Annotated in this window: 31 protein-coding genes, 1 tRNA gene, 3 pseudogenes and 1 other annotated feature; of the genes and pseudogenes, 13 read left to right on the top strand and 22 right to left on the bottom strand. The window is 57.1% G+C overall.

Annotated elements, in window-relative coordinates:
• Together Q4577_RS20755 and Q4577_RS20750 are read right to left on the bottom strand one after the other, a co-directional pair.
• A pseudogene (locus Q4577_RS20755) lies at positions 1-919 on the bottom strand (IS3 family transposase); the annotation flags it as partial.
• Positions 517-632: a sequence feature (AL1L pseudoknot), on the bottom strand. Its footprint overlaps the pseudogene before it by 116 nt.
• Positions 856-3300, bottom strand: a complete 2445-nt coding sequence (locus tag Q4577_RS20750) for a DNA methyltransferase (protein WP_303472499.1) — start codon at positions 3298-3300, stop codon at positions 856-858. The pseudogene Q4577_RS20755 and the gene Q4577_RS20750, both read right to left, overlap by 64 nt.
• 512 nt (positions 3301-3812) lie before the next feature.
• Here Q4577_RS20750 and Q4577_RS20745 point away from each other — a divergent pair.
• Positions 3813-4589, top strand: a complete 777-nt coding sequence (locus Q4577_RS20745; RefSeq protein WP_303472497.1) for a hypothetical protein — start codon at positions 3813-3815, stop codon at positions 4587-4589.
• Between the two features lie 526 nt (positions 4590-5115).
• Positions 5116-6024 (top strand): hypothetical protein, encoded by a 909-nt coding sequence (locus Q4577_RS20740; RefSeq protein ID WP_303472495.1) that lies wholly within the window; start codon positions 5116-5118, stop codon positions 6022-6024.
• Here Q4577_RS20740 and Q4577_RS20735 read toward each other — a convergent pair.
• The 3 genes from Q4577_RS20735 to Q4577_RS20725 all read right to left on the bottom strand — a co-directional run bounded on the left by Q4577_RS20735 (position 5992) and on the right by Q4577_RS20725 (position 8731).
• Positions 5992-6426: a hypothetical protein gene (locus Q4577_RS20735; protein ID WP_303472494.1), complete on the bottom strand. Its 435-nt coding sequence runs from the start codon at positions 6424-6426 to the stop codon at positions 5992-5994. The two genes, Q4577_RS20740 and Q4577_RS20735, sit on opposite strands and share 33 nt — an antisense overlap.
• A 205-nt stretch (positions 6427-6631) precedes the next feature.
• On the bottom strand, positions 6632-7582 hold the full coding sequence (locus tag Q4577_RS20730) for an asparaginase (protein ID WP_303472491.1): 951 nt from the start codon (positions 7580-7582) through the stop codon (positions 6632-6634).
• Between the two features lie 90 nt (positions 7583-7672).
• Positions 7673-8731, bottom strand: a complete 1059-nt coding sequence (locus Q4577_RS20725) for an AraC family transcriptional regulator (protein WP_303472489.1) — start codon at positions 8729-8731, stop codon at positions 7673-7675.
• 169 nt (positions 8732-8900) lie between these two features.
• Here Q4577_RS20725 and Q4577_RS20720 point away from each other — a divergent pair, with 169 nt between their 5' ends.
• Genes Q4577_RS20720 through Q4577_RS20710 form a run of 3 tightly spaced genes read left to right on the top strand, consistent with a single transcriptional unit; the run spans position 8901 to position 12221 of the window.
• Complete coding sequence (locus tag Q4577_RS20720; protein WP_303472487.1) at positions 8901-9362, top strand: (2Fe-2S)-binding protein; 462 nt, start codon at positions 8901-8903, stop codon at positions 9360-9362.
• 1 nt (position 9363) lies between these two features.
• Positions 9364-11607 carry a molybdopterin cofactor-binding domain-containing protein gene (locus Q4577_RS20715; RefSeq protein ID WP_303472485.1) on the top strand — a complete coding sequence of 748 codons (2244 nt, stop codon included), beginning with the start codon at positions 9364-9366 and terminating at the stop codon, positions 11605-11607.
• Between the two features lie 8 nt (positions 11608-11615).
• A complete protein-coding gene (locus Q4577_RS20710; protein ID WP_303472483.1) occupies positions 11616-12221 on the top strand; it encodes a hypothetical protein in 606 nt (201 codons plus the stop codon).
• A 7-nt stretch (positions 12222-12228) separates the two neighbouring features.
• Here the strand turns inward: Q4577_RS20710 and nanR are convergent, their stop codons facing one another.
• From nanR to Q4577_RS20670, 8 genes and pseudogenes are all read right to left on the bottom strand, one after another.
• Positions 12229-12960, bottom strand: coding sequence for a transcriptional regulator NanR (gene nanR / locus Q4577_RS20705; protein WP_244691542.1), 732 nt, complete (start codon positions 12958-12960; stop codon positions 12229-12231).
• A 1045-nt stretch (positions 12961-14005) separates the two neighbouring features.
• Positions 14006-14911, bottom strand: coding sequence for a site-specific integrase (locus Q4577_RS20700; protein WP_303472480.1), 906 nt, complete (start codon positions 14909-14911; stop codon positions 14006-14008).
• A complete protein-coding gene (locus tag Q4577_RS20695; RefSeq protein ID WP_303472479.1) occupies positions 14904-15284 on the bottom strand; it encodes a hypothetical protein in 381 nt (126 codons plus the stop codon). The genes Q4577_RS20700 and Q4577_RS20695 overlap by 8 nt, the downstream gene beginning before the upstream one ends.
• A 2254-nt stretch (positions 15285-17538) precedes the next feature.
• Positions 17539-17664: pseudogene (locus tag Q4577_RS20690) on the bottom strand (transposase); the annotation flags it as partial.
• Positions 17665-17879: 215 nt separating this feature from the next.
• Complete coding sequence (locus tag Q4577_RS20685) at positions 17880-20966, bottom strand: type III restriction-modification system endonuclease (protein WP_303472477.1); 3087 nt, start codon at positions 20964-20966, stop codon at positions 17880-17882.
• A gap of 1 nt (position 20967) precedes the next feature.
• On the bottom strand, positions 20968-22875 hold the full coding sequence (locus Q4577_RS20680) for a site-specific DNA-methyltransferase (RefSeq protein WP_303472475.1): 1908 nt from the start codon (positions 22873-22875) through the stop codon (positions 20968-20970).
• 19 nt (positions 22876-22894) lie between these two features.
• Entirely contained in the window at positions 22895-23566 is a 672-nt protein-coding gene (locus Q4577_RS20675; RefSeq protein WP_303472473.1) for a DUF4391 domain-containing protein, read from the bottom strand.
• On the bottom strand, positions 23563-26823 hold the full coding sequence (locus tag Q4577_RS20670) for a helicase-related protein (RefSeq protein ID WP_303472471.1): 3261 nt from the start codon (positions 26821-26823) through the stop codon (positions 23563-23565). Before Q4577_RS20670 ends, Q4577_RS20675 begins: the two co-directional genes overlap by 4 nt.
• Positions 26824-26904: 81 nt before the next feature.
• On the opposite strand from Q4577_RS20670, the gene Q4577_RS20665 reads away from it, so the two are divergent.
• The 3 genes from Q4577_RS20665 to Q4577_RS20655 all read left to right on the top strand — a co-directional run bounded on the left by Q4577_RS20665 (position 26905) and on the right by Q4577_RS20655 (position 28970).
• Complete coding sequence (locus tag Q4577_RS20665; protein WP_303472469.1) at positions 26905-27075, top strand: hypothetical protein; 171 nt, start codon at positions 26905-26907, stop codon at positions 27073-27075.
• A gap of 636 nt (positions 27076-27711) precedes the next feature.
• Entirely contained in the window at positions 27712-28485 is a 774-nt protein-coding gene (locus tag Q4577_RS20660) for a tyrosine-type recombinase/integrase (protein WP_303472501.1), read from the top strand.
• Between the two features lie 59 nt (positions 28486-28544).
• Positions 28545-28970: a hypothetical protein gene (locus Q4577_RS20655; RefSeq protein ID WP_303567648.1), complete on the top strand. Its 426-nt coding sequence runs from the start codon at positions 28545-28547 to the stop codon at positions 28968-28970.
• Between the two features lie 250 nt (positions 28971-29220).
• Here the strand turns inward: Q4577_RS20655 and Q4577_RS20650 are convergent.
• The 4 genes and pseudogenes from Q4577_RS20650 to Q4577_RS20635 form a co-directional block, all read right to left on the bottom strand.
• Positions 29221-29714 (bottom strand): annotated as a pseudogene (locus Q4577_RS20650) (IS3 family transposase); the annotation flags it as partial.
• 307 nt (positions 29715-30021) lie between these two features.
• The gene (locus Q4577_RS20645) at positions 30022-30420 is read right to left on the bottom strand and encodes a hypothetical protein (protein WP_303472465.1); all 399 of its coding nucleotides are present in this window, start codon (positions 30418-30420) and stop codon (positions 30022-30024) included.
• A complete protein-coding gene (locus tag Q4577_RS20640; RefSeq protein ID WP_303472463.1) occupies positions 30410-30760 on the bottom strand; it encodes a hypothetical protein in 351 nt (116 codons plus the stop codon). The genes Q4577_RS20645 and Q4577_RS20640 overlap by 11 nt, the downstream gene beginning before the upstream one ends.
• Before the next feature lie 264 nt (positions 30761-31024).
• Positions 31025-31420, bottom strand: a complete 396-nt coding sequence (locus Q4577_RS20635) for a hypothetical protein (RefSeq protein ID WP_303472461.1) — start codon at positions 31418-31420, stop codon at positions 31025-31027.
• Positions 31421-32413: 993 nt separating this feature from the next.
• Here Q4577_RS20635 and Q4577_RS20630 point away from each other — a divergent pair.
• From Q4577_RS20630 to Q4577_RS20620, 3 genes are all read left to right on the top strand, one after another.
• Complete coding sequence (locus tag Q4577_RS20630) at positions 32414-32992, top strand: hypothetical protein (protein ID WP_303472458.1); 579 nt, start codon at positions 32414-32416, stop codon at positions 32990-32992.
• Positions 32993-33233: 241 nt separating this feature from the next.
• Complete coding sequence (locus tag Q4577_RS20625; protein ID WP_303472456.1) at positions 33234-35303, top strand: ATP-dependent endonuclease; 2070 nt, start codon at positions 33234-33236, stop codon at positions 35301-35303.
• A complete protein-coding gene (locus Q4577_RS20620) occupies positions 35296-37065 on the top strand; it encodes a UvrD-helicase domain-containing protein (protein ID WP_303472454.1) in 1770 nt (589 codons plus the stop codon). The genes Q4577_RS20625 and Q4577_RS20620 overlap by 8 nt, the downstream gene beginning before the upstream one ends.
• 126 nt (positions 37066-37191) lie before the next feature.
• Here Q4577_RS20620 and Q4577_RS20615 read toward each other — a convergent pair whose 3' ends face one another.
• Entirely contained in the window at positions 37192-37923 is a 732-nt protein-coding gene (locus Q4577_RS20615; RefSeq protein WP_303472451.1) for a hypothetical protein, read from the bottom strand.
• Between the two features lie 294 nt (positions 37924-38217).
• On the opposite strand from Q4577_RS20615, the gene Q4577_RS20610 reads away from it, so the two are divergent.
• Entirely contained in the window at positions 38218-39285 is a 1068-nt protein-coding gene (locus Q4577_RS20610; RefSeq protein ID WP_303472449.1) for an IS110 family transposase, read from the top strand.
• A 331-nt stretch (positions 39286-39616) separates the two neighbouring features.
• Here Q4577_RS20610 and Q4577_RS20605 read toward each other — a convergent pair whose 3' ends face one another.
• From Q4577_RS20605 to Q4577_RS20595, 3 genes are all read right to left on the bottom strand, one after another.
• Positions 39617-40078: a hypothetical protein gene (locus tag Q4577_RS20605; RefSeq protein ID WP_303472447.1), complete on the bottom strand. Its 462-nt coding sequence runs from the start codon at positions 40076-40078 to the stop codon at positions 39617-39619.
• 259 nt (positions 40079-40337) lie between these two features.
• A complete protein-coding gene (locus Q4577_RS20600; RefSeq protein ID WP_303472445.1) occupies positions 40338-42008 on the bottom strand; it encodes a hypothetical protein in 1671 nt (556 codons plus the stop codon).
• A complete protein-coding gene (locus tag Q4577_RS20595; RefSeq protein WP_303472443.1) occupies positions 41998-43830 on the bottom strand; it encodes a hypothetical protein in 1833 nt (610 codons plus the stop codon). The genes Q4577_RS20600 and Q4577_RS20595 overlap by 11 nt, the downstream gene beginning before the upstream one ends.
• Positions 43831-44771: 941 nt before the next feature.
• Here Q4577_RS20595 and Q4577_RS20590 point away from each other — a divergent pair.
• Positions 44772-44861 (top strand) — tRNA-Ser (locus tag Q4577_RS20590).
• Positions 44862-45017: 156 nt separating this feature from the next.
• Here the strand turns inward: Q4577_RS20590 and Q4577_RS20585 are convergent.
• On the bottom strand, positions 45018-45995 hold the full coding sequence (locus tag Q4577_RS20585) for a tyrosine-type recombinase/integrase (protein WP_303472441.1): 978 nt from the start codon (positions 45993-45995) through the stop codon (positions 45018-45020).
• Positions 45996-46692 lie beyond the last annotated feature (697 nt).

Genomic DNA, 46692 nt, shown 5'->3' with positions numbered 1-46692 from the left:
TGATGAATGAGACCACCTTTGTGAACGGGGCGGCGATCATGCAGCGCCTGCTCCAGCGCATCGAGTACAAAATCTGTTTTTGGTGAGCTGGAAACACGCCAGCCCACGATCTTATCGGCGAAGGTATCGATGATAAAAGCGACATAGACGAAGCCCTGCCACGTTGAGACGTAAGTGAAATCGCTTACCCAAAGCATGTTTGGTGCCGGGGCTCGGAACTTGCGGTTCACCTTGTCTTTTGGACATGGTTGGCTCTTATCCGGTACGGTTGTCTTTTGCACCTTTCCGCGAATAACACCCTGAATATCAAGCCGTTTCATCAGCCTGGCCACAGTACAGCGTGCGATAGTGAACTTCTCACGCTGTAGTTGATGCCAGACCTTCCGGATGCCGTAGACTTCATTGTTCTCTTCCCAAACACGTTTAATCTCAGGGCTAAGATCGGCGTCCCGCTTGGCACGATCCGAGGCCAAGTCTGGGTTTTTGATGATCGCTGCATGCGCATAAAATGTGGACTGGGCGATTGGCAAAACCTTGCAAATCGGCTCGACACCCAGGTCATTGCGGTGCTCCTCTATGAAGGTAATCATCGTTTGAACGGGCGGGCGAGCTCCGCCTGTGCAAAATACGCTGAGGCCTTTCTCAGGATCTCATTGGCTTGGCGCAGCTCTCGGATCTCGCGTTCCATCGCCTTGATCTGGGCGCGCTCATCAGAGGTCTGCCCGTCTTTGCGGCCGTTATCGATGTCGGATTGTTTGACCCAACGCCGCAACGTGTCCCTGCCACATCCGATCTTTGGTGCGATTGCCATGATCGCAGCAGATTGATTGGCGTATTCATGCTCGTGTTCCAAAATCATCCGAACCGCGCGGGCACGCACCTCAGTCGAAAATCTGTTGGCTCTGCTACTTTTTTCCATGGGCTCCATCCATACTTACTTTGGAGCCTCCGGCAAACTGGGGGCGGTTTACTCGTCACCGTGGCACGATTGCTGATAATTCCATTTGGCAGATAAGCGCGGTTCTCCGAAGAAGTGCGCGGCACTGTTATCGTCCAGTGTTTTCCTATCCGCATCTCTCGCATTTGATGAGATCGCGACGCCATTTCGTTTGCGCTTTTATCGCGGCTGCCGAGACGCATAACCCTCACCGCCTCAATTCTCTGTCGAATTTGCGGGATTTCTATTGCTTCCGCCGAGTGGCGGTCTTCAATCCAGAGCACATAACGTTCTTTGCCCTGAATGAATTCAGCCGAGCCGTAAATCCGACGGATGAAGCGTTCCCGTTGCGTCTCGGTCAGACCGAGCATCCTTACCTCATCAGCGTTCAACAGCAAGCTGCCGCCATCTACAGGCTTATTCCCAAATTTCATCGCGGGAACCTCGGTCAGGGGGCGACTTGCTTTTGTGACCACAACATTTGGTGCCGCTATGAGATAGGCATTAATATTGTCGGTGCCCTTGATGACCGTCTCGCCGGCATCGTTCAGCGCATACAGCTTACGAACTGGGGCCGCGTGGTTCGACATCCCGATGATCGCCACCGTCACGCCCGCATTGTGACTGGCAAGATTTGCCCACTTGAAACTGGTATGTGCAAAGGTGATCCGATGGCCTGTGTCAAAAATCGGCGGCCACAGTATAGGAACCTGCTGTCCTTGACAGATCGAGTTGGTGGATACGAATGCTGACACAGTTCGAACGTGAGGCCCGTAATTCGCAGCTTGCATGAACCAGCCCGCAACGTAGTCGAGTGACTTCCAGCTCTTCGTTATCCTCCCGAATATGCTTTGTAGATCGGCCTTCTGTTCAACGTTTTGCCACGTGCTGCCAAGGTAAGGTGGATTCCCGCAGATATACGTCTCGAATCCCTCGCCACTTCCCTCCAGGTTCAACCGCCCCGTCGGCCCGCCCAGATCCTGCTCCTCCGGTGAGACCGTCACCGGCGGGCAAACCTCCTCCCAATCGATCCGAAGCGCGTTGCCCGTCACGATGTTGCCCGTCGCATGGAGCGGCAAGACCAGCGCCCGGGCCTCCTGCTGGCCGATGAAACGCACGTCGCACTGGAACTCGGCAATCAGCAGCGACAGGCGGGCGATCTCGGCCGCGAAGCTCTTGATCTCGATCCCGTAGAACTGGGTGAGGGAGATGGCCGAGCGCTCCAGCGCCTCGCCCCGGCGGCGCATGATCTCATCCTCGATCTCGCGCATGCGGATGTAGGCGATGACGAGAAAGTTGCCCGATCCGCAGGCCGGGTCGAACACCCGGATGCGCGACAGGCGCTGGCGTAGATTGAAAAGTTTACGCTTGTTCGTGCCCGCCGCCTCGAGCTGCTCGCGCAGATCGTCGAGGAAGAGCGGGTCCAGCACCTTCTGGATGTTCGGCACCGAGGTGTAGTGCATCCCCAGCTCGCCACGCTCATCATCGTCGGCGACGGCCTGGATCATCGAGCCGAAGATGTCGGGATTGATCGTCTTCCAGTCAAGCTCCCCCGCCCGCAGCAGGTAGGCGCGCGAGGTGCGGGTGAAGGTCGGGCAGCCGATGTCGTCCTTGAAGAGCCCGCCGTTCACGTAGGGAAAGACGTCGGCCCAGGATTTCACCCCGGCGCGCGCGCCCTTGCGCGGGTCGTGGTTCATTGAGCGGAACAGCTCCAGCAGCACGTCGTGGGTGTTTGAACCGTCGGCCTCGGTCATCTGGCGCACAGTGGCCGTAAAGAGGTCGTCGCCGTTGAAGATGCCGGTGTCCTCGGCGAAGAAGCAGAAGATCATACGTGCCATGAAGCGGTTCAGATCGCTGCGCTTACCCGCTGACTGCCAATCGGGGTTGTCTTTGAGGATCTGGATGTAGAGACGGTTGAGCCGTCCGGTCGCCTTGATGTCGATCGGGTTGTTCTTGACCTCCTTGACGGTGGAGATGCCTGCGAGCGGGAGGAAGAACCCGAAGTGGTTGCCGAGGTCGGCCAAGGGGCCGGAGGCGACGTCGCCCGAGATAATTTCCTCGGCCTCGAAATGGGCACCATCGGCGGCCAGGATGAACTTGGCCTTCTGGCGTTGGGTCTGTGCGCTGGCGCGCAGATTTGCCAGGGTTTCGACCGTCTGGCCCTCGGGGGCGACAGCGATATGAATGTTGTTGCGCTGAAGGACGCCGCCGACGTCGGACTTGTTGGTGTTGCCGGTCCGGAGACGCTTGATCGTCGCCTCTTTGTTGCCGAAGGCTGCGAGGAAGCTGAACGGGAACTCAGCGGCATCGAAAGGGGCCTCAGCCAGCGCGGATACGGCTTCTTCGATCTCGACGGCATTCATAAGCGCGATTCCTCCCTGCTCTCGTTTTCGGCAAGGATTGCATGATTTTGCAGGAGGATACCACGTCTCATGCGCGTTCAATCTTGGGGCGTATGAGGTTGATGCGCACAGCCGCCCCTTTGGCTCCTCATTTTGCAAAGTTGACCTGAGCTTTCCCTCTGGGGTTCTACCCTTTTTCGTAGGTTCCCTCAGGTTCCCGATAGGAATTCGGATAAGTTCACAAAGGGTTAAGTGAGGTCGCTGGAGAATACGACGGAATTTAATCGGGAATGACGGGTAATTCGGGCGCGCACGGGGATTTCTTTCGCAATTTTCACGGATTTGCATGACGGGATTCACGGCCGTCCCTGCGCAGACTACGGCAGTCCAAGCGGATACCACGGATATACAGGCAGAAAGTTTGGGTGGTCCTGCATTTTGCGCGGGTCTCTCTGGGGCATAGATCCTCTTCGGATCAACCGAAGGAGATGCTGATGTCCAGTCCGCGCCACTACAGATGCGAAGAGAAGGTAGTGCAACTTCTCGAAAAAAGGAAACTGAGCCTGAACGCACTTCGCCTCGTTCATGCGACCTATCACCATCTCGACAACCACCCTGGATGGACGCCCTCTCATATGAAATTGACCGACAAGTTCGGCAATGAGCGGATTTGCACCGCGCTCTGCTCGATCCTCTGTGCGACGACAGGATCACCGGGCGCGAACGACATCAGCATGATCCGTCAAGGGATGCGGGACGTGGAGAACGCAGACCTGTTTCGCGTATTGGAGTTGAATGGTCGCCGGGTGAGGTTCAGGTATAGCTCTGCACTCGCCGACGCGACGACACCCTATACAAAGGCGAAATTTGCTATTCTGGATTGCGGGATCATCGCGCAACTCCGGTCCCCTTGGCAGATCGAATTCTACACCCGCGCAGAGATGGTCCAGCGCCAGCGACACCCAATGTTCTACCTGCCTCGGGTCTGTCCGGAAAAAGAGCCTTGGAGCGAGACAAAGCGCAGGTGGTTTTCTGCGGCCAGCCGCGTCGGCGACATTCTCGGGCATCACTACGTCTTCATCCCCGAACTCGACGAACTCTGCGAACATGTAGCGCGGGTAAAGGTGAAGATCGTCCATCAGCGGACGCAATGGTCGGAAGGCCGCCTGTTTCCTCGCCGAGCCGCCGAGCCTGTCAGCATCGTTGCCAACGGGAAGAGCCAGACACTTACACGACAAGATCTCACCAGGAGGAAAAACTGGACCCGGGTAGCGGGACCGGTTCCGGATGCAGCGGGTCCAGTGCAGTAGATGCGTGGCAGAAAGGCGCGGTTGGGATCGAGCGTCCAGACGCAGGTGTCGAACTCGAGCATGGCGCGGTCGTGGCAAGTCGACAGATCGACGGGCGGCCTGCACTGAAGCCTTGATCAAAGCTGTTTCATGATATGGCCGGTCCGCGCACCGTCGAACAACAATGCCTTGCCCCCATTACTCGGAGGGTCCGCATTCTGAGAAGCCGTGGGACACCCTGACGCTAAGTCGTTGGTCCGTAAAGCGACAGTTTCTGCCCCGCGTGGGACACCTCGCCCTTTATTCCTTGGGCTTTTGGGGCGGGTGGCATTCCCTTACGGGCTGCCACTTCCCCATGTAAGCCATTGATCTTACTGCGGAAACTTTAGGCGCCAAAAACCTACTACAGAACTACTACAGCAAACAGATCGCCCTTTTGACCCGTCGAAGCCTCTGCGAAGCGATCACGCATTCGTGAACGCCTTGCTTGCGTCAAGCGTCGGCAAGTCTGCATAGTGAGGCAAAGCATTGGTCGAAGGGCGTCGGAATGAGCGATGAAGGTCAACCCGAAGGTTTCTACCTTCCAACGGCATCTAGCACATGCACCCAAACCTATTGGCAATTTTTGTCCGCATATAAGGAAGCGATTGATTTCTTCTTCTTTACGCTCAACCTAGCACATAGGGCAGATGATGTTGCTCTTACGGCTGCGAAGGCGCTAATCGACCTTGAAACGGACGAAGAAAAGAAAGCGCGTCTTCAAACCCACATCGAAAACCCAGTTCGCGTAGCGAAAGAACTACATCGCTTTAGTGAAATTAGTTCGAAGAACATTTCAACAAGCATCGCTGACAGCTTCCTTTGGTATATCTCAAATATCATACAGCAAGCTATGAAGAGAAAGCCAGAGATCATAAAATCTGGAGAAACCGTTAAGATAGAGGAAATCTTCAACTATCCAAGCCGTCGAGAACTACTCAACTACCTGATAGACAGAAAAATAAATACATTGTCCTACGGCGGTCTTAAGCAAATCGAAAAGTTTATTTCTGAGGCGCTAAACATTGATCTATTCAGCACAGAGAAGGACAGAAACCTTCTCAGAATTTTCATCGAAGTTAGAAATATTCAAACCCACAATCGGGGATATGTTAACCGAATTTTTCTTGATCGCGTCGAAGATTTGCTTCCGAGTTCCCATTTCAAATTCAAAGAAGGGAAGAAGGCGCATCTAGACTTTGACGACCTTAGCATGATTTCGAAAGTTTGCGTCACTACTTCGCTGGACCTAGACGCGAAAACTGCACAAAAGTTTGGAATAAAACGAAAGAGAATTTCAACGTGGTTGAAAGATAAAACGAGCCCCCCGAAACCTTGCAGTAACGGGGGGCAGGCAGCTTCCAAGTTGGCCCAAGGAAGATCTTCAGAAACAGGCGGCTGGGATGCCCACAAGTAGCGCGTCGGGGTTGTCAAAATAGACGCCCGCAGAAACAGCCGCTTGGCGCAAGGTCTGCCCTTCGGCGACCCTGACAACCTGACAGGCCGGGAAACCCCGCATTGGGTCGGTTTTCGCGGCCCCTGCAAGCCATTCGATATGCGCCGCCCGGTCGGACAACAGGGGTTGCCCTTCTGGCGTTGCAAAGGCGGCTACGGGCGCATCATGGTCCACAAGCAAGGGCAAACAGCCCAAGGCGATAGCCGCCGACAGGTCGGGCAACACGTCGTCTAGGGTGACGGTTACGAACTCGCTGTAAGGGCTGCGCTTGATCGTATCGCCCATCGGGCTGCGGCTGTCTTGCGACGAAGCCGACAGCCATGCCGACAGTTCTTGCAATTGAATTTCGGCCAAAGTCGGCATGATTATTCCGCCGCTACTTCGGGCGCAATCAACGGCGCATTTACGTCAACGCGCGAAGCTGTTGCGCGGTCGGCAAGGCTGGACGTGAATATTGCTTGACCCAACTTACGAAGGCCGGTTTCCATGCGGTCGGCTACTTTACCTACAGCAAGCGCGTGGTTCATGTGGGCAATGTCGTCAGGCGCGAACGTTTCAAGCGCCCGTGTCACATGCCCCGTTCGCCGCACAAAGCACGTTCCAGGTATGCACGTTGCGCCGGATAGTCGCGGTGCAATGACAAGGCAAATTGCATTTTGACATAGGCCATTTCCAACGTCGTATCGCGCCCGTCGATCACATCGCAATCGGGCAAGATCTGGCCCGAGGCATAGGTGCCAAACCGCATGCCGCCTTCGGGGCATTGGCTGATCGCGATTACAGGGATCTTTCGGGATTGGGCTGTGGCCAAGGCGCGGCGCAGCGCCGCTGTGTCGGGCGCGGTGCCAGAGCCATAGACCCGCAGGACAATGCCGTCACATTGGCTACAGCCATAGTCCATCAGGGCGCTGCTGCCCCCCGGTGTCACCGTCAGAACCGCGACATTGCATTGGTCAACACGCTGAAGCACCGGTGCCGCCGCGGCAATTCGCGGGGCCACATCGCTGGACGCCGCACAAAAGGCATTTGGCGCCGTTGAATGCGCCTTTCGCACCCGCCCGCCATGCAACAGCTGACCGGCGAATTGCACCCAGATACCGGGCTCGGCATGTTCCGCCGCGTGCAGTGCATCCGCAAGATTGCCCCAACCGTCGCTGTCGGGCACGGTCAATGGCACCATCGACCCGGTCACGATCACCGGAAGTGTCACACCCGGCAAAGACAGGCACAGCGCGGCGGCCGAAAACGCCAGCGTATCGGTGCCATGGGTCACCACCACCGCGTCATATTTGCCCTCTGCGTCAAACACCTGTGCGGCGATGGCGGCCCAGTCTTTGGGGGTCGCTTCGGAACTGTCGATCAACGGGTCCATCGTCACAAGCTCGACCAAGGCGGTGACCCGGCCATCCGCGACCATGCTGGCCACTGCCGCCTCGACCACGCCCGCCTTGGGGGCGAAGCCGGCCTCGGTGGCGGCCATGCCAATGGTGCCACCGGTATGGATCAACAAGATGCGCATGTTCTTCCCCTGGATGTCGTCCCGGTCGCACCCGGCATTGCCGCGAACCCTAGCCACAGACCCCAAGACGGTCAAACCCGAACCATCCGATCAGGCCGACCGCCCTACAGACCGTCCCACAGACCGCCCTGCCCCGCCGAGCGCACCAACCAAATCCAAGCGGCATTGCATCGGTGTCTGACCGGTCCAGCCGCGAAACGCCCGAAAGAAAGAATTCGGGTCCGCAAACCCCAGAAGAAAGGAAATTTCGTCAAAACTGATGTCGGCCCGCGCCAGGTAATGCAGGGCCAATTCCCGCCGCGTGTTGTTCAGAATGGATTGAAACGGAATGCCAATTTCGGACAATCGCCGATGCAAGCTGCGTTTTGACAGGTTCAGCCGGGTCGCGACCACATCGGCATTGGATTGGCCGCTGGGCAACAGTTCCAAAAGCACCTGACGCACGCGGGTGTCCAGGGTCTGAACAGAGCCAAGATCCCCCAATTGCCGCCGCAAATCAGGCTCGAACACCGCCCAAAGCGCCGGATCACGCGACAACAACGCCAGCCCCGCCACATCGGGTGGCAAAAGCAGCTCTGCGAATGGTCCCGCATCTACAGGGCATCCCAGATACCCGGACAGCGCGGTTTGCAATCCATGCCCCGCCGGCAATCGCGCGGCCAGGGCGGTGATGTCCTGGCCGGTATGATTGCGCAGCAACTCCATGACATAGACAATTTCGAACGCCGCCATGGCGGGGGGATGCGGCAAATCGGGATCAGGCGAGCGCAGGGTGACCGTAAACCCGTCTGGCACGTGGCCACTGTCCAACAGCACCGGCCCCACCAGCGGTTTGAACTTGGCCAGCCGTTCCAACCCGGTCCCGACATCGGGACTACAGGCAAAGGCAAAACAGGCCGGCGCAAACCCGATGCGCGCCGCGAACCGCGCCAGATCCAGCGGCATGTCGGGTTTGTCCACCTCGACCTCGACCGCAGCCCAAAGCGCAAACACCTGCTCTATGGTGGCGCCCCTGTCTTCGCCGGAAAACATGTCAGGCGACAGGCCCGCCCGCAGGCAAATCCGCTCTGGCGGCAGATCCAGATACTGGCACAGCCGCAGGACGGTTTGGCCAACCTGATACCGCGCGCGCGAAATTGGGGGGGACATCATCATGGCCAGAAGGATTGCACCGCCGCCCGCGCGGGGGAAAGACTGCAAACCGCCCCTGGCACGATTTGTTTGTCGATTGGCACGATTGGTCACTCGTCGTCGCGGCTTTGCCTGCTATCTATCCCTTAGCGAATGATTGAAATTCAGCCAAGGGGCAGCGTCGGACATGAAGCTTACGGTAGATGGTGTGGCACATGAAGTGGATGTCGAAGACGACATGCCGCTGCTTTGGGTGCTGCGTGATGAATTGAAACTCACCGGCGTGAAATACGGCTGTGGCATTGCGCAATGCGGCGCGTGCACGGTGCATCTGGATGGCGCGGCGGTGCGGTCCTGTCAGATTGCGGCCGGGGATGCCGAGGGCGCAGAGGTGTTGACCATTACCGGGCTGGGCCAGCCGAACGCGCTGCATGCGGTGCAGGCCGCCTGGGTCGAACATCAGGTGGCGCAATGCGGCTATTGCCAGTCCGGTCAGATCATGCAGGCCGCCGCCCTTCTGGAAAATGATCCAGCCCCCACAGACGAGGTGATCGACATAGTGATGTCCGGCAATCTTTGCCGGTGTGGCACCTATCCCCGCATTCGGGCTGCGATCCATACCGCCGCCGCACAAATGAAAGAGGCATGAGATGGGCCGTCTAAAGACCTTGACCCGCCGCGCTTTTCTGGTTGGCACTGCGGCGGTTGCCGGCGGTGTGGCCTTTGGCGTCTATACCGTGCGCCGCCCGCATGAAAACCCGCTGCTGGGCGATCTGGAGCCGGGACAAGCGGCGCTGACGCCCTATGTGCGGATTGACGGCGATGGCGTGACGCTGATCACCCCGCGCGCGGACAAGGGTCAGGGCGCCTATCATGTCCAGGCGGTCTTGCTGGCCGAAGAGCTGGACCTTGATCTGGCGGAGGTGCGTGTCGACCCCGGCCCGCCCAGCGCGGCCTATTGGAACACGGCGCTGGCCCCCGAAGCGGCGGAATTCACCATTCCGGCCCAGGGAATGATGCGGGACATGGTCGAAGGCGGCCTTGGCGCGGTGATGAAGGTGATGGGCATGCAGATCACCGGCGGCTCCACCACCGTGGCAGATCAATTCGACAAACTGCGCGCAGCCGCTGCTTCGGCGCGCGAAACGCTCAAACTGGCGGCGGCGGATCAGACAGGGATCGCGGTCAGTGACATCAGAACCGAAAACGGCGCGGTGATCCTGCCCGATGGGCGCGCCATTGCCTATGGCGATCTGGCCGGGGTTGTGGCCGGGATGGACGTGGTCCAGGATGTACCGCTGCGCGCCCCCGCGCAGTGGCGCTATATCGGCAAACCGATGCAGCGGATCGACATGCTGGGCAAATGCACCGGCACGCTCGACTATGGGATTGATCTGGACGTTCCCGGCATGTTGCAGGCCACGGTTGTGTTGAACCCGGCGCAGGGCGGCGCATTGAACCGCTTTGATGCGACCGAGGCCGAAAAGATGCGCGGCGTAAAGGCGGTGCTGCCGGTGACGGGCGGCTTTGCGGTGGTGGCCGACAATACCTGGCGCGCCTTTCAGGCGGCGCAGATGGTTGTGCCGGACTGGGGTGACACATCGAACATGCCCGCCACAATGGCGGGCCATTGGCAGGCGCTGTCAGATGCGTTTACCGACGACCATCAGGACAGCCGCCAGCGCGACGATGGCGATGTCGACAGCGCCCTGTCGGGTGGCAAGATCATCGAAGCCGAATACCGCGCGCCCTATCTGGCACATGCGCCGCTGGAACCGATCAGCGCCATTGTCCGCGTCGATGACACCACCGCAGAGGTCTGGACCGGCACGCAGATCCCGCGCTTTGTGCAAACCAATGTCGCCCGGATCGCCGGGATCGAGGCCGACGCCGTCACCCTGCATGTGCAGATGATGGGCGGCTCTTTCGGGCACCGATTGGAAGATGAGGTGGTGAAACAGGCGACGGAAATCGCGGTACAGTTGAAGGGCGTTCCGATCAAGCTGACCTATGCCCGCGAAGAAGACATGACCCACGACTTCCCCCGCCAGATCGCCATGGCCCGGCTGCGCGGCAAGGTGACAAATGGCCAGGTCGAGGCGATGGATCTGTCGATCGCCTGTCCCTCTGTCATCGTTTCACAAATGGGCCGTCAGGGCATTTCGATGCCCGGCCCGGACAGCCAGATTGTCGCTGGCGCATGGAACGCGCCCTTTGCCATCCCGCACCATCGCGTCACCGGATACCGTGCCGCGCCGCTGGCACCGATTTCGTCTTGGCGGTCGGTGGGCGCATCCCATGCCGGGTTCTTTCAGAACGCCGCGCTGGACGAATTGATTTTTGCCGCCGGGGCAGATCCGCTCGAAGAACGGTTGCGGCTGGTGAATGACGATCTGGCGCAAAAAGCGCTGGAGGCAGTGGCAGACATGTCGTCCTGGGACGGTCCGCTTGGCAACGGGCGCGGGCGTGGCGTGGCGCTGACCACCAGTTTCGGCGTGCCCTGCGCCGAGGTGATCGAGGTCAGCCAAACCGAGGCCGGCCTCAAGCTGGACAAGGTCTGGGTCGCGGCCGAGGTCGGTCGCGTGGTCGATCCGGTGAACTTTGAAAATCTGGTTCAGGGTGGGGTCATCTTTGCCCTTGGTCATGCCATGAACTGTGAAATCACCTATGCGGACGGCATTGCCGAACAGAGTAATTACCACGCCTATGAAGGCATGCGGCTCTATCAATGCCCGGACATCATGGTGCGCGGTCTGGAAAACGGTGATCAGGTCCGCGGTATTGGCGAGCCACCAGTGCCGCCCGCCGCTGCGGCGCTGGCGGGGGCGATCTTTGCCGCCACGGGCACGCGTCTGCGGGAAATGCCTTTCAACAAATTCGTCGATTTCGCATGAGAGCGCCCATGAAACATCTTGTCCTTTGTGCCGCCGGTCTGCTGGCCCTGCCCGTCTTTGCCGAGGGCGAAAACGTCACTATCACGCCGCCCGCCTCTGTCAGCCGCGCCGACGGTCTTGCGGCCTGGTCGCGGATTTATCAGGTCACCTCGCACCCGCGCTGTTCCAATTGCCATGTCGGACCGGACAATATTCCGATGTGGTCCGGCCCCAGCTATGGCCGCCCCCGCCCGCATGGGATGAACATCAATGGCGGCGAGAGCCGGATCGGCGCGGAGTTTCTGGCCTGTAGCACCTGCCACGCCACAACCGGCACCCGCGCCAATGACGCGCCGCATATGGCGCCGCAGGTGACTTCGGACTGGCAATTGCCGCCGGTTGAGGCCCATTGGTTTGGCAAATCCTCGGAAGACATCTGTCACCAGCTGCGCAACCGCGATCTGAACGGTGACCGCAGCTATCGCGAGATTGCCGAGCATCTGGATCATGATGTGATCCTGCATTGGGCCTGGTCACCGGGTGGTGGACGCGAACCGGCCCCCTATTCGCTTCAGGAGCATATCAACGACGTGCTGGCCTGGGGTGTGGCCGGGATGCCCTGCAGCGACGATTGAACGAAGCCTAGCCGCTGCGCCGGAACGCCGCGCTGGAGCGATCAAGGTGCTGCCCCATGATCGCAACCGCGCCGTCCACATCGTGGGCTTCGATACAGTCGGTGACCTTGCTGTGTTCGTCCAGGGTGACCTTTTCATTGCCCTGCCAATGCAGGACGCCGTCGTGGTATTCAAACAGCCAGCCCAACATCGCATTGGACACCGACAGAACAATCGGATTGTCGGAAATCGCCGCAATCCGCGCGTGAAACCGCACATCGGTCTGCACAAAGGCCGCCATGTCGTTTTTCAGAAAGCTGCGCTGCAATTCGATCAAGGCGCGCAGATCCGCCACATCCTTGGCCGAGGCCCGCGCCGCCGCATTGCGCACCATGCCCAATTCGAACATGCGACGCGCCTCTTTCAGGTGATCCAGATTGCCCGGCGCGGCAGACAGAACCAACCGCGCGATGTCGTCAGATTGGCTCAGCACCGTGCCGGCATCAATCTCGTTCACCCGCGACCGTTCGCCGTGGCTGATGGTGATCAGCCCGCTGTTGTGCAACGATTGCAGCGCCTCGCGCACCGCGGGACGCCCCACGCCGAACCGTTCCATCAAGGCCCGTTCCGATGGCATCGCATCGCCCGGCATCAATTCGTTGCTGGTGATCATATCGCGCAAACGATCCAGAACCTGGTCCGACAATTTGCGTCGGGTGATCTTTTCCGGGACCGCATTGTCTTTGCCCGCCTTTGACACGCCGGAAACTCCTGCAATATTGTGTGTTTGTCGAATGATACACCAATTTGGACGGCCGCCAACAGGGACAATGAGCATACTTGTTGCCGAAAGCCGTTATCGGCAAGCCCTGCGTGCCTTACGCGCCTCTCTCGGATGAAATCGCCTAGGTTTCAGGACAGGATTGCGGCTTGGCCAAGATGGAATGTGGTTGGGTTCATGCCGCCTTACGGGATTTTCTGTGACAAAGACTGCGCCGTCGGAGGGCGATTGTCGAGGGCCGCGAAGCGCCGCGCCAACAGGTTCGGCGCGATGCTGAAGGCCGGGATGCCGTCGGTTGTCACCTTGCAACTCCTCCACCGCTCAACACCGATACCGGTTTCCGCCATCAGTCAACCAACGCGGCGATGGCCAAAGTTCAGATCCAGCACTTGATCCGCACTCGGGCTTCATGCCTGCAAATCATAACCGACCTTGCGCGGCCGATTGAGATGACCGAACAAAAGCTTGCGGTATCGTTCCGCATAATGGATGCGGCTGGGTCTTTTGGGGTTTTGATATGTCATGCCGTGGCGCGGGGGTGTTGAACAAAACTGCGATCCTACGCGCGGCCTTGACAGACGACATCCTCCATTATTCGACTAGCACTTCTGGCTCGCTAAACCCGGATCATTGCTGACGGTTTTCATGACCAACCCGCCCTGCAAAAAGAAAACCGGTTCGCGCCTGCGTAGATCGAAACGCCTTTTGATCCCTTGCCCTCGCGCGCCGCGATGCCTGCGCACACTCACCTTGACGCAGTTCAAGGCGCTTTACCTGTCAGGGAAATTGACCCAATATTCCCCAAACCCCGCGCCATTCAGTGCCACTAAGAGCCATTTTGACGCCTGTCATGCCCAAATAGGAAAATTTCAAAAACGGGAATTTTCGCCTTGTACCCCCTATGTTTCCTTGGCTATACGCGTCGGTGGAGACGTGGCCGAGTGGTCGAAGGCGCTCCCCTGCTAAGGGAGCGACACATTCGGGAAAAGGCTCTATAATCAGAGCCATAGAACCTTTCCCCCTTTCAGTTGTCCAAATCATTCCCAAAGTCCCAGCCGTAGGATTTCAGTCGCATCGGTAGGTCCGAAGGCGCCAGTTTGGTGTAGCGGAGCGCAGTATCGTGCTTTGCCCAGCCTCCACGGCTCATCAGAAGTTTCATGTCTTTCGTGACGGCATAAGTCCATGTGGCATACGAATGTCGCAATGAATGGGGCGTGCATTCCTTCGGGAGGTCCGCCGCCTCTCGCAGTTTTTGGAACTCCCTTCGGATCTGACCGCCGCCCTTGTACCGGAGCGTGAAAGGTTGACCTTTGCGATTGAGGATGATCGGCCCTTTGGCGGGCAAGCATTCCATGTAGTCGGTCGCCTTCGACGGAAGATAAACGAGGCGCGTGCTTGCCTTAGTCTTTCCGGCCCCCTCCCGCTCGCCACGGACCAAGCATTCACGCGTGTTCCAGTTGATGTCCTCGGCATCAACGACGAAGGCCTCGCCTGTCCGGCAGCCAGTCCCGAGCAGGAACGCCATGGCAGTGCGTATCCGCCGCTGTGGGTCCTTGACCCCATAGCGCTCCGGCGTGCCAGCGACAGCCAGCAGATCTTCTGCCTGCTCTGGCGTGAGCCAGAACATTCGACGCGTGTCACAGCCATTCTTGCGTCTCTGATTGATCAGGTGCCTTTCAAGCGACCCCAAAGGGCCGAGAAAATTGCGCTGGATCGTGCTGGGCTTGCAGCCCGGATGCAGCACTTCAACAGCTCGAGCACGCCACTCTCGATCGAGCGTTTGACGAAATGAGATCGAAGGCCCTGCATATTCGATTAGCCGGTCGAACGGACGAGGGTCCTCGGTGACCTGTTGGAATTCTCTGGCAGCGATAAAAAACAGCTCGTCTCTGCGGTCTTCGTCAGAGAATCCGTGAGTAAAATCAAGCATGCCGACCTCCTTTCCGCTTCTTCCTCAGCTCGGCCACGAACCGTTCGTACTCCACATTAACGGCGGTCCTTGGCGAGTTCTTCAGATTAAGGGAATTGTCCGACGCGCTCTGGCGACGAAGGGCCCTGATCATCTCGATGTTCTCGCGATAGAACAGGTTCTTCCGGCCATGTTTCTCAACGATGCCTCTTACGTGTGCATAGCGAGCGAGCGTGTTGAACAGTTCGCGCCGCGAGATGCCCAACTCATCTGCAGCTCCCGCGGTCGTTAACGGATATTTGGGTGGCTCTTGGATGAAAGCACTTCGGTATCGAGGTGGGTGACAGCTGCCGGACGAAGTCTCGGCGATTGGTACGAGGTAGTCGTATTCCATGGCAATGCTCCTTTGTTGCGATTGGCGTGACGAAAGGAGCCTCTCTCGCTCGCCCCTGTAAAGACGGCGCATGACGATTTTTGAGCGACCGATATCTCCATCCGAGAACGCAAAGCTCGAGTACTTACCCATTGAAGGGCCGTTCGCGTCCAAGCGGAAGCACTTGCCAAATCTGTCGCTCCAAGGGGGCTCATGTGAACTATGGACGGGGCCACCAGGAAACCGCTTCTCTTGACACCAAGTTGGAAAAAAGACCACGAAATTCCGCCCGCAGGTCAGCGCAGGACGAGACGTTCCATGTAGTGCTCGATGAAACATCGGCCGCGGGACGCGGTACAGATTAGCCGGCAGGATGAACCGTATCCTACGAGCGGCGACGAGCCCCGAATTTCCGTGCTGGCAACGGACAAAAACTCCGTTCTTAGGCCGATGATCAATCGAACCCAGCATGAGTTGATCTGCGAGAAGTTGCATTCACTGCTTGACGTTGTTTGGCCCGGATTTTCCGACTTGAGGCTCCTCGCAGAGGCCTTCTATTTAGGAGAATTTTCCGGCGCGGGTGGTCTCGTTCTTCTACAGCTAAGAACAAGTGGTCGTCGTGTTTGGGCCAATGGCAGCCACGCAGTCTCAGCGTCGACGGTGATGGAGGGGTTCTGTGGCTTGTGCGGTTCTATAGTGCGAAAACGCGATCCGTGCTTACGATCGGCCAACCGCCCCCCGGCACGGAATGGGAATCCGAAACCCTCGTGCAAGGTTGTCATGACACCGATCCCGTTCACCAATGAAAGTCCGCGCGGGCACGGAAAATAGGTATTCCCTTTTCCAAGCGTCGGCAGTGACGTCAGGAAGCCAACCTTCAGCGGATTGAACGTTTCCCTCGATTTCAAATGCATCAGCCGGGGGGCGAGTTAAGCTGGCGCGCGGACCTCGCTTTGGACACGCTTTCTCCCTTGCAATTCGATGCTTTCGCACGCAGCGAAGCGGGATTTTTCCAACGCGTTGGATACTTTTTTCTTGCGGGCGCTGCGCGGGTTCTTTGGCCCTGAATGACGCAGCTTCTGACATCGTCAGCAAGGGTCGAGAACGTTGCAAAGGCCATCCGAAGAATTGGAATCTAAGGAGGACAAATCTACCGTTGATCTTCACCATGCTGCGCCTCTTCCCCGGAGAAAAGACCCGCACGCGACACAGCCGGCCAAGGCTAATCAGAAACCCAGTTCGGAATTGCCCAACTTGGGTGTGAGGTGCCGTTCTTCAAATGCCCCGGAGCATTTCCCGAAGAGGCCACACATGAGCGCAGCCGATGGAAAAAAGTGATCCTAAACAGACCATGCCGAAAAGGATCCTCAGGAAGCTGAGAGCACCAGCCACTAACCCCTGCTGTAGACGGCCGCTCAGTTCACCAGATGCAACGAACTGTTTTCTGTCAGAAGTTGCATCGTCGAAAAAGGGCAAAAGGGAGATCTCCCAGGCGTCAAAGGTTTTTTCCCGTTGCTACCAGTTTCTTCGACGTGGCTCCTGTGGAAAACGGAGGAAGTGCGGTTCTGGCCCGAGAATTCTCTTACAATTTTTCCGGATGCGTCGCGGAAAATTTGGTTGCGCGCTGAGAAGCACGCCCCAGCTACAGGTCCAGAGTCCGCGAACTTTTCAGGAGGGCGATCGTCGATCTTTGATCCAGAAAATCAATAAAAAAAGGGGTTTCTGTTGGAGAATCCCTTCCTCTGTGCAGCCGACGGCATTGCACTCTGGTGCACTTGCGTGCACACCCGCTAAGCGGGTGCCATTGCCCTTTATCGCGCGCAAATGGCGAGCTCTGAGGGCGATCGGCATGATTCGAGGTGAACAGGAGTGTTTTAATTTTGCTACACTCAAAAATAATATACATCTCCGATCACGCTCCCGATACGCCTGACCGTCACGAAGATGTCGTCGCCTTAGAATCGCGGACGTACAGACAGGACTCCGTGCGTCAGTCTTAGTCCGTCGTCGACAGCGTCAAGTTGGTTGGCGCTTCCCAGCTGAGCACGCTGATGGTGCCGACGATCAGAAATCGGCGGATGCCGATCTGACCCATCTTACTGACCGAACCCAGTCTGGCCTTGCCATCCGTCAACCGCTTTTGCGGCATCAGGCCAGGCGGCAAAGCCGCGCCCGATGTCGAACGTATCGAGCTCCGGTGCGAACGCCCAGCGGCGTCGGCGGTGACGGGACCGATCTCAGGAATGGTGCCAAGTCGTCGCAACCTTTCATCAGGCTTCAGCTTGTACAACGTGGCGGTGCTGAGGCCATGCCTCCGGCACACCTCAGTGGTCGGCATCCGGGCCTCCTGCTCCTTGATCATTCCGATGATTTGCGCCTCGGTGAAACGGCTCTTTCGCATTGGTCTGCTCCTTCAGAGTTGGCGCAGACTCTAAATTACGGTGAGGGATTTCGCGGGGGACAGGTCATTGGCCTTGGCGCGTCGCGCCGCCAAGGCAGACAAGACGACTGAACCAGGAACCAAGCCCAGACATTGCCGAACCTTAGTCATGACCCAGAAATGCCTCGAGAGCCTTGGATAGCATTGAAGGTATCACGGTAATTCGTCTTGCGAGATCAGGTCGCTTCCTTGACCAGATTCATGAGGTCAGCATAGCTCGTCGCGACGTCGTATTTTACCTTATCCTGCGCGATTCTCTCTCCAATTTCGGAAAAGAATTTTCGGGCGCATTCGATCTTTGTTTTCTCAAGTTCGCGCATTTTCATCGAGGGATACTCGGACTTTGTTTCCGCGACAAAATATAGGTGCTTCACCTCGTCCTTCTTGAAGGCGATCGCCCAATCCGGATTGTAGTCACCAACCGGAGTGGGAATAAGGAAACCTCTTGGCAGTTTTGAGTAGACCACAACCTCACTGCTCGTATCCAAGTCCTTGACGAAACGTCGCTCCACGTCGGAGTCGACGATCGCATAGTCGTAGACATGGTGATTCAACTTGTCTGTCGCTTTCTTGAAGTCGTTTCCGGTTTCGCCCGCTGTGAAGATCGTAGAGTCATACTCATCTTCAATCGCGCTATATGTGAGCTGCTCGACGATGGCGCCCGCCTTCTGCTCATTGATTCGATGCGCGGCTTCGGCAATAAACTGTTCCGGGTTGCGATTGAATTGGCCGAAGATTGCCGGTTCGATACGGGACAGGATGGTTCCAATCGTCCGTCTCGTCAGGTTCGTGGCCTCGGAAATACTTCCGACCACGTCATAGCTTACTCTTGAATGAGCGCTTTGCCCCAGCTCGGACTTGACCCTGCCTTGCGCGAATGCCTGACCACTGCGGAGATCCTCGTCGGTCACCCCGTCATTCAAGGTACCTTCGGTGACCAGGTATTGAAGCGCCGGTATGTTTCTGAGGTTCTTATCCAGGCTTGTGACGCAACTTTGGACGAGTTTTTCGGTCTCGAACTCGACTTGATATACGGCTTTTCGGTTGATGCGTCTCCAGAGTTCCTGAAACTCCTGCTTGTGAAAGTTGGCGTTCAGTGGGTTCTTTTTCGGCGCGCGACCATCATTGAACATGTCGGCCACCTTCTGGCCGTTGAAGACCGTGTCCACGAGCTTGAAGGCCTCCTCCTCGTGCCCCGCGAACGCCTCGGGCAACTGCGCCAGTGTCTCGGCTTTCCGAGCGTCATGATACTTCGCGGTGATGGCTCGGTCTTCGTCGACATAGCCGTTCGCGATCAGGTAAAACTCGAGCTTGCCGGCCAACGCCTTGTCGACCTTCAGTTCCGAGTCTTCCGACTTGAGCAATTTCCCTTCGAAATACTCGGCATTCGCAGCTCTCGGGCGCTCCGACAGGTTCTCGACGATTTCCTGTTGGAGACCGGACACGAAGCCCTTGTAGCTCTCGCTCGCAACCACCGTAAGCACGTTGATGTCATGAACCGTGGCGGGCAAGTCCATGCGTTCGCCAACCTTATTGACCGATATGCGGAGGCCGCGCCCAACCTCCTGCCGGCGAGAAATTGTGTTCTGGCTCTCGTTGTGCTTGAGCATGCACATGACGAAGACGTTCGGGTTGTCCCAACCCTCGCGCAAGGCGGAGTGAGAAAAGATGAAGCGTGTCGGTTCGTCGAACGACAGCAGGCGCTCCTTGTCTTTCAGGATCAGATCATAGTCGCTGGGTTCCGTCGACTGCCCCTGCAACTCGCCCCTCGCAGCGGCCTTGGGGTCTGTCATGCGTCCCTTCTTGTCGATGGAGAAGTAGCCGCGATGGGTCTTGGCATGGTCAATGTCAGCCAGGTATTTGCGGTAGTCCTCGTTCTCCAGAGGCAGCTCGTCGAGGATCTCGTCCCTTGCGTTCGCATACTCCTCTTCGAAGATCCGCGCGTATTCGCCTTTTTCGTCCGCCCGCTTATAGTCGCGATACTTGACGACTTCGTCGATGAAAAAGAGGGAGAGAACCTTTATCCCCCGGGCGAAGAGCGCCTGCTCCCGCCGCAAGTGGGCCGCGATGGTTTCCCGGATCTGGATCCTGCGCTTGTCATCTTCTGTCACGTCGTTTGAGGCTTGTCCGGCCGACAGGACATCACCGTTGGTGAAGTGGAGCGTATCGTCCCTGGCATCGATGTCAGAGATGACGAAGCCGCGGTATTGCTCGAGCCCCTTTGAGACGTTGAACAGGTCGCGTCCCCTCTCAAGCTTGCGAAGGACCCGCTTGATGCCGCTTCCCGTTTTCACCTCCAGCTCGACCCGCGCCACAGGAGCCGACTTCGAGATGTCGATACCTTCGAGATAAAGGTAGGCGTTCGTGCCGGTCAGGCCCTTGGTCTCGATTCCGCGGACCTCGATCTTCTTGACCAGCTTCTGGTTAAAGGCGTCAACGGCATCCAGGCGATGGACCTTGTTGTGCATGGTCTTATGCGTTGCTGAGTAGCGCAGGATGAAAAGCGGACTGAACTTGGGCAGGGCTTTCTGCGTCGCCGGCCCCTCCATCTTTTGCGGCTCATCGATGATCAGGATCGGGCGGTTCTTCGCAATCACGTCGATCGGGCGGCGGGACTGGAAATCGTCCAGCTCGTCATAGATCCGCCGGTTGTCCGCGCCTGTGGCGTTGAACGCCTGCACGTTGATCACCATCACATTGATCCCGGCGTCGGAAGAGAAGCTCTCCAGTTCGTGCAGGCGCTTGGAGTTGTAGGTGAACGCCCGGATCTTCTTGCCGAACTCCTGTTGGAAGTGTTCAGCCGTCATCTGCAGGGACTTGGCGACCCCCTCGCGGATCGCCACGCTGGGCACCATGATGATGAACTTGGACCAGCCATAGCGTTTGTACAGCTCGAACATCGTGCGGATGTAGACGTACGTCTTGCCGGTGCCGGTCTCCATCTCGACATCAAGGTTTAGCTTGGCACCCGGCTTGTAGGTGGCCGGCTTGGCCCTGCCATTCGCATCGATGTAATGCGTCAGTGACTGCGATTGCGGCAGCATGGCGCCACGCTGCACCGCCACGACGTTCTCGAGCAGCACGTCGTCGGGCAGCTTGATGTCGGCGTTGCCGAAGCCATCCTCGGTCGACCGCATCTGGCGGGTGTTGCCGGGGTCGATGGTGTATTTCAGGTTGTCCTGGCGCGGTTGCCCCTTGAAGCAATCGACCACGGCGTTCACGGCGTCGAGCTGATAAGGCTGAGACTTGAACTTGATCTTCATCTCAGATCGCCTTCACTTCGGTGTCGGGCGAGAGGGATTTGAAGATCTGGCGCACGTTGATCTTGGTCGCGTCGTCCTTGAAGCCGGTGTCCTTGAACACCACTCGCATCGGCTCGCGCTCCGCGAGCTTCTTGACCAGTGCTTCGTCCACACCGTCATCAAAACAGGCCATCAGGGCGGTGCCGGCAACGCTGAAGACGGTCTTGCCATCAATGGTCTCACTGCTGATCGGCAGGGTCAGGTCGACGCCCCAATCGACCAGCACCTGGAAGAGTAGGTCTTCCGGCGTGCGGTCGGGCTTGATGTTGTCGACGCTGGCGAGGAGGTCTTTCTGCGAGGTCGCGTCCGGTGTGTAGAAAACGTCAGCCATGTTGGAACTGTCGATTTTCAGGACGCGGAAGCCGATATCTTTGTTCCAATCGGGATGAAACTTGCCTTCGAGGATTTTCTGACCCGCGCGGCGGATGCGTTCCTTGGAAATTTCGGCGATAGTTGCATAGCCTTCTTTTGCGGCATCAGACTTTGGATCGCACTCCTCTGGAATTTGTACCGAAATAATCTGGCGATTTCGACCATCCTCAGAGTTGGCCTTAAAGGTGGCGTGGGCGCTCGAGCCGGATCCTGCAAAAAAGTCCAGAATGATCTGATTGGGAGCAGATTGCGTTCCAAATTCAATCAGGGCCCTGATGAAGTCAGATGGTTTTGGGTATGGGAACACGCGCGAATTGCCGAAGAGCTCCTCGATCTCCTTGCTTCCATGCTGGTTGAATATTCCCTCCACGACCGAGAGAGGTTTGCCTTGCCGCATTTCTCCGGACTTGTCCTTCAGGTATTGCTTGGAGTGAATCGTGTATTCACCATCTACTGATTTATTGAACTCCAGTTCACCATCGAGAATAGCTTTTTCTACACGATCCCTTGCCCATAGCCATTGTCGTTTTGGCCAGACTTCGGTTCCGTCTGGAGCAGTCACTGGGAAGACAAGGTTCTTTCGCTCACCCATACTTTTCGCAGCTTCCAGTGGTTGAAGACGGTAGGGACCGCGAACAGAATGTTGTTCGTCTTGTTGGGTGTAGTATCGCTTGATGGTTTCATCTGTCAGAGGAACAAAGAAAGGATCCAAATTCGAGATGTCTCTCGCGTAGACAAAAACATATTCATGTAATCCCACGATAAACTTTTCTTTTGCGCCGCCGCCATATCTTTTTTTCCAAACGAGGCAATCGACAAAGTTCTCCGCACCGAACACTTCTTCGAGAACTTTTCCAAGGCTGGTTGCTTCGTTGTCATCAATGGAAACGGCGATAATGCCGTCAGACGCCATAAGGCTCCGGGCGAGCTTTAGTCTCGGAAATAGCATACTTAGCCAATCAGAGTGGAAGCGTCCATTGGCCGTTGTATTTGCAACTAAACGCGAACCTTCGTCGTTCCGCTCACCTGAAGAAGACTCGAAAGCGTGAAGGCCTACATTGAAATCGTCTTCATAAACAAAGTCACTGCCCGTGTTATATGGCGGGTCAATGTAGATCATCTTGACCTTGCCCAGGTAGGTCTCCTGCAAAAGCTTCAAAGCCTCGAGGTTATCCCCCTCGATGAACAGGTTCTGGGTGGTGTCGAAATCCACGCTTTCCTCGCGTACAGGGCGCAGGGTTTTGGCGATGGGGGCGTTGGCGGTGATCAGCGCCTCGCGCTTGCCCGGCCAGTTCAGGTGATAACGTTCCTGCGGTCCTTCAACGAGGGTGTCAGACAGCTCCTGCCGCAGCTGATCGAAATCTACCTTCAACGCCAGCTTGCCATCTTCGTCCCGCGCCTCGGTCACACATCCGGGGAACAGCGCCTTGATCTTCGCGATGTTGTCCTGTGTCAGGTCAGGGCTGTGCATTTTCAGCTTTTCGATCTCGTCACTCATGCTCGTTCCTCCACCCTGTTCACTCGGGCTTTTTCAAATGGTCAAAGGCCTTCTGCGCCTCTTGCAGCTGGCCGTGCAAGGTCATTTTGATGTTGAATTGCGTCTCGCGTTTCAGCCTGGATTTCAACTGGCTGATTTCGCGTTCCTTGGCCTTGATCGCCTCCAGCCGCTCCAGTCTCGCATCGATGTCCTCTTCCGCGACCGGCGCAATCGGCATCAGGGCCGTGAGCAGCTGATCGTAGAGTCCGCCGAGGTTCAGCGACACCGGCAGGGCCGCGCGCTCTGTCTCTTCCGGGCACCATTCGCTGCGCAGATGGTCCCCAACCAGCACCCACTTGGTGCTGTCTGCCTCAGACGGGCGCTTGCGCGCCGCGGCGACCTGTATCTGACCATCCCGGCGAATTTCGAAAACCAGCGGGAACGGGATCGCACGATCTATCGCGCGCAGGACGTCCTGGTGCAACTCTGCGGTCTTGAGCGTCAGCCGGAACACTTGGATCTCCGGCACCTGCTTGGTTGCAGGCAATCGGATCGTCTCTGGCGCGAGCTTGTAGGCCCAGATGATCTGGTCCAGCTCTTTCACAAAACGGTCTTTCAGCGCCGTGCTCGCGCCCACAGCGTCATAGATGCGGGCCTTCGGCACCACGCGCTTCAGCTGAGCCTGGTCGGGATATCGGAAGAGCGCAGTCAAAGCTGGTCTCTCACGACGATGAAGGCAATCAGCTCGAAGTCGTCGATGCCCGCGATGGTATGCGTCAGGGCCGAGGTGTGGCCGCCCGCGAACAGGCTGTCGATGTCGCGCTCCTCCTTCACCTCGATCATCGAGCGAATGGCATCGCTTAGGAGCGCGGAGTATTTCTCCATGCTCCGGCCATCCTTGGTCTCGGCATTGAAGGCTTCGCACAGATCCTTCACAGGGACAGGGTGTGATTTGCAGCTTGCCCGCACCAGGTCGAGCAGGCGCTTCACCTGCGTCTGATCCACCACCACATCCCCGTTTTCCGAGATGTAGACCAGATAGTATGGGTGGAGCCTGTTCTGCTGGTTGATGTTCACCGTGTCGTGGATGTTGCGCAGGGCAAAGATGACCCCGGGAACCAGCCCGCGCTTCGCGTCGGAAGGCACCACGGCATGCAGCCCGTTCGGCACTGATGCGAGGTCGCCGTTCTCTTTGATGTAATTGAGTAGGTCCATGCGGAAGTCGTTGAGGCCAAGATCCGTGATCGAGATCCCGGTCTTCACGTCTTCCAGCTCGATCACTTCGTTCTGGAGGCGCTGAAGCTGCTCCTTGCGGTATGCTGTCTCCGAGCTCTTGGCCGTCAGAACGTTATCCTCCCCGGTGCCGGTCACATCGACAATGTGCATCCGGTTCTCAACCCGTTCCTTCAGGTTGATATACTCGTCCAACGAGATGTCCGGCCAGTAGTTCGACAGCTGAATCGATGTGTTCGGGGAGCCGATGCGGTCGATCCGTCCGAACCGTTGAACGATGCGAACCGGGTTCCAGTGGATATCGTAGTTTATCAGATAGTCGCAGTCCTGAAGGTTCTGACCTTCGGAGATGCAGTCGGTCGCGATCAGAATGTCCAGCTCGGTCGGCTCATCTGGGAGAATCTTATCCTTCTCCTTGGCGATCGGTGAAAACAGAGTCAGAACTGACTGAAAATCATAAGGCTTTCCGAGGGTCGTCTTCGGGTTGCCCGTGCCCGTGACGATTCCAGAATGAACCCCAGCTGCCTTTTCAAAATGGGGGGCCAGTTGAGCATAGAGATACTTCGCCGTATCCGCGAAAGCTGTAAATACTATGATTTTGCGGTTCCCAGGATTGAGCGGCTCAGCCATTTTTCCCGAGATCTCGTTGATCAAATGCTGCAGCTTCGCGTCGTCCTCCGGCTCGACTTGGTTCATTTCAGTGATCAAACCATCGATGATGGTCAGGTCAGCGGAAAGCTCCTGCTTCCAAGCTTTGACATCCATGTCCGCGAGTGCGATCTTCACGTTCTTTCCGACTGACAGGCCTGAGAGATCATCGTCCTCGTCGGCAAGTGCTTCGTCGATTTCAAGATCCATGATGGCGTCGGAACCACCAGAGGCCTCAAAGCGAGCGATAGCGGCCAAGGTGCTCTTGATATTGCTCGAAAGCGATCCGAGCGTCATGCGAAAGGCGTGAACTGAACTTTCGAGCCGCTTCAATAGGTTGGTGGTCATGAGGGCTTGCAGGCTTCGCTCTCGGTCAGCCTGCCTGAGTGTGCCCTTCCCGCCTTCGGTCTTGGTGTCGTAGAGTTCTTCGTATTTCCTGACACGGCTTGGATAAATATAATTGACAGGAGCGTAGACTGCCATTTTTAGCGCTGTCAGCTGGCTATAGATGTCGTCGAAGCCAATAATATCTTGGCGTGCCGTGATGGGCAGGTGATGCGACAAGGGTGTCCGGCGATCCGGAAACGTTCCGATATCAGCAGTATCATAAAAGGTTTCGATATGCTTGCGAGATCGGGCGATTGTGACGGCATCCAGAAGCTCAAAAAAGTCGAAGTCCAACTTCCGCAGGATAGTTGCAGCTGTTCGCTGCTCTGGGGGCAACTCCGACCAAGCATTGAATGCCGTCTGCGCGCGTCGGAAAATCTCCTCGACACTTGTCTTTGTCCGCAGGTTTTTGCTCAAGTCGTCCGACTGCCCTTCGTAGGCCAGAGCAAGCTGGTTGCGAAGGTCGGTGAAGCGATTGTTGACCGGTGTGGCGGACAACATCAGGACCTTGGTCTTGACCCCAGAGCGGATCACCTTGTTCATCAAGCGCTGGTATCGGGTTTCCCGATCCTTGTAGACATCATTATTTCGAAAGTTATGAGATTCATCAATTACAACAAGGTCGTAGTTTCCCCAGTTTATCCGATCGAGACGCATGCCAAACGATTCACCGGATGTTCGCGACAAATCGGTATGGCAGAGCACGTCGTATCGAAAACGGTCCTTCGCAAAGATGTTTGTGGTGAGATTTGCGTTATAGTTCCGCCAATTGTCCGCAAGTTTTTTAGGGCACAGAACCAGAACATCTCGATTTCGAAGTTCATAGTATTTTACGACCGCCAGAGCGGTGAAAGTCTTACCGAGCCCAACGCTGTCGGCAAGGATGCAACCATTATAGGTTTCCAATTTGTTAATAATACCTACCGCAGCATCTTTCTGGTAATTAAAGAGCTTTTTCCAAACCAAGCTATCCTGATATCCTGTCTTGTCATTCGGCAAGACATCCTCGTCCACCTCTGAGAGGAAGTCTGAAAACAAGTTGTAGAGGATTACAAAGTAAATTCTTTCGGGACTGTTCTCCTGATAGACAGACTCGATATGATCCAAAACCTGCGAAGTCACATCACTAAGCTTCTCGCCATCGGACCACAATTGATCGAATAGGCTGAGGTAAGTCTTTGTGAACTGGGGTTCGTCGATAGCTTGCGAAAGGCTCGAAAGGGCATCCCCGGCTTGGTAACCGAGGTCCACTGCGGTGAAGCCAGAAAGAGGCGTGTAGGCGGTGTCGCTCGCCGGCTTTTCAACATGAGCAAACTGCTGCATGGGCGCGCTGGTGGCGTTAGACCGGAAACGGGCTTTCCTTCGAATCCAATTCGCGCATTCGCGAGCGACCGCCCGCTGTGTCATTTTGTTACGAAGCTTTATTTCAAACTCACCGCCGGATACTGCTCCCTCTCTTATCTCACTTGGAATAAAAAACTGACGACGCTCTTTTCTAATCTTATCCACCGCGCCGTTTGGAACAAACGTTGGAGATGTAAAGATAAACCGAAACTCATCGATTTCTTCGAGTTGGTCTCTTAGCGCTTCGTATGCATAAATTGAAAAGTAGGCCGCGGCGATCGATAGACGATCGGCACCTTTGAGCGAAGATTTTAGGTCGTCGCCAAGCAAGGTCGTCACGTTATCCACGATCCGCACGTTCTACCTCATGTTTTCAAGTCTTTTCATTTGCCGATAGACTATAGCCTGTGCTGGCGAGCGCAATGTCTCGATGGGGCAGTGTTCTGGTCAGCCTCGCAAGACGCGCGCTTCTTCGATCCCGCCAGCGCCGAAGTCGCGGTCCTATGCATGCTTGCCGAAGAGCATTACGGTCTGGTGATCGAGAACGGGAAACTGGTCGACGAGAGGGAGGATGCGGAATTCGCCCTGCAGGCGAGGGATGTTGCCTAATACCGGGCGTGTGCGCGTGACCAGAGTATGAGTCCGGCTTCGGCAACCGGACCGCCTAATTCTGAGAGGGCATATACCCGCTGGCGACCGTTCCGGCATGAGGCCGCCCCGGGTTGTTTCGGGGAAGTTCAACCGATTGTCCGATCGACAAGACTATTTCCTCAATGGGGCTCAACGTGACGTGGAGTTCCGCTTCCCGAAGTTTCTTCTTCGTGCCCAAGCGAAGTAGCCAACCTCATCTTTGTAAGACCGACACTCTGGGCGCATCACAACGGCGCCGAGGGTCGTTCACGACAAAATGGAGGGCACAAACGCTTGGCAAATCCATGGACCCCAGTCTGGAACGAGAGACACGCGGCCTGGAGCATCGACTTTCGGGTAGGCTCACGTCGCATCCGCAGAAGGCTTCCGGTAGGCGATAAGACCCAACGTAAGATCGCCGAGAAGCTGGCAGAGAGAATTTATCATTCAGCTTGGCAGGACGAGCTCCAGACGGAACAAAAGCCGAGGAAGACATCCTTCGTAAGGGCAGCGGAGTTGTACGAGGCAGGTGGGGGAGAAGCCCGGTTCCTTCCTAAGCTCAAGCGGTATTTTGGACGCGATTCATTCATCGAGGACATCGACGAAGTCCGCATCATGGAGGCTGCCGCAGATCTATACCCCGAAGCGCGGCCCGATACGATCCGGCGTCAGGTTCGCGTTCCCATACGTTCAATACAAAATTTCACCGCTGGTAAGCGTCGACAGAAGTCTACCGACACGCGGAGGGTTCGTTGGCTTAGCCCAGGAGAGGCGGAGACGATGCTTCAGGTTGCCAGCGACCCCGAAGCGATTGGTCTGCGTGACCCCAGACGCGAGACCCTACGCAAGATCGCCTTCATGCTCGGCACCGGTGCAGGGCCAGGCGAGACGATGGCGCTTGATGGGAAAGGTTGGGATCCCGCCACGCGGGAGTGGTGGTTGCCGGGTACCAAGACTACTTTTCGACCGCGCTTCGTCGTCCTGCCAAGGCGCGCGATTGAGCTGGTCGGCGAGATACCTGCCTACGGTCCGGCCTTCCCGGCTCCGAATGGCCGCCCCTACAAAATCCATCCAAATCGGGGCGCGCAGATGGCGGTCGCCTTCGGAAAGGTGCGTGATGGAGCCGGGTTCGGCCCGGACGTCGTCCCTTACACGCTGCGCCATACTTGGGCGACCTGGTTCTACGCTCAGACCAAGGACTGGGCCGCTTTGCTCGATCAAGGTGGGTGGGGGCGCTCGGACACTGCAAATCGCTACAGAAAGATCGCGCCAAAGGACCTTGCTAACCAGCTTCTTGCCTATGGCTGGGATTTTAGGCCCGAGGAAGGTGAGCCGGTTCGTTTCGGTGAGAAGGTATCGGTTCGATTGCGCTCAGACGAGCCGGACTGATCCTCTTTGCGCGCTTGATGGTCGAATCCGGCTCAATATTTTTTCTGTCAGTGACCTACATGCACTGGCGTTATGGCTATGAAATGGAAGCGCAAATGGTCTCGTCCAGAACCACCTTACTCACGGCCCCGATTCAGATTGCTATCTCAATCGAAATCGCACTGGATTGCCTGCATGGCTATCTGGACTGCGAATTGGGTAGCTTGGAGGATCTGCTCGACCTTACGGGTCACGAAGATGCGATTGATGACATATGCACACTTAGCAGTATAAATTTGGATCGCTATGGCGAGCCGCTTGATACAAGGCAAAAGCTTGAGCTCGCAAGGCCGTGTCTGATGCGATTAAATGAGAGGGTGCGGCATACATCACGGGAAGATCCGTTTGCCACCACTTCATCCACTGTGCTCGACAATTGGTTGAACCACGCGGAGGTCCTGTTGCAAGAAATAATCGACATAATCTACCATTCCCTTGCCTCATGAACTTAGCGCCGATCGGGGGAGTTAAAATTGCGAGCCGATTGACCAGCCACCGGCTTCAACCGCGGCATCCTCACTGGATAGCCCCTCTGCAACGGCCCGCAAGAACCGGCATAGATTCTAACGTTGCCAGACTGGCGGCCTTCCTGGAGAGTTTAATTGGTCCCGGGTCGAACGTTCGGACTTTCGTCTGCCTGGTTTTGTTATCTACACCTCCTAAAACGGGGTGTTGCGACAACCCGTTGAATCCGCCTTGCCCTCCGCGGTCTGAATGATGGGTCAGGCCCTTCCCGGGTCGGCGTTCGCACAGGGCCTGTTCGAGAGCATCCATTGCCCGGCAGGGTCATGCGCCGCATGATCCCGGGAGGGGAGGACGAACTGTGTCTGCTGGGACCGAGAGGCCAGCCAGCCCACGATCCTGTTGGCGAAGTTGTCGATTACGAACGCAAAATAGACGAAGCCCTGCCAGGTGGAGATATAGGTGAAATCGCTGACCCACAGGCAGTTCGGTGCGGGCGCTCGGAACTGCCGGTTCTTCTTGTCCAGCGGACAGGGCATGTCCGGGTCCGGGCTCGTCGTTTTTCGCGCCTTTCTCCGGGCAACGCCCTGGATCCCCAGCCGACTCATCTGGCGTTCCACCGTGCAGCGCGCCACATCGAAGCCTTCGCGGCGCAGCTGGCGCAAGACCTTGCGCACGCCGTAGAATTGGAAGTTTTCCTGCCAGACCCGCTGGACTTCCGGCATCACCCCCCCTGTCCGTTGCCGACAACCAGGTTGGCTGGTTCTGGTGGCTGCGATCGGTTCGGTTAGCCGCATAGTATTGCGCATTTCTTTTGAGGTGACTGCGTTGCCAGCGTTTATCTGCCGTCCGCCGACGGCGCAGCGAACAACCGCTTCCCGCCCGTCTTGGTAGAGAGAGCGCAGGCGCAGCGTCGATCAAGAGCGCGTGTCGAACGACGGATGGAATTCGCTTAACTGACCAACACGGTTCGCACGCACTTGGAAAATGCAAGGGCGACATATGCCGCCCTGTGCTGCAGGTTTTCGCGCTTGCTTACCGCTCGCGCCAACTTCGCAACGCTGCTTCGATGCGCGCATAGGCCTGCAGGGTCTCGTGTTGCGAATGCCTCCCGTCGCAGCATTGGTGGCCGTAAGTGTCCGCGCCGGGATGGTCGATCTCGTAGCCGAGCGCGAGGAAAGCGTCGCGTCCCGCCGGGGTCAGGGGATCGGGATGTCGCGGTGACGTCATGACCGTGATGTCGGCTATCTGGCGGCCGCTGTGCACGTAGTGCCGGTCGACCCAGACGAGGGCCGACGGCAAGCGGTACTTCTGGACGAGCCAGAGCGTGACGTCACAGATGTCTTGCTCGAGACCGAATTCCTCCGGATAGACATCGAGACGGCGCTGCCGCGCGAACTGCAGGGCACATCGCGGTGTGGGCTTACCCGGCATGGCGGAATCTCGCGATCAGGTCGCTGACACGGGCTCCATACCACCGCGCCATGTCGGGCGCGGGCAGGTTGCGCTCGTGGCCGATGCGGTCGAGCGCAGAGGGGGCCTGTTCCGATAGGACGCGGCGAATGTCGCGGAGGGCCTGCTCGACGGCGTCGGCATCCGGGAACCGGTCCGAGAACGCGCCGTGCAGATCGCAGAGGGCGTCGAAGCCGCTCCGGTCGTCGAGCGCGTCCAAGAGGTCGCAGAGGCCCGCGCCGTGCCGGCGCAGGTGTTTCTCTGTCCCTGCCACCGCGTCGAAGCGGGCTTGGCTGGTGTTGAGGGTGGTGGAGTTGAGCATGTTTTTTCTCCCTTTCATGCATGAACGAATGGTGCTGGTGGTGCCTGATTCATCGGCGTCATGGTCCGTGCATCGCGGAAGAGAGGTGGATCGGGCTGGCTCCTTTCGGCCGGCAAATTGGGCCGGTATCTTTTTCTGATGACGAAGAAATTGGCCATTCCTCGGGAACACGAAGGAAAAAGTGGCAGGGTGGCGGATTTTCCTTCGTGAGAGACTGCGTGACCCCGGCCGCCGCGCTGGACGCGTGGCGGCCGGGACAGGACATCAGATGATCCGCTCGTCTTCGGCTGGAGCGATCCCCGCGCTGCGCAGAGCATCGTCGAGGCCGTCGGCGAGCAGGCAGAGCTCGGGGACGATCGGGTCCTCGGGTTCGAGCAGGGCAAAACATCCTTCGCTCCCCCACTCCTCTTCATCGACCTGCTCGAGGAGCAGGATCGCGCGCAGCTGGAGAAGCAGGCGGCGGAGACGGCGCGTGAGCGACCCGGGCTGTTCCAGGCCGTCGCGGATCGTGTTGAGGAGCCGCGCGCCGCGCCGGTCTGCGAGCAGAACGGCAGCATGGTCGAGCGCGGTGTCGTGATGGGACAAAAACTCCCTCAGGGCCAGCTCGCCGGCCGACATGGAGCGGGCTTCCGTGCTTGTGGTTTCTCTCGAATGAAACATGGGGGTCCTCCTTGTGATTGTTTCGTCCGGGCTTCGTCCCGGGTCAGGAAGGATCGGAGGTCCGTTGCGCCGCCGGTCGCTGTGTCTCGAACCTCGCTTGGACGGCGCCGAGATCAGCGAAAGGTCAGCGGTTGCGTTTTTCTACTGGTAGGCGCCTCGCTCGTTTCGTCTGTCACAAGTGAGATTGGCCGGATGCGCTGGAGGCGAAGCATTTTTCCGGGTAGTAAGGAAAAAATTTTGCCTCCTTAACGCGACGACTTCTCGGGCGCGCGCAACAAAGAGAAGGTCGAAATCCGGGTGTCAAATGTCGCCCCGATTAATACGGAGATGACACCAACGTGCACGAGGTGTTCAAGGACAACACCTTAGGCGCGATGGTGTAAAAAGCCGAATAGCGTGGATTTGCAGGTTCAATCCGCTCGACCCGCTGCGCAGCGACTGGAAAGCAAGCAAATTGCAGCGCCGGCGAGTTCGCAGGTGCGCCTACACTGGCCGGCAAGTTCTCCAAGCCGGGTCATCGATTGGCTTATCAATCTCAGAGCGACAAGGCACGAGGACCGCTCTTACAAGGCGTCGCTCCTGTTAGGCCAGTTTCCGAACGAGGCTGAAATTTCCGCGCCGGAATCGCCAGCGCAGTGTTGAAGTCGCGATAGCGCATGGTCCTTCTGATGACTTCCGCCCGCGCGACGTTCGCGAACGACCAAAGCGACCGATCGCAGCACCGGATCAACACGAGTTGCACAGGCCAAGCTCGCTTCGCTACGGCGCAAGGCTGCCTTGCGACGCAGCTGTGCGAGCAGGTTGGCCGACCGCAGAAAATTTCCGCTCAACGGGCAAGACAACCAGCCTTGTCCTTCATGTCACTCGGGCGGACTGCCGACTTTCGCTGCGTCCCTCATGAATGACCAGCATGCGCCAATAAGCGCTTGTTCAGGCATGGACATACTGCACGCGCCACGGCAATCTTTGTGGTGGCGCGAATGGGGGGAGAGAATGGGTGAGGCTAAGCGGAAAGCGGCAGATCTTCAGAAATGGCTCGATGCGCTGACGGCGGAAGAGCGTGTCGTTTGCGACGCCTCCCGGGCCCTCTTTGATCGCTTCATCCATCCGGAACAAGTCAGCGGTGTGTTCTACCACTCGGCCTTTTTCCTCCATGAATACATCAAGAACAATCATGGAATTATCGTTGAAACGGTGGTTGGCTATGACATCGACGGCAACGATGAGGTGCTAATGTCACATGCTTGGTTCGAGCTAAGCGGTAAAAAGACCGATGTTAGCCTCGCTTCTACCGCCCGGCCGGAGATCAACACACCCGGCCAGTTGATCTATCTTGATCGCGCCTTCGGTAGGGGCCAAGTCTACAGCTACCATCAAGAAATGTCCGAGACAGGTAGTGCGGCACTTGAGAAGTTCCGCACTACCGGTAATGCTGCCATGAATAACTATAAGGAAAGAGAGCACACTCGGATGATCGCGATGGCTGCGGATCGCAGTGGGATTCGAGCCTATTTGGATTCCGCACCCAAAGGCATGACTTATGAGGAGATAGTTACAAGAATCAGTGATTGATGCACTGAGCCAGGGGATTGAGCCGCACTGGATTTGTCTGAGGCTAATCTCGGCCTGAGCCCACAATGAAGACAGTTTTATTCTGCGGTTCTACGTGTATTGGAACAGTCGCTCGACCGATGTCGAAGTAAATATCCCGCCACTCCGATATTGCTGACATTTAATAAATTGCACGTAGCGATTTGGGTCACTCGACGGGAATTTGGGTCACTTTTTAATCAATTAGGAACAGGGGACACGGGTGAAGATCAAGGAAGTTCAGATCGAGAATTTTCGACTCTTGCGCGATGTCGCGATAGGGTTTGAAAATCGCACCACATTGATTGTCGGCCGGAATAACAGTGGCAAGACGTCGATTGCGGAACTGTTTAGGAGGCTCCTCGGCGATAGGTTGCCAGCGTTTAGGATCGAGGATTTTTCCTTGGGATGTCACGAGTGCTTCTGGACTGCATTTGAAGCAAGCAACGCGGGGACGCCGGCGTCCGACGTCATCGCACTTCTGCCATCCATTAAGATCACCTTCGACATCACCTACGATATTGATGCCCCTGACCTCGGCCCCTTGAGCGAATGCATCGTCGATCTCGACCCAGATTGCAGTGACGCAAGACTTGTTCTTAGCTATAGCCCCAAGCCAACCGCGCCTGGAGCGCTTTTCGCTGATCTCCTTGTTGGCGATGAAGACGCGATCAACCGCCGGAACCTGTTCCGGGCGTTGGGCAACCGCATACAAGGCGCCTACGCGGCATCTCTGGAGGCAGTTGATCCAAATGATCCGACCAATCGAAAATCTCTGGAGCCGAAAACGCTTACAACATTGATCCGGGGCAGCTTCATCAATGCACAGCGAGGCTTGGACGACGACACGCATCGCGAGCGGGACGTTCTGGGGAAGATCATAGAGGTGCTCTTTCAGTCGGCGCTGACCGATCCCATCGATCCAGAGAAGCGAACAACAGCTGAGCAGCTGAACGACGCCGTGGAGCAAATCCAAAGCGACCTACATACCGGCTTCAACACCAAGCTCACCTCGCTCCTGCCGACGTTTGACCTGTTCGGATATCCCGGCCTCTCAGATCCGGGCCTCGTTACCGAGACCAGCTTCGACGTCGAAAAGCTGCTGAGCGATCACACCAAGGTTCGCTATGTCGGCGTCAATGGCATGACCTTGCCCGAAACCTACAATGGTCTCGGTGTGCGTAACCTTGTCTATATGCTGCTCCAGTTGTTGCGCTTTTTCCGCGAATATCAGGCCGAGCAGCCCGCGGCTGGGGTGCATCTAATCTTCATCGAAGAGCCGGAGGCGCATCTGCATCCCCAGATGCAGGAAGTATTCATCCGGCAGCTCGATCAGATCACTAACGCTTTCGTCGCCCAACTCAATGAGAACCGGCCGTGGCCGGTCCAGTTTGTCGTCACCACCCACTCTCCCCACATGGCGAACGAAGCGCGGTTCGAGGCCATGCGCTATTTCTTCTCGGTGCCAGATGGCGAGGGCATGCGGCGTTCACTCGTGAAGGATCTGCGCAAGGGTATGGGTAGCGCCCCGGAGCCCGATCGCGAGTTCCTGCATCAGTATCTAACCTTGACCCGTTGCGATCTGTTCTTCGCCGACAAGGCGGTCCTAATCGAGGGGACGGCGGAGCGCATTCTGCTTCCGGCCATGATCCGTAAGACCGATAGCGCAGCCGCTGGCCAACCGCAGCTCGGCAGACAGTATCTCACCGTGATGGAGGTTGGCGGCGCCTATGCCCACCGCTTCTTCGATCTTCTTTCGTTTCTCGAATTGCGCACTCTCATCATCACCGACATCGACACAGTGAAGCCCAACGATGCCGGGAAGCGTGTTGCCGTGCCGGTCGCAGATGGTGTGTTTACCAGCAACGGATGCTTGAAAGCTTGGTTTGCGGACGATGTTTCGCCCGAGGTGCTGTTGGGAAAGAACGCAACTGATAAAATGATCGGCGTTCGCCGAGTCGCCTTCCAGATACCCGAAGCGGCCGAAGGACCGTGCGGCCGAAGCTTTGAGGACGCCTTCATTCTGGCCAATCCCGCGCGCTTCCCCCTGGAGGGCGACCGAGCGCTTGCCGCCTATACCCTGGCCGGAGATCAGAAGAAGTCTACCTTCGCCCTTCAGCACGCAATCGAGCATACGGACTGGAACGTCCCTCGATATATCGCAGAGGGGCTGCGATGGCTGGCGGAGGGCAATCCTGCACCGGTGACCCCAGCTCCGGCTGTCGCGGTTGAGATCGTGGCAGATGCCGCCGGCGTAGCAGTGAACTTGGCCGAGGATGGCGACAATGGCTGAGGAAGCGGAAAATCCCGCAGATGCCGCCGGACGCGTCGCCCTTGAGCGACTGTTCGCTTGTCTCGACGAGGGACACAGCTTTCGTCTGGAGGCAGGTGCTGGCGCTGGAAAGACCTACTCGCTCGACAAGGCACTTCGTCGCCTGATCGACCGCCGGGGCGCTGAGCTTCTTCGTCGCGGCCAGCAAGTCGGCTGCATCACTTACACCAACGTCGCCAAGGACGAGATTATCTCCCGCATCCAAGCTCATCCGGCCGTGCGTCCCGAGACGATCCACGGCTTTTGTTGGTCCGTCCTACAAGATTTCCAATCCGCGCTCCGCACGCTTGTGCCCGCTCTTGACGGCTGGGCCGAACGCCTCGAACCTGTTGGAGGCATTGGAGCGCGCCGGGTCCACTACGAACTGGGATATCCCAGCGTCAACGACCAGCAGGTAACACTTCGGCATGATGACGTTTTGGAGCTGATGAAGCGTGCCCTTGCCTATCCGAAGTTCCGATCGATTTTGACGGCTCGGTATCCCATTCTGCTCATCGACGAATACCAAGACACTAACGCCGGTTTCGTCGATGCGATCAAAGCACGGTTTCTGGACATGGGTCGAGGTCCTAAACTCGGCCTGTTCGGCGATCACTGGCAAAAGATCTATGGCGAGGGATGCGGCTTGGTCGAGCACGCAGCGCTGGAAGTGATCGACAAAAACGCTAATTTCCGATCCGCCGATGCGATCGTTCAGGTTCTAAATCGAATGCGGCCAGCGTTGCCGCAAATGGTGCGTGACCCTGCCGTGCAGGGTGAGGCGCGCGTGTTTCATACCAATCTCTGGCCTGGTGTCAGGCGAACCGGACAGGGCGGCGGTCATTGGACCGGTGATACAAGCCCCGAGGCAGCGAAGGCCTATTTCGCCCATATCAGAAATCGACTTGCGGCCGAGGGCTGGGACTTCGCGGTCGGGAAAACCAAAATTCTCATGCTCAGCCACAGTGTCCTTGCGCGCGAGCAGGGATATGCGAGCATTCCGCCGATCTACGGCCAATTCAACGATCCTTGGCTGAAAAAGGACGATCCTCACATTAAATTTCTGACTGATCAGCTGGAGCCGGCCTGCGCTGCCTACGAGGCAAAGCGTTACGGTGAAATGTTCGGATACCTCGGAACCGAAAAGCCCAAAGTCCAAAAGCACGCGGACAAGGTGGCATGGTCGGATACCATGAATGCACTGATCGCGCTGCGAGCATCGGGAACGATCGGCGAGGTTGTAGACTTCATTGGGGGTCAGCCGCACATGCGTCTACCAGAGCCTGTTGTAAAAGCCGAACAACAACTGGCCGACGCGGGGCCCGAACCAATCGAAGGGGAAGCCCGCCGCGTCAACCAATTGCGGAAATTGCGTGCGGTCTCCTACACCGAGTTAATTGCCCTTGATCAGTTCATTGATGGACATACTCCTTTTGCCACGAAGCACAGCGTGAAGGGCGCAGAGTTCGAGAACGTGCTGGTGGTCGTCGGTCGCGGATGGAACAAATATAATTTTGCTCAGATGCTCGAATGGATCGAACCTGGTCCGCCCGCCGCCAAAATCGAGTTCTTCGAAAACAATCGCAATCTGTTCTACGTGGCCTGTTCACGGCCCAAGGTTCGCCTTGCAATCATGTTTACGCAAGTGCTCAGTGAAAATGCGATGATGCGGCTCACAGCCTGGTTCGGTGCTGACAACATTGTCGCCTTGCCCGCTGACCCGGAGGCGGCCGTGCAAGCTTAAAGGTCTTTACTGGGCTGGGACCGGTCATGCGTCGCGCCAGGCTCGAATGTCTACAAGGTGCCGAACCAAGCGCGACCAGCGCTTGTCATGAGCAGCGGCCCGGGCCGTTCGACAACGGTCAATGTATCAGGCGTTCCTGATTGTAGCCGCGAGATCTTTATAACCACGCCCCTCTAACTCCATCGCGACAGACATGAGCAACTCGGCATCGCCGGACCGTTTGATTATACCGAGGATGATTTGCAGAGCGCCGCTGGCCGACAACTCGTCTGATATCTGAAGCCGTTCCAACTCATCAGCGATTTCTACGGCGCGTTTTACTTCCGGAACTCTTTCCTGAAAAATGGGCGAACCGTCGAGCGCACTTGCCTCCTTCGCATCCTGCTCGCTCTTCCGGATTGCCACAGCTTCCGAAGGCGTAACTTCAACTTCAAGGCAGCTCCCGTCGGCTTCGACCTGCCGGAGCCGCACGCTGCAATTTGCATCTACCGCAAGCTTCAAAATTTTTTCTATGGATCGAGTTGGGGATTTTGCTTGAGGTTGTTCGACTGCCGCTTGATCATTCTTCTTCGCTTTTAGCAATCCGGTAAGAGTTTTGCCAAATTCAATTAATGCTTTAGCTCCCTTCGCAACTTCGACAGCACTCTTGGTATAAGGTAATGCCGCTTGAGCCATGTCCAACAGGGTGATCAAGATTGATCCATCTTCGACCCGCGCGACTACAAGTGTTCTGGCTCGGTTTTGTTTGCGATAATCTCTTGCAAGAGAGGCAAGCAACTCGCTCAACGCAAGTGCCGGAACTGGCTGCTCATTTTCGATGACGAGAACAAGTTTGGCCACTTCTTCCTGCAACGTCATTTTGGAACCCTCGTATTGAAACTGAACCGGCCGGAGCTTTCCTTAGTTCGAACTTGGGCACAATCCCTATTAGGGTTGGACGCGCCGAACTTGCTTGACCTGATGTCCGAGGACCGCGAATTGCGTGAACCAGCGGCCCCAAGCCGCCTTCCCGCAGGCGACCGTAGCCTTTCGGAGTGCTGCGATGCAGCGTCGTGAGCGATGGTGAAAGGCAGGTAATGGGATGTGTCGGCTGCTTCCCCACCGTTGGGTTATCCTGAAGAGGGATCAACCGTGCATCAAGGAGAAGTAGCCATGTGTGCAAAGAAGTCAGGAAGCTTCGAAGACCTTGCCGTCGTCGGTGTCGATATCGGCAAGGACACGTTTCATCTGGTCGGGTTCGACCGCGTCGGCCAACTGGTCATGCGCAAGCAGATCAAGCGCTTGGCTCTGAACGCCACCTTTGAGCAACTCCCACGCTGCATCGTGGGAATGGAGGCTTGCCTCAGCGCCCATTTTGTCAGCCGAACGCTGCGGGGCATGGGGTTCGAGCCGCGGATCATACCGACGATTTACGTGAAGCCGTTCAACAAGGGCCAGAAGAACGATTACAACGACGCCGAGGCGATCGCCGAAGCCGCGTTGCGGCCTAACCTTCGGACCGTTTCAGAGAAGGACCAGGATCAGCTCGACCTTCAGGCCCTGCACCGGGTCCGGGCACGGCTGGTATCGCGGCGCACGGCCACCATCAACCAGATCCGGGCCTTCCTGATCGAGCAGGGCATCACCGTCAGGTCGGGGCTGCGGGCGCTGAAGAATTCCTTCGAAACGATCCTCGAACAGCGGCGGGATGAGATCTCACCTCGAATGCGTGGCATCCTGATCGGGCTTTATGGCGACTGGCTCTGGCTGGACAAACGGATCGGGGACGTCTCCGGCGAGATCGAAGAGATCAGCCGCACCGAAGAGAACTGCGCCAACATCATGACGATACCCGGCATCGGGCCAATGATCTCGACGGCGATGGTCGCAGCCGTCGGCAAAGGTGAGGCGTTCGACAGGGGGCGCGATTTTTCAGCCTGGGTTGGTCTGGTGCCCCGACAATTCAGCACCGGCGGGCGAACGATCCTCGGCCGGATCACCAAACGCGGCAGTCGCTACCTTAGGATGTTGTTCGTGCAGGCCGCGAAAGTGATCATGATGCGGCCACACCGATGGTCCGACTTCAGTTTCGGCCCGTGGTTGACCGAGGCGGTCGCCCGTATGCCACGAAACAAGGCGGCCATTGCGCTTGCCAACAAACTCGCTCGAACCGCCTGGAGCCTTCTGCGGCACGGCACCCGGTTCGACGCGCCAAAAGACGCGGCCATGGAAGCGATCTGACGCCTTCCACGGTCACGAAGGAGTTCGCGATAGAGAGGACAGCATGGAACGGAGAAAATACGCCCCCAGAGTCTGACGGCCCAAATGGTCGTAATGGACCTTGCCGGTAATGAGACCACGGAGCGTGCGTAACCCCATCAAGGCCACGGCCCGCGAGCCGATCAACAGGCCGGATACATATGAGCGATTTCCGAAGTCGTGCCGAATTCTCGATTGCGAACAGCAGCCGACACATACATTTGGGCCGTTCGCGACGGCCCGTCGGTCAGGACGAGAAGTCGTCATTCGCTGATTCCGCTCTTTTCGGCGCTAATTTTGACGCGAGGGCGGCTTATTCAACCGACACCGGCTTCTGATCAAGAACTTGCTCGACACGCTCAACGGCAGCGCGGCGGCCACCTTGCAAGACCTCGAAGCAGCCGGTGAGATCGATGATCCGCATCAGTTGTATTGATGTTAGTTCGACCCCAAGATAGAGCGCTCCCGTGCCGACAGCCCACGTTGCGTCGATGACACGTCCGGATTTGGGGCAGAGGTTCCAAGCATGATAGAATGGCAGCGCGCCCAGCTTGCAGTCCCAACCGTACCCTTCACAGTATGGTAGCCCATGACGAAGGCTCAGTTCCCAAGCGTTTCGAAAGCACCGGCCGCTGGGTCCTTTTTTGATGTTTTCAGGCAGATCATTGCCTTCCCAACGCCTGCCGTTTTTGCGTAGAAAATCTGCGAGAGGCAGAGCTCCGTAGGGACCGGCCATCGTATCGTCGATTAAGTCACGTCGTGTGTTTGCAGTCATGCGGTGTCTCCAGTTTGGTGCTTAGGAGATTGGTCTCGTCCGATCAGATCAAAAATGAAGATGGGCACAGCAGGTCGTCTTCTTGGCCGTTGCGATTAGGTTAAGCTGAAGAACGCTTGGTGGCGGAGATGCTCACGCCAGCCCGGCAAAACGGGCGCTACAAGTACTGGGCCAGCGGCAGTCGGGCGCTGCTATCTAATCGGTGGCCAACGCCTTCGAGCGCCGGGAGATGATTTTCATCACCAGGCGACTTTTGCCTTCAGAAAAGCATTTTCAACTCTGTATCGATAGGGGGGAAGTGCTTTTCAATGATTTCATTCGAGAACCCCGAAAGCAGGAGGCCGTTCGCTTCGAGAAGCAATGCGTCGTGCATGGCCCTCCCTTGATAGAACTTTGCGGTTCTCAGGTCCCGCTGAGCACACAGCGAAAGCGCCATCTCGACGCCTTCTCTCCCTATCCTTCCGAGTTCCGTATGGACAACGCTGCGGGCAATATGTGGACCACATTTGATGTGACGTTGCCAGAGATTCGCCACTCGTCGGTTTGACATATGTCGGCCATTCGCATGTGCAAACAGAACCTTTTTCGAGTGAAGCGCCACCTTTCGTTTCTTGTCGAGAAATGTTTCATCGCATCCACGCAATAGCAGTGCGTCGAGAAATGGCGTGACGAAGTCACAGATTTCACCGTGGAATTCCGTGCCACACTTACTGGTGCGCACGTCGAGCCGATACCGCTGCCCAGTATGGGTCACATGAACGCCCCAGAGCAGATTAGTATCTTTGACACGCAGCGGGATCAGCGAAAAAAGCGCAATCGTGGCGGCCGCGTTCAGCTTCGCCACGCGGAGTTCGAGTGATCGCTCGGATCGCGAGGCGGCGAGCAAGTCAATCGCGCGCCCGAGAACACCCTCTAACGAGCCCAGCTCGTCCAGCCTGGCAAACTTCTTGGGGATATCGGCCTGTTTCTTGAAGAAGAAGTCCCGCTCGATATTGCGCAGATCAGCAATGACCCCTCCATCAAGGCCAAGCACCGCCGCAAACCGTCTGAGGGCAGAAATATTGATCTCGATCGTCGCATTTGTCGCTTCGCGTCGCTTGAGCTCGTTCACAAGTGCTAAGGCCGTTCCTCTGTTGATCTCGCATGGCAGCTCGAGGTCCTTACAACAGAAACATAGCGTCCGCAGTGCGACCTCGACGGTAGGCAGAAAACCCGACGAGAGCGGTTTGCCTTCGCCGCCGCCGGCTTCCACATCAGCGAGAATATTCTGCCACTCCGTCGGCAAGGCGTACCTGCTCACCGACTTCTTGAGCCGCCAACTGGAACGCACTTTTCTCCCGGACCCGAACCTTTTTGCTCGTATGGCCGAAATCGCCAGGTCGAGTTCTTCCGCCACCCACGGAATTTGCGGGACCTCCAGCTTGTGGAACGTCGCCTTGAGAGCTGTCAGCGGGACTTCTGAAGCCCACTTTTCGGCAAACTCGATGTAGTCCTGCGACTTGGGCAAACGGATATCGCGTTCGTGAAGATACTTCAGCCACTCGTCAAGGCGGCTGACCTCATGGATGTGGAGCTTGTCCATCCTGCTCTGCGGCAGGAACGGCCCCCACCACTCTGCGCGCACGATCTCGCTCCTCATTCGGACGCCATCGATGCGTCGCCTGTGATCGACCACGGCCGCATGCAACTCCACTCGCAAACATCCCCGATCTGGAAACACACGGAGAAGAGATTTCTGGAGGTCGGCCAAGACGCCGCGGGTCGCAACGTCCGCGGCGAAATCCAGGAAGACAAAGCGATCGACATGGGGGACATCGCGATCCTTCAACCAGCGCTGAAAGCGCTGGATCCGAAGGGTGTGTTTGCCACGCGGTCGGTCCTCCGGTTCGATCCTGAGGAGATCGCACGACGAGATCGAGTCATGCTGCATTGGGAAATTCCTTCGTCAGTTCCCGCTGGCCGGCAAGCACCAATTTTTCCTGATCGATCCAGGTGTAGAAGTCTCGGCAGGCCGCTTCCGTGTCGCCGAGACGTGCGGCGACAAGCGACCAGTTTCCAGGGTTTTCAGCCACGAGGATCGAGGCTTGACCGTGACGGAACATGTGTGGGTTCAGGCCGGGAAACCCGCATTCGGATGCGCAGTCGGACCACCACGACTTGAAAGTTGCGTAAGGTAGAGGCCGCCCGAGGTGCCGGACTGCTGGAAAGAAATGATCGTTGTCCTGTTGGTCGCTAAAGAGCGGCCGGATGACCTCTTCATACCAGCGAAGCGTTTCCAGGCCGCGTAGCCGGCTTGTTGCCGATATTGTCGCAAAAAGCGGCTTTCGGTTCTTCACGAATGCAGGCGGAATCGCGATGCGCCCGTCGTCCGCCTTGCGATGTCCGAGGCGAAGCCAGGCGGCGTCGCCGCGGAAGGTCGTCATTAAGACACTCGAGACGCGTGCCGGAATTGCGTCGGTTTCCAGAGCCGCGAAGGCCGCACAAGTCCCGTGGCGACGCGCTTTCTCGAGGTGCCGCTCTGATTCTCGGCCTGTCGTCATCAGGGCAGCCTCCAGGTGCAGAATTGCCTTCTTTCTGAGCTGGATGTGAAGAGAAAGGAACCGAACCCGCGCGTTCATGTCGGTTACGACATTCCGACAGAAGGAGCGGAGGTGCGGGGACATCTCGGTCCGACTAACGCGACCGGCCTTCAGCCATGAATCCGTCTTCAAAATCATTCTGACGGAAGACGCATCTTCACCGTTGCGCTCCAGAAGCGGAATGAGACATTCGAAATAACCCCGAGCCGTGCGAGGTGCAATGGTGCCAGATCCACCGTTTTTGTGCAGGTCGCGAAGCAATTGAACAACGGCAACCAACACGCGCTCATCGAAGGCAGACGCGATGGTGTTCAGTCCAACGAGCTTCAAAGCGCCGGCGCGTTCCGCAGTCGTAAGAATCTTCTTGGCGGCGTTGTGGTAGGGCTTGGGTGAGACACCGCCCACAAATCCATTGTCTGTTATGGACCAGCGGCCCCGTGTTGCGAGGTGAACCCAAGTTTCCAACTCCTGCATCAGGGATCCCGGAATGGCGACTTTCTCGGCGCGTTCTGGGCGGACGAAGCCAATGGCCTGGGGTGGCAGGATGCGCTGTATCCGCAGATCTGTTAGGACTCGTGACTGTTCGATGAGACCGAGCGCATCTACGACAGCGTCCTTTGCCGCTTTCGTGGGGGCCTCTCGGTACAGGGACAAAGCGAGGTCCCGGTCGAGGTCGGTTACGCGAACATCCAGCTTTCTGGCGGTATCCGCGCAGCTTTGGACACAGATGAGCTGCTTCGGATGAACCTCGAACGGAGAGGGAAGGTCCTTCTCTGCGATTTCCCACAGCACAGCCAGAAGCGTGGCCCAATCGTCGCGCCGCGCCCTGCGCTCCTTCTGAGCCGCGATCGTGCCGGTCGCGCCATTGATCGCCGCCGAGACGTTGCGCTTCCAGCGCTTTGCAGCGCAGAAGGTCTTGCCCCAGGAGCGATCGTAGTCCTTGTTTTGAAAAATGCTCTGAAACTGCGCCGTGCAAGCCGGAATTCGGTCAGGCGCCCGACCAATCAGCCTTGCCGCTTTTCGGACGGCTTGCGCATAGGTTCGCCGAGCGGCAACCCCGAGAGGGCATTCGTCGCGTTCGAGCCACTCGAGCACATTCTGGAGGTTCTTCGCTCCGGATGTCGCTTTGTCGCCAAGGCCCTGGAAACTATCTTCAAAGGGATTGAAAGTCATGGGTGTCATTTCCTTGATTTGGCCGTTCATCGTTCAGATTGGCCGTTCTTCGTTGTGACGAAGCGGAAATTGACAGGCACCCTGCAAGAAAAGCCGGAACAATCTTGCCGGGTGTTTGTCATCTTTTCCGTTCTTCGTCGGGGGTGTCATTTAATCGTTCCCGGTGGCCGCGGATCGTGCAGCAGCCCAAGGATCAAATGAGTTGCAGACAGGTTTCTGCTGACGGGGCTTAGGGGTTTTCAGCGAGCACGGTGCTGTCGTCGCGGCGCGCTTATAGTGAGGAACCGGCAACCCTGCCTGCCAAGCGCGTAGCTGTGCCCTTCGCCAGAGCATCGGCTTTTTCCGGAGCGGGATCGGGTCTGGAAAACTCGCATCAGGCTTTGCCAAGCCGCGCCGCCGGGCGGATCGCGGCGACTCCCCCAAAATGCTCGCGACGTCGTCAGCCGCGCAGTGTGGCAGCTTCAGTTCGTCCCAGCGCGAACGTGGCGGTGGCGCAAGGCCCTCAGCCTTCCAAATGGAATGCCACGGGTAAAGGCCGCCGACATGACGAACGCCGACCGCTCGCGCGAGCTCCCGGGCAGCCCGGGGCGACGGCAGTCTCCAATACTTGGCAAGCTCTTCGGCGCTCGCCGAACCCGGGTCCTTGCTGTTGTTCTTCATGTCCGTGCCTCCTTCTGCGAAGGAGATCGGATCGCGCGCGACCGGGCGGAAACGGTCGCGACAGGTCCAAGGGCGCGTTCGGTCTGCGCGGCTTCACAAACCGCTTGACGCGTTCGAGGGCGCTTTCGCTGTAGGGGAAATTGACCAGATCTTGCCCAAACTCGGTGCCATTCCGTGCCTCTCGGTGCCACTTGAAGCGGTTTTTGACGGAAGGGATTTTTTTTGCAATGAGGGCAGTTTCGCCTTGTATTCCCTTTGTTTGCTTGGCTATACGCGTCGGTGGAGACGTGGCCGAGTGGTCGAAGGCGCTCCCCTGCTAAGGGAGTAGGCGGGAAACCGTCTCGAGGGTTCGAATCCCTTCGTCTCCGCCACCTTCATATTTTGTCCTTTATTCATAAGGGTTTATGGGGGATGATTGGCGAACCTGAGATTTTGGCTCGTCAAGTTTTGCCCCCCCTTTTGGATCCGGCCCAGCCTCGTGAAAGCTTCACCGGCAAGCGGAGGGCGACTTGCGTCCCTTGTATTAGTCACCTCAGCCGGAGTAGCGTGGCCAGTGACGGCCATGATCTCATGGGGGGGGGGGATGCGCCGACCCCAGCCAAACGTCTCGCAATGGCTTTTCTCAAGCCGTGGGGGGCGCATTTCGGGAGGTTGGCGGCGTCGCGCCAGCTTCGCATACTGTTTCCGAGTCCGTTGGCCGAACGATTTTTTCCAGCTTTTGTTTGAAGGAAAGTAAAATTTTTGATCGGACATGCGTCCAGCGCCGAACGCAGTACGGAATGCACAGGGATGTCGATGAGAACACCGCCGTTGTCTTCAGTTTTTTGACGCCGGTAACGTATGCGATCTCCGTCAACATTCTCCCAACCCAAGTTCACAGCGTCCGCACGCGCCGCGCCTGTATAGAGCATCAACGTCATGCTGATGTGGGCCGTCGATCCAACAGCGTGTACTGAATAGAATTTCTCAATCTCTTCTTCAGTCCACGTGTGAAAACCTGCAGGCCGAGTTTTTATAGGTTTGACATGCCGAACCGGATTATCAGCTCTCCACTCAAGGTCGATGGCTAAATCCATCAGTGCCTTAATCCTACCTCTCAGATTGTTGGCTGCACTGGGCGTATCATTCTGTGCGGCAAGGATTGCCTTTACATGCCGCCGGGCCATACTGACCGAGCTCTTAGTGCCATGCTCAACACGGAATCTTTCCAGAATACCCCGATATGTTGTCTTCGTACTGGACTTGAGGCCAAGGAATTCGGGAGACTTGTAGTATCTCGCGATCAAGTCGGAAATTGATTTCGGAACGGTTTTTTCCAATCCAGCTCCTGGTTTCAAGCGCACGCCGGCAACCGCATTTTCGTATCTTCTCAAAAATTCTTTAGAGCCGTATTCAGAACCAAGCTCCGCAGAAAAACCCCTCTTGCGAAACCGCCAGCGTTTTTTTCCGTGGCGATCAGAATACTCGGATACGCCGCAAAACTTCTTGTCTGCGCAACAACTCATGTGAGATTAAGTCCAATATCCCATTCGTTCGGCGCATCCTCGCTGCCGGGCTCCCCCAGAAAAACTCTAAGACCTCCGTCTTGGAGAATCTCGAACTTAGCGACTGAGTATCCGGAACTCTTGGCCGCTTTTAATGCTCTCTGTATTTCAGATTGGGTAACGATGGCTTTCCTGTTCGACATGTTTGACCTAACTTTAAGCGCGGCGGGACGTGTTGACCCAATAGGCAATCTATTGAGCCTCCGTGTGCCTACATGACAACACTGGAAAACTCTCGTAGCGCAGTCTTAATTACGGTCATTCGGACCGGACAAATCTTCATGATTTAGTCAAGATTAGGTGTCGATTTTTCGATGAGCCCACTTTTCAGCTATCAGAAATTTAGGTTGTCGATTTCTGGTTTCAGCCTCATCGAAGCGCGTTGTGTAAATAGATGTATGGTCATTTCAATTTTTGACGAAGTAAATTTTTTTGATTTTTTCATATGCACCTGCAGCTCATAGGTTGCCGAGTTTGTCGATCAAGAAATTCTGACGATTTCGTCGGCGTGGCTGCTCTCTCATTTTGCGATGGCTTAGCCAAGCACTCATCGCCGCAGCGCATTATGATGCCGTTGGCGTATTGACCTGCCCCCCGCGAAATCCCTCACCGTAATGTAGAGTCTGCGCCAACTCTGAAGGAGCAGACAGATGCGAAA

This window comes from Marinovum sp. 2_MG-2023, from assembly GCF_030548265.1.
GTDB lineage: Bacteria > Pseudomonadota > Alphaproteobacteria > Rhodobacterales > Rhodobacteraceae > Marinovum.
This window is presented reverse-complemented; position numbering and strand designations above follow the sequence as displayed.

What these genes read in the sequence shown, in the direction of transcription:
- Q4577_RS20750 (WP_303472499.1), bottom strand. Translation starts at nt 3,300, where the DNA reads ATGAATGCCGTCGAGATCGAAGAAGCCGTATCCGCGCTGGCTGAGGCC.
- Q4577_RS20740 (WP_303472495.1), top strand. Translation starts at nt 5,116, where the DNA reads ATGAGCGATGAAGGTCAACCCGAAGGTTTCTACCTTCCAACGGCATCT.
- Q4577_RS20735 (WP_303472494.1), bottom strand. Translation starts at nt 6,426, where the DNA reads ATGCCGACTTTGGCCGAAATTCAATTGCAAGAACTGTCGGCATGGCTG.
- Q4577_RS20730 (WP_303472491.1), bottom strand. Translation starts at nt 7,582, where the DNA reads ATGCGCATCTTGTTGATCCATACCGGTGGCACCATTGGCATGGCCGCC.
- Q4577_RS20725 (WP_303472489.1), bottom strand. Translation starts at nt 8,731, where the DNA reads ATGTCCCCCCCAATTTCGCGCGCGCGGTATCAGGTTGGCCAAACCGTC.
- Q4577_RS20720 (WP_303472487.1), top strand. Translation starts at nt 8,901, where the DNA reads ATGAAGCTTACGGTAGATGGTGTGGCACATGAAGTGGATGTCGAAGAC.
- Q4577_RS20715 (WP_303472485.1), top strand. Translation starts at nt 9,364, where the DNA reads ATGGGCCGTCTAAAGACCTTGACCCGCCGCGCTTTTCTGGTTGGCACT.
- Q4577_RS20710 (WP_303472483.1), top strand. Translation starts at nt 11,616, where the DNA reads ATGAAACATCTTGTCCTTTGTGCCGCCGGTCTGCTGGCCCTGCCCGTC.
- Q4577_RS20700 (WP_303472480.1), bottom strand. Translation starts at nt 14,911, where the DNA reads ATGCTTGATTTTACTCACGGATTCTCTGACGAAGACCGCAGAGACGAG.
- Q4577_RS20695 (WP_303472479.1), bottom strand. Translation starts at nt 15,284, where the DNA reads ATGGAATACGACTACCTCGTACCAATCGCCGAGACTTCGTCCGGCAGC.
- Q4577_RS20685 (WP_303472477.1), bottom strand. Translation starts at nt 20,966, where the DNA reads ATGAAGATCAAGTTCAAGTCTCAGCCTTATCAGCTCGACGCCGTGAAC.
- Q4577_RS20680 (WP_303472475.1), bottom strand. Translation starts at nt 22,875, where the DNA reads ATGAGTGACGAGATCGAAAAGCTGAAAATGCACAGCCCTGACCTGACA.
- Q4577_RS20660 (WP_303472501.1), top strand. Translation starts at nt 27,712, where the DNA reads ATGGAGGCTGCCGCAGATCTATACCCCGAAGCGCGGCCCGATACGATC.
- Q4577_RS20655 (WP_303567648.1), top strand. Translation starts at nt 28,545, where the DNA reads ATGCACTGGCGTTATGGCTATGAAATGGAAGCGCAAATGGTCTCGTCC.
- Q4577_RS20645 (WP_303472465.1), bottom strand. Translation starts at nt 30,420, where the DNA reads ATGCCGGGTAAGCCCACACCGCGATGTGCCCTGCAGTTCGCGCGGCAG.
- Q4577_RS20640 (WP_303472463.1), bottom strand. Translation starts at nt 30,760, where the DNA reads ATGCTCAACTCCACCACCCTCAACACCAGCCAAGCCCGCTTCGACGCG.
- Q4577_RS20635 (WP_303472461.1), bottom strand. Translation starts at nt 31,420, where the DNA reads ATGTTTCATTCGAGAGAAACCACAAGCACGGAAGCCCGCTCCATGTCG.
- Q4577_RS20630 (WP_303472458.1), top strand. Translation starts at nt 32,414, where the DNA reads ATGGGTGAGGCTAAGCGGAAAGCGGCAGATCTTCAGAAATGGCTCGAT.
- Q4577_RS20620 (WP_303472454.1), top strand. Translation starts at nt 35,296, where the DNA reads ATGGCTGAGGAAGCGGAAAATCCCGCAGATGCCGCCGGACGCGTCGCC.
- Q4577_RS20615 (WP_303472451.1), bottom strand. Translation starts at nt 37,923, where the DNA reads ATGACGTTGCAGGAAGAAGTGGCCAAACTTGTTCTCGTCATCGAAAAT.
- Q4577_RS20610 (WP_303472449.1), top strand. Translation starts at nt 38,218, where the DNA reads ATGTGTGCAAAGAAGTCAGGAAGCTTCGAAGACCTTGCCGTCGTCGGT.
- Q4577_RS20605 (WP_303472447.1), bottom strand. Translation starts at nt 40,078, where the DNA reads ATGACTGCAAACACACGACGTGACTTAATCGACGATACGATGGCCGGT.
- Q4577_RS20600 (WP_303472445.1), bottom strand. Translation starts at nt 42,008, where the DNA reads ATGCAGCATGACTCGATCTCGTCGTGCGATCTCCTCAGGATCGAACCG.
- Q4577_RS20595 (WP_303472443.1), bottom strand. Translation starts at nt 43,830, where the DNA reads ATGACTTTCAATCCCTTTGAAGATAGTTTCCAGGGCCTTGGCGACAAA.
- Q4577_RS20585 (WP_303472441.1), bottom strand. Translation starts at nt 45,995, where the DNA reads ATGAGTTGTTGCGCAGACAAGAAGTTTTGCGGCGTATCCGAGTATTCT.